46 protein-coding genes (2 of these 46 running past the window's edge) are annotated in these 57,671 nt (G+C 47.3%); 8 read left to right on the forward strand and 38 right to left on the reverse strand.

Going from position 1 to position 57,671, the window contains the following annotated elements:
- The 4 genes from GUA98_RS13380 to GUA98_RS13395 form a co-directional block, all read right to left on the reverse strand.
- A protein-coding gene (locus tag GUA98_RS13380; protein WP_193723325.1) for a GH36-type glycosyl hydrolase domain-containing protein crosses the window boundary here: on the reverse strand, nucleotides 1-2,197 show its 5' portion. 185 nt of this gene lie to the left of the window's left edge; only the first 2,197 of its 2,382 coding nucleotides appear in the window; the start codon lies at nucleotides 2,195-2,197; its stop codon lies beyond the left edge, outside the window.
- A gap of 216 nt (nucleotides 2,198-2,413) precedes the next feature.
- The gene (locus GUA98_RS13385; protein ID WP_193723326.1) at nucleotides 2,414-2,833 is read right to left on the reverse strand and encodes an ester cyclase; all 420 of its coding nucleotides are present in this window, start codon (nucleotides 2,831-2,833) and stop codon (nucleotides 2,414-2,416) included.
- Nucleotides 2,834-3,095: 262 nt separating this feature from the next.
- Nucleotides 3,096-3,998: an SDR family oxidoreductase gene (locus tag GUA98_RS13390; protein ID WP_095360984.1), complete on the reverse strand. Its 903-nt coding sequence runs from the start codon at nucleotides 3,996-3,998 to the stop codon at nucleotides 3,096-3,098.
- 409 nt (nucleotides 3,999-4,407) lie between these two features.
- Nucleotides 4,408-5,787: an amino acid permease gene (locus GUA98_RS13395; protein WP_153976969.1), complete on the reverse strand. Its 1,380-nt coding sequence runs from the start codon at nucleotides 5,785-5,787 to the stop codon at nucleotides 4,408-4,410.
- 149 nt (nucleotides 5,788-5,936) lie between these two features.
- On the opposite strand from GUA98_RS13395, the gene GUA98_RS29970 reads away from it, so the two are divergent.
- The 3 genes from GUA98_RS29970 to GUA98_RS13400 all read left to right on the forward strand — a co-directional run bounded on the left by GUA98_RS29970 (nucleotide 5,937) and on the right by GUA98_RS13400 (nucleotide 7,633).
- Complete coding sequence (locus tag GUA98_RS29970; protein WP_260503882.1) at nucleotides 5,937-6,071, forward strand: hypothetical protein; 135 nt, start codon at nucleotides 5,937-5,939, stop codon at nucleotides 6,069-6,071.
- Between the two features lie 170 nt (nucleotides 6,072-6,241).
- The gene (locus tag GUA98_RS30160; RefSeq protein ID WP_321573874.1) at nucleotides 6,242-6,607 is read left to right on the forward strand and encodes a DUF6713 family protein; all 366 of its coding nucleotides are present in this window, start codon (nucleotides 6,242-6,244) and stop codon (nucleotides 6,605-6,607) included.
- 33 nt (nucleotides 6,608-6,640) lie between these two features.
- A complete protein-coding gene (locus GUA98_RS13400; RefSeq protein ID WP_193723327.1) occupies nucleotides 6,641-7,633 on the forward strand; it encodes a DUF4003 family protein in 993 nt (330 codons plus the stop codon).
- Nucleotides 7,634-7,736: 103 nt separating this feature from the next.
- Here the strand turns inward: GUA98_RS13400 and GUA98_RS13405 are convergent, their stop codons facing one another.
- Nucleotides 7,737-8,705, reverse strand: coding sequence for a phosphotransferase (locus GUA98_RS13405; RefSeq protein ID WP_227779610.1), 969 nt, complete (start codon nucleotides 8,703-8,705; stop codon nucleotides 7,737-7,739).
- A gap of 111 nt (nucleotides 8,706-8,816) precedes the next feature.
- Here GUA98_RS13405 and GUA98_RS13410 point away from each other — a divergent pair, with 111 nt between their 5' ends.
- Complete coding sequence (locus GUA98_RS13410; protein ID WP_415753026.1) at nucleotides 8,817-9,866, forward strand: alpha/beta hydrolase fold domain-containing protein; 1,050 nt, start codon at nucleotides 8,817-8,819, stop codon at nucleotides 9,864-9,866.
- Nucleotides 9,867-10,032: 166 nt separating this feature from the next.
- A complete protein-coding gene (locus GUA98_RS13415) occupies nucleotides 10,033-10,356 on the forward strand; it encodes a hypothetical protein (RefSeq protein WP_193723330.1) in 324 nt (107 codons plus the stop codon).
- 134 nt (nucleotides 10,357-10,490) lie between these two features.
- Here the strand turns inward: GUA98_RS13415 and GUA98_RS13420 are convergent, their stop codons facing one another.
- From GUA98_RS13420 to GUA98_RS13440, 5 genes are all read right to left on the reverse strand, one after another.
- Nucleotides 10,491-10,706 carry a hypothetical protein gene (locus GUA98_RS13420; protein WP_127538379.1) on the reverse strand — a complete coding sequence of 72 codons (216 nt, stop codon included), beginning with the start codon at nucleotides 10,704-10,706 and terminating at the stop codon, nucleotides 10,491-10,493.
- Nucleotides 10,707-10,938: 232 nt separating this feature from the next.
- Nucleotides 10,939-11,670: an SMI1/KNR4 family protein gene (locus GUA98_RS13425; RefSeq protein ID WP_193723331.1), complete on the reverse strand. Its 732-nt coding sequence runs from the start codon at nucleotides 11,668-11,670 to the stop codon at nucleotides 10,939-10,941.
- Between the two features lies 1 nt (nucleotide 11,671).
- Nucleotides 11,672-12,115, reverse strand: coding sequence for an NUDIX hydrolase (locus GUA98_RS13430; RefSeq protein ID WP_227779611.1), 444 nt, complete (start codon nucleotides 12,113-12,115; stop codon nucleotides 11,672-11,674).
- Nucleotides 12,116-12,281: 166 nt separating this feature from the next.
- The gene (gnpA, locus tag GUA98_RS13435) at nucleotides 12,282-14,462 is read right to left on the reverse strand and encodes a 1,3-beta-galactosyl-N-acetylhexosamine phosphorylase (protein ID WP_193723332.1); all 2,181 of its coding nucleotides are present in this window, start codon (nucleotides 14,460-14,462) and stop codon (nucleotides 12,282-12,284) included.
- A gap of 12 nt (nucleotides 14,463-14,474) precedes the next feature.
- Nucleotides 14,475-15,494, reverse strand: a complete 1,020-nt coding sequence (locus tag GUA98_RS13440; protein WP_193723333.1) for a glycoside hydrolase family 105 protein — start codon at nucleotides 15,492-15,494, stop codon at nucleotides 14,475-14,477.
- Nucleotides 15,495-15,662: 168 nt separating this feature from the next.
- Here GUA98_RS13440 and GUA98_RS13445 point away from each other — a divergent pair, with 168 nt between their 5' ends.
- Nucleotides 15,663-16,604 carry an AraC family transcriptional regulator gene (locus GUA98_RS13445; RefSeq protein ID WP_193723334.1) on the forward strand — a complete coding sequence of 314 codons (942 nt, stop codon included), beginning with the start codon at nucleotides 15,663-15,665 and terminating at the stop codon, nucleotides 16,602-16,604.
- A 111-nt stretch (nucleotides 16,605-16,715) separates the two neighbouring features.
- On the opposite strand, the gene GUA98_RS13450 is transcribed toward GUA98_RS13445, so the two are convergent.
- The 14 genes from GUA98_RS13450 to GUA98_RS13515 form a co-directional block, all read right to left on the reverse strand.
- A complete protein-coding gene (locus tag GUA98_RS13450; protein WP_193723335.1) occupies nucleotides 16,716-18,074 on the reverse strand; it encodes an LLM class flavin-dependent oxidoreductase in 1,359 nt (452 codons plus the stop codon).
- 272 nt (nucleotides 18,075-18,346) lie between these two features.
- Entirely contained in the window at nucleotides 18,347-19,357 is a 1,011-nt protein-coding gene (locus GUA98_RS13455; RefSeq protein WP_193723336.1) for an ABC transporter substrate-binding protein, read from the reverse strand.
- A gap of 103 nt (nucleotides 19,358-19,460) precedes the next feature.
- Nucleotides 19,461-20,216: an ABC transporter permease gene (locus GUA98_RS13460; protein WP_321573875.1), complete on the reverse strand. Its 756-nt coding sequence runs from the start codon at nucleotides 20,214-20,216 to the stop codon at nucleotides 19,461-19,463.
- 91 nt (nucleotides 20,217-20,307) lie between these two features.
- Nucleotides 20,308-21,117, reverse strand: coding sequence for an ABC transporter ATP-binding protein (locus GUA98_RS13465; RefSeq protein WP_193723337.1), 810 nt, complete (start codon nucleotides 21,115-21,117; stop codon nucleotides 20,308-20,310).
- A 251-nt stretch (nucleotides 21,118-21,368) separates the two neighbouring features.
- Complete coding sequence (locus GUA98_RS13470) at nucleotides 21,369-22,076, reverse strand: DNA alkylation repair protein (RefSeq protein WP_193723338.1); 708 nt, start codon at nucleotides 22,074-22,076, stop codon at nucleotides 21,369-21,371.
- 51 nt (nucleotides 22,077-22,127) lie between these two features.
- Nucleotides 22,128-22,520: a hypothetical protein gene (locus GUA98_RS13475; protein ID WP_193723339.1), complete on the reverse strand. Its 393-nt coding sequence runs from the start codon at nucleotides 22,518-22,520 to the stop codon at nucleotides 22,128-22,130.
- Between the two features lie 34 nt (nucleotides 22,521-22,554).
- The gene (locus tag GUA98_RS13480) at nucleotides 22,555-23,733 is read right to left on the reverse strand and encodes a DUF4317 domain-containing protein (protein ID WP_193723340.1); all 1,179 of its coding nucleotides are present in this window, start codon (nucleotides 23,731-23,733) and stop codon (nucleotides 22,555-22,557) included.
- A gap of 493 nt (nucleotides 23,734-24,226) precedes the next feature.
- On the reverse strand, nucleotides 24,227-25,810 hold the full coding sequence (locus tag GUA98_RS13485) for an ROK family protein (protein WP_193723341.1): 1,584 nt from the start codon (nucleotides 25,808-25,810) through the stop codon (nucleotides 24,227-24,229).
- Nucleotides 25,807-26,922 (reverse strand): DUF917 domain-containing protein, encoded by a 1,116-nt coding sequence (locus tag GUA98_RS13490; RefSeq protein WP_153976953.1) that lies wholly within the window; start codon nucleotides 26,920-26,922, stop codon nucleotides 25,807-25,809. The genes GUA98_RS13485 and GUA98_RS13490 overlap by 4 nt, the downstream gene beginning before the upstream one ends.
- Nucleotides 26,923-26,926: 4 nt before the next feature.
- Entirely contained in the window at nucleotides 26,927-28,216 is a 1,290-nt protein-coding gene (locus tag GUA98_RS13495; protein ID WP_193723342.1) for a cytosine permease, read from the reverse strand.
- Between the two features lie 38 nt (nucleotides 28,217-28,254).
- Nucleotides 28,255-28,839 carry a TetR/AcrR family transcriptional regulator gene (locus tag GUA98_RS13500; RefSeq protein ID WP_285856012.1) on the reverse strand — a complete coding sequence of 195 codons (585 nt, stop codon included), beginning with the start codon at nucleotides 28,837-28,839 and terminating at the stop codon, nucleotides 28,255-28,257.
- Nucleotides 28,840-29,117: 278 nt separating this feature from the next.
- Nucleotides 29,118-29,924, reverse strand: coding sequence for an AAA family ATPase (locus tag GUA98_RS13505; protein WP_193723344.1), 807 nt, complete (start codon nucleotides 29,922-29,924; stop codon nucleotides 29,118-29,120).
- A gap of 100 nt (nucleotides 29,925-30,024) precedes the next feature.
- Nucleotides 30,025-33,396, reverse strand: a complete 3,372-nt coding sequence (locus tag GUA98_RS13510; RefSeq protein WP_227779612.1) for a HEAT repeat domain-containing protein — start codon at nucleotides 33,394-33,396, stop codon at nucleotides 30,025-30,027.
- Nucleotides 33,397-33,747: 351 nt separating this feature from the next.
- Nucleotides 33,748-34,908 (reverse strand): cobalamin-independent methionine synthase II family protein, encoded by a 1,161-nt coding sequence (locus GUA98_RS13515; protein ID WP_193723345.1) that lies wholly within the window; start codon nucleotides 34,906-34,908, stop codon nucleotides 33,748-33,750.
- 239 nt (nucleotides 34,909-35,147) lie between these two features.
- On the opposite strand from GUA98_RS13515, the gene GUA98_RS30285 reads away from it, so the two are divergent.
- Nucleotides 35,148-35,222 (forward strand): putative holin-like toxin, encoded by a 75-nt coding sequence (locus tag GUA98_RS30285; protein WP_354485870.1) that lies wholly within the window; start codon nucleotides 35,148-35,150, stop codon nucleotides 35,220-35,222.
- Between the two features lie 219 nt (nucleotides 35,223-35,441).
- Here the strand turns inward: GUA98_RS30285 and GUA98_RS13520 are convergent, their stop codons facing one another.
- Together GUA98_RS13520 and GUA98_RS13525 are read right to left on the reverse strand one after the other, a co-directional pair.
- Nucleotides 35,442-36,011: a hypothetical protein gene (locus tag GUA98_RS13520; RefSeq protein ID WP_153976948.1), complete on the reverse strand. Its 570-nt coding sequence runs from the start codon at nucleotides 36,009-36,011 to the stop codon at nucleotides 35,442-35,444.
- A gap of 170 nt (nucleotides 36,012-36,181) precedes the next feature.
- Nucleotides 36,182-37,171: a tRNA dihydrouridine synthase gene (locus tag GUA98_RS13525; protein WP_153976947.1), complete on the reverse strand. Its 990-nt coding sequence runs from the start codon at nucleotides 37,169-37,171 to the stop codon at nucleotides 36,182-36,184.
- A gap of 543 nt (nucleotides 37,172-37,714) precedes the next feature.
- Between GUA98_RS13525 and GUA98_RS13530 the strand changes: the two genes are divergently transcribed.
- A complete protein-coding gene (locus GUA98_RS13530) occupies nucleotides 37,715-37,921 on the forward strand; it encodes a DUF2536 family protein (RefSeq protein ID WP_153976946.1) in 207 nt (68 codons plus the stop codon).
- Between the two features lie 50 nt (nucleotides 37,922-37,971).
- Here the strand turns inward: GUA98_RS13530 and GUA98_RS13535 are convergent, their stop codons facing one another.
- The 12 genes from GUA98_RS13535 to GUA98_RS13590 all read right to left on the reverse strand — a co-directional run.
- On the reverse strand, nucleotides 37,972-38,133 hold the full coding sequence (locus GUA98_RS13535) for a hypothetical protein (RefSeq protein ID WP_193723346.1): 162 nt from the start codon (nucleotides 38,131-38,133) through the stop codon (nucleotides 37,972-37,974).
- Nucleotides 38,134-38,138: 5 nt separating this feature from the next.
- Nucleotides 38,139-39,812 carry a GTP-binding protein gene (locus GUA98_RS13540; protein ID WP_193723347.1) on the reverse strand — a complete coding sequence of 558 codons (1,674 nt, stop codon included), beginning with the start codon at nucleotides 39,810-39,812 and terminating at the stop codon, nucleotides 38,139-38,141.
- A 1-nt stretch (nucleotide 39,813) separates the two neighbouring features.
- Complete coding sequence (gene cysD / locus GUA98_RS13545) at nucleotides 39,814-40,713, reverse strand: sulfate adenylyltransferase subunit CysD (protein ID WP_095288547.1); 900 nt, start codon at nucleotides 40,711-40,713, stop codon at nucleotides 39,814-39,816.
- A gap of 336 nt (nucleotides 40,714-41,049) precedes the next feature.
- Nucleotides 41,050-45,015 carry an endo-1,4-beta-xylanase gene (locus tag GUA98_RS13550; RefSeq protein ID WP_193723348.1) on the reverse strand — a complete coding sequence of 1,322 codons (3,966 nt, stop codon included), beginning with the start codon at nucleotides 45,013-45,015 and terminating at the stop codon, nucleotides 41,050-41,052.
- 772 nt (nucleotides 45,016-45,787) lie between these two features.
- Nucleotides 45,788-47,647, reverse strand: coding sequence for a Z1 domain-containing protein (locus GUA98_RS13555; protein ID WP_193723349.1), 1,860 nt, complete (start codon nucleotides 47,645-47,647; stop codon nucleotides 45,788-45,790).
- The gene (locus GUA98_RS13560; protein WP_227779613.1) at nucleotides 47,644-48,828 is read right to left on the reverse strand and encodes a restriction endonuclease PLD domain-containing protein; all 1,185 of its coding nucleotides are present in this window, start codon (nucleotides 48,826-48,828) and stop codon (nucleotides 47,644-47,646) included. Before GUA98_RS13560 ends, GUA98_RS13555 begins: the two co-directional genes overlap by 4 nt.
- A gap of 421 nt (nucleotides 48,829-49,249) precedes the next feature.
- A complete protein-coding gene (locus GUA98_RS13565; protein ID WP_193723351.1) occupies nucleotides 49,250-50,086 on the reverse strand; it encodes a DUF3883 domain-containing protein in 837 nt (278 codons plus the stop codon).
- 283 nt (nucleotides 50,087-50,369) lie between these two features.
- A complete protein-coding gene (locus GUA98_RS13570; RefSeq protein WP_193723352.1) occupies nucleotides 50,370-52,061 on the reverse strand; it encodes a UvrD-helicase domain-containing protein in 1,692 nt (563 codons plus the stop codon).
- Between the two features lie 15 nt (nucleotides 52,062-52,076).
- Nucleotides 52,077-53,480 (reverse strand): 3'-5' exonuclease, encoded by a 1,404-nt coding sequence (locus GUA98_RS13575; RefSeq protein WP_193723353.1) that lies wholly within the window; start codon nucleotides 53,478-53,480, stop codon nucleotides 52,077-52,079.
- Nucleotides 53,481-53,497: 17 nt separating this feature from the next.
- The gene (locus GUA98_RS13580; protein ID WP_193723354.1) at nucleotides 53,498-53,722 is read right to left on the reverse strand and encodes a hypothetical protein; all 225 of its coding nucleotides are present in this window, start codon (nucleotides 53,720-53,722) and stop codon (nucleotides 53,498-53,500) included.
- Entirely contained in the window at nucleotides 53,719-56,289 is a 2,571-nt protein-coding gene (locus GUA98_RS13585; RefSeq protein WP_193723355.1) for a hypothetical protein, read from the reverse strand. The genes GUA98_RS13580 and GUA98_RS13585 overlap by 4 nt, the downstream gene beginning before the upstream one ends.
- Nucleotides 56,289-57,671 carry the 3' portion of a UvrD-helicase domain-containing protein gene (locus GUA98_RS13590; RefSeq protein WP_193723356.1) on the reverse strand. The gene runs 2,049 nt beyond the window's last position, so 1,383 of the gene's 3,432 nt are visible here — the last part of the coding sequence; the start codon falls outside the window, past its right edge; its stop codon occupies nucleotides 56,289-56,291. Before GUA98_RS13590 ends, GUA98_RS13585 begins: the two co-directional genes overlap by 1 nt.

Genomic DNA, 57,671 nt, shown 5'->3' on the forward strand with positions numbered 1-57,671 from the left:
CCGCAGGTAGTTGCGGACGAACGAGCAGCCCTTCGGCGTGACCCTGCAATCCGAACAGTCCATCGATCAGGCAGCGATACACCCAAGGTACCGTACCCGTGTTGAACAGATGGCTGGAGCGCCCGGCTGTACGTGGATATTGTCTGTAGGCCCCGCGATAATAATTGGGGATGAATACAGGCAACTGCCCCCGCTGGAGGACATCTTCGGTATCGGGACCAGGAATCATTTTGCGAAGGAGTCGGTAGGCGTTCTCCTTTTCCTCAACCAAATACAGGGCATAGATGTAGAACGCAGCCGCATGGTTGTAGACCGCTCCATTCTCGGCGCTGCCCGGATGTTTTTGCGTAACCCGGCCGACATCTTCCCGCATGGATGTGAAGGACGGTGCCAGTTTCTCCACACCATATGGGGTCTCCAATTGCTCCTCCACTGCCCGGATCAGCTTCTTCCGCTTCTCCTCATCGGCCGCGCCGCTCATCAGCGCCCAACCCTGAGGATTAATATAGATGCGTCCTTCCTGATCCTTGCTGATGCCAAAAACGACATTATCATCCGTTATTCCGCGTGCATACCATTCGCCATCCCACAGATACTCATTCGCTACAGCATTGGTCCGGTCTGCTTCCTCACGGAATTGCTTCGCTGTCTCGGTATGCCCGGCCTGCTCGGAAATATCCGCCCAGACCTTGAACGCATATGCTGTTGCAATGGTCAGCCAGCCGGATACCCCTTTGCCCTTATAACCCACCATATTCATCGGATCACACCAGTCGCCCTGATTAATGAAGTTGAGGCCGCGGTGGTCACGATCCTGAATCAGCCAGCGCATGGCCAAATTCATATGCTCCAGCACAGAGACTTTCTCTTCACTGTCGGCAAATGCAACCTGCTCCTCCAAAATGCTGTAATCATTCGTCTCATCCAGATACGTACGCATGCAGACCGGAAGCCAGATACAGTGGTCCGTATGAGGAACCTGGTTGATGTATTTGAGCTCGGCATCCGGGTGCAAAATGATTCCATCCGGCATCGCGCCGCTTGCATGCTGCTGAGCCAGGGCTGTCAGGAAGGCATCACGTGCGATCCCAGGCTGAATGTAACTCATGCCCATGTTATCTTGCAGATAGTTTCGGGTCTGGGGATCAGTCGTTAGACGGTTCGTTTTGCCGTGGTAATACATTTGGCGTGGCAGCCAGTGGTTTACAAAATTATTCAAACCGTCATCCGGGGTCTGGATCTGGATATTTCCCTGTCCTTCTGCAACGTAAGCTGCATATTCCTGTTCAGCCAAGGCAAAACCATCCATTCCTTCATGATCCCGCTTGATAAAATACTGCTGCCGGATGCGTTCGATCTCTGCCTCATCATGTGCCGGCCCAAAGATAAACCGATATTCCCGCTCAGCCCCAGCTTCGAGCTCCAACCTGTACTGAAGGACAGCGACAGGTGTCTCATACCTTGCATCCCCACCCTCCAAGGTGTCCAGCTGCAATGCCGATGGATCATGAAGGCCGCCTTCGCCCTCGAAACGCTCGTGATTCACTTCCCATGAAGCAGGCTTGCGATCCGCAAGCAGGTAGGTCTTGTCGCTGTAATTTTTAATTTTGGCATAGTCCTGGTATTTCTGATACGGCGTAATGGACGAGCAGACGATTCCCTGCAAATCATCTACATATTCACCAGACTGATTCATCCATGACATATAACCAACCGTGAAATACGGATACATGCTCAGCTTGCGTTTATGAGAGGAAAGGTTCTTCACCTTAACTTGCCAGAGCTCCATGGCATCCGCTTTGGGCAGACGCAGGCTCATCTCAATGGAAATGTCATCGCTTACAACATTCCAGCGAATATCGTGTTTCCCCACGGCGAATGTATAGCTGTCCGCCTGTTTTCGCACCGGCTCATATGGAGCCGAGAAAATGTTACCGTTGACTTCATCCTTGATGTAGACAAATCTCCCAGGATGGTGCGCATAATACGGCTGCTCCGGCTGCATAAATGTTTTCGCTTCCAGATTGGGCGCATGCGAATACTTGGCAGGCTCCGGCTGCATGAATTGCGCCACAGCATATCCGCGGCAATTCATATGGATCATCATCTTTTCGTTCCATAAGAATCCGGATGCCTTGGGCATGCTTGTCGGACTGGTCAGCTCATAATATTCATTGTCGTTCGTTGCTCTGATCATCACTGAACCTCTCTTTCGGGTTTTGAAATTCAGAAAACGTTTTAGTAACTTGTATACAACTTCATTCATTATAACACGGGAACGCTTACAGTCACGGATAAATGTTCAAAAAATTCATGTGAATTAACCTGCTCAGCGCATAAACATCGCAAAACATTCTATTCAAATAAAACTTCTGATTAGGTGCTCCGATTTAACAAAAAAAGAGCTGAATTCTCAGCTCTTATTGCGTTCCAATTGTTTTTCGATGCCCAGCCTGTCAATCTGAATCCAATATTCTGCAATCCGCTCATGTTCGACTCGATATACAGCACTGGCAATTTCAATAACCGGCCGATGGGTTGGTGCGTATCCATCCACTTCTCCTATATGTATACCCTCTTGTCTCCAGCGCACATACACTTTATCGCCCTGTACGATCAGTTCCTGAATCTCAAGTGAGAATTCACCGTAAGCCTGAATCATTTCTCTTACATGATCCGCATATTCGGAAGGTGTCCTGTTTACGGTCACTTCCTCTTCCGATACCACCTGATGGGCCAGTACCTGCTCCGCCATCAAAGTATCTGCGTAATCAAGGTTACGACCTGATCGAACCTCCTTGAAAAAGGCTTTGACAATCTGTTCTGGGGTCATTGCACGCCACTCCATTTACTTTGGATTTGCTGTCACATCTGAAAGGCAGCCTTCTATATCTTCCCTTATTCTAACATCCATTCCATGGTGGGAGATCAATCTGTTCTACTGTTCTACGGGACTTTTAACTCCAGTACCCTAATGAACTCGAAGTTGCTTTGGTAAAATACATATTCAACATAAAGAACTCCATCACCTTAGCGGGGATGGAGTTCTTTGCTTAACAAAAGCTAATCCTTGGGGACCATTTAAGGTATTCCTATTACGGACTAACGGTACCACCATTGGCATTCAGGGTCTCACCGCTCACGTAACTGGATTCTTGGCTCGCCAGGAATACAAAGGCAGGTGCCATCTCGGCAGGTTGTCCCGCCCGGCCAAGTGGCGTATTGGAGCCGAAACTAGCAAGCTTCTCGACGGGCTGTCCGCCAACCACCTGAAGCGGTGTCCATACCGGACCTGGCGCTACAACATTCACGCGGATACCTTTGCTGCCGACCTGCTGGGCCAGCGCTTTGCTGAATGTGTTGATGGCCGCCTTCGTCGTTGCATAATCCAGCAGGATTGGCGAAGGGCTGTACGCCTGAATGGACGACGTATTGATAATGGAGCTGCCTGGTTTCATATGTTTTACAGCCGCTTTGCAGAGCCAGAACATGGAGTACACATTCGTTTTGAATGTCGCATCGAATTGCTCTGTAGTCAGATCCGCAATCTGTTCCACAAACTGCTGTTTACCTGCCACGTTGGCAAGAATATCGATCCCGCCAAGCTCCTTAACGGCAGACTCAATGAGCTGCTCACAATAGTTCTCATCCTTCAGGTCACCGGGAATCGCCACAGCCTTACGGCCTGCTTCTTCAATCAGCTGTACCACTTCCTTGGCATCCGCTTCTTCTTCAGGAAGATAAGACAGCACCACATCCGCGCCTTCACGGGCAAAGGCAATCGCTGCCGCGCGGCCAATCCCGCTGTCTGCACCAGTGACTACGGCTTTGCGTCCAGTCAGACGTCCGCTGCCTTTGTAACTCTTTTCGCCTGCATCAGGCACGGGTGTCATCTCGCGTTGAAGTCCCGGCTCTTCCTGCTGCTGTTTCCATTCTGATGTTGCCTTCGGATATTGTGTCGTCGGATCTTGTACAGTATGCTGGTCTTGATTAGCCATGTTCAATTCCTCCTCGGGTAAATTTACAGGTGGTCACTACGATCACAGAACAACCTTACGATCGCTGTTATCCCCAGATTTCTTTATCTCCCTTTATTAAGGGGGAAATCCGGGGATAAAGGCGAACACTCCGTTTCTCCAGGTTATTTCTGCTCTCTTCGTGAACATGTAAATTTCAATTTATTTATAGTTGGGTTTCATAAAAGTTGCACTCTTTTCTTTGTAACCGAGATGGGTGGAGTTTAAACTGGGCTTGATCATTTCCATCATGGTGTAGCATTTCATTCTCGTAGGGTAATGGACATAAAAAATGCACTCCCTGAATGGCACTGGATCACCCGAAGGTTCTCCGATGTATTCAAGGAATGCATATACGATACGATGTTATTACAATGCTACCATATTCACTTTAACGATCTTCTCCGCCCTCTACACGCTGCTTTTTCCCAATACCGAATATGAAGTATCCGAGCACCACGATGGCCATAAAGGTCGCACCCACAATCAGGGGCAAACGTGTATCCGGGTTAAACGCCATTCCGATGATAACCAGGATCAGATACACAATAATAATGTAGTTGCTGATAGGGAACCATTTGGACTTGAAGTTGTGTTCCTTCATCTCATTACCCCAGCGCTTTCTGAACCGGAACTGGCTGAAGGCCAGTGCGAACCACGGCACCATCCCCGGAAGAACACTTGCACTGTAGATATACAGGAACAGTTTGGAATTCGGCATCAGGTAGTTCAAGATTACACCGATCAGCAGCAGGGAGATCGTAATAACGATGCTGTTGCGTGGAACCCCGCCTTTGGACAGCTTTTTGAAGAAGGCAGGTGCCTGTCCATTCTCCGCAAGCGTATATAACATACGTCCCGCACTGTAAATTCCGCTATTACACCCCGACATCGCAGCCGTGAGCACCACGAAGTTGATAATGCCCGCAGCAGCCACAATCCCGACCTTGGCAAAGGTAAGTACAAACGGGCTTCCCGTCTGCCCCACTTCATTCCACGGGTACAGTGTCACGATGACAAAGATAGCCCCTACATAAAAGATAAGGATGCGCCATACGATATTTTTGATCGCTTTACGCAGCGTATGCTTCGGATTCTCCGCTTCCCCGGCCGTAATACCGACCATTTCCACGCCCTGGTAGGCAGCCGTTACGATACATAGAGCAAACAGGAATCCTTTGATCCCTCCCGGGAAGAAGCCTCCATGACTCACCAAATTCGATAATCCGATTGGCTGTCCGCCGTTACCCAGACCGAAGAAGATTAAGCCGGTTCCGATCACGATCATGAACACAATGGCTGTTACCTTAATCATGGCGAACCAGAATTCAAACTCCCCGTAATATTTCACCGCAGCCAGATTCGCCGCCGCAATAATGAGCACACCAGCCAGTGCCGGCAGCCATTGTGGAATATCCGGAAACCAGTACCCGACATAGATACCGATCGCCGTAACTTCCGCCATCCCCACCGTTACCCAGAGAAACCAGTAACTCCAGGCGGTCAGGAACCCGGCAAGCGGACTGATATATTTATGAGCAAATGTGGCAAAGGATCCGGTGACAGGCTCCTGAATCAACATCTCACCCATAATACGCATGACAAAAAAGATAATGATCCCGGCCAGCAGATAAGCCAGCAGCACCGAAGGACCAGCCCATTTGATCGTACTCGCCGATCCCATGAACAATCCAACGCCGATTGTACCCCCGAGTGCAATCAGCTCAACGTGACGGGGCTTAAGCCCTCTAGATAGTTGCTTCGATTCCAAACGATTCTCCCCTTTTCTTGTGTGCAGCTTCGTGTTGTCAGAATTACATTTTATGTTCACATTAACGCAATGCAGAATTGCTTCACCAAATTGTACGAGATGTGCCGCAGAAATACAACAAGGAATGTAAGGAAGCGTTTTTATTAAGAATGTTCATCATTTATAACGGTTTCTGGATCATTCCCCAAAAGAATCAGCTTGATATGAGCACGACCAACAGCGAAGGTACACTAACCAAAATAGCTCAGCCAATTATCGGAGCTTGGAAACGCTGCATGCCCTGAGTGTGAAACCACCCGCGACAACCGCTTATGGCGACTCTACCCGCGATCTGGGAGGTTATTTTTGTATTTTTGGATACAGCCGCATCGAACATGGACCTAACAGACAGGATACTGGAACAATCTTGCTATCCATCCGTATCTTCTATAAATGCTCATAGGGGAGGCACCGTATGCCTGACTTGCTGCTGATCTTATTTTTGTTCAACCTGTCTCTATTTCTTCTGCACGAAATGGATGCGATTAGGCGATCCGAGTGGAGATTGTTTATCGTGTTGAAAGAGATGGAGGACGAGAAAGCTTATAGGTATTTTACATGGGTGCACCTGCCCTTATACACCGTCATCCTCTCCCTGCTCTTCAGTTCGTATCAGACGATTACATTCTGGGTGCTGGACATCTTTTTCATCATACATACGATATTGCATTTCTTGTTTGAGAAGCACCCACGCAACCAATTTAAAAATTCGTTCTCAAGGTCATTCATCTACCTCATGGGAATTTTTGCTTTAATCCATTTAATAATCCTAATAAACTAGGGGTAACAACTACTCATTTCGGGAGGTGTGCATATGGAGCAGCAGCACGCAGCACGAGTCGAATTATTCGTTTCCAACGCACAGATCATCAAGAAGTCGTTCAAATGGCAAAATCCGATGATGCATCGCCTGGCGGCACTTCTCTATGCAGGCGAAAATAAAACGGCGGATGGCGAGGCCATTCGCCAGAGTCATGATCTGATGAAGCAAAATACAAACCTCTTTTCCGTATTCAGAGGCAATTCGGCCATCAGTATTGCCGCCATGCTCTCCCTTACCACGGATCAGGAGTCGAAGCTGGCGGATACCCTACATGTCTACGATCTGATGAAACAGATCAAGTTTCGTACTTCCGATTTCCTGGCCGTGGCTGCCTATCAGATCGCTGCCCAGGCAGCGCCTGACCAGTTTCAGTACACGGTGGAGCGTGCCAAGGCTTTTTACGATCAAATGAAAGCAAAACACCGCTTCCTCACCGGACAGGATGACTATATTTTCGCAGCCATGCTGGCTCTCTCCGATCTGGATGTGGAATCCGGTGTGGCCCGCATGGAGCAGCTCTACCGTGAACTGAAGCCAGAATTCTCCCCTGGCAACAGCGTGCAGGCATTGACCCAGGTACTGGTCCTTGGAGACGACAATCCTGAATCAAGCGCACGTGTATTGGCATTACAGGAGGCGTTCCGTAAACGCAGCATCCGCTTGGATAAAACGTATACCCTATCCTCCCTCGGAGTGCTCTCTCTGCTGCCTGTCCACCAAGACACACTGGTGGATCAGGTGCAAGAAACGTTCGACTGGCTGCGTGATCAAAAGGGCTTCGGGGCATGGTCGATCACCAAACAGGAGCTGCTTCTATTCTCATCTGCCCTGGTGGCGGTTCAGCATGTTAAGAATCTGCGAAGCGGTGTGCTGACCACGACACTCTCTACCAGCATCACAAACATTATCATCGCACAGCAGGCCGCCATGGCCTCCGCTGCCGCGGCTTCGGCTGCTGCTGCCGCTTCATCATCTTCAAGCTAACGTTCATCAAGGCAGCTTATTATGAAAAAGCCCCCTCTGATTGATTCAGAGAGGGCTTAAGTTAATTCAAAATAGGTGTAGAACAATTCATCATCTTCCGAATCTATATGATTCCCGTTTCTCGAAACTCCTCAATGAAACTGTTCAGCCAATCGTCACCATAATCGAGTGCTCCCATATCATTTTCGATAAAAGCAACATCCAGGCCCATGACCCAGAACCTGCGAGCGATAATGAACAGGTCTACGGCCTGCTCGTCCTCTGGAGAGAAGCTTCGTATCGAACGATAACCTGCCATGAGCGCATTCCATAATGCTGCTTTTTGCTCACCGGATTGCCTCTTTCTAGCCTTTACCTGAGCCAGATCATAGGCACGCCAGCCCTTGGCTGTCCACTCCAGGTCATAATGCGTAAACGAGCCTCCCTGCTGAAAGGCATTATTGTTACCATGCATATCGCCATGACACAGTCCCCATTCCAGACTACGAGCAGATGCTGTAATCCGCTTCTTCAGCTCCTCCGTAAACGCATACAAAAATGGCCCTGCTTCATGTGTCTCTCCAATGTATGCCATAATGCGCGCGAGCGGCTGATCAATCAGAAATTGCGTATCCAGCTCATATCTGGGCTGTTCCACTACCACCTGGTCCATGGCCTTGTGCAGCTCAGCCGCAGATTGACCAAAAGCATAACAGGACTTCTCATCCTCCAGGTTATTCTCGGTCCCCTCAATATAGCGGAACATCACAGCCACTCGTTTGCCTTCCGGCGCATCCAGAACGGTGTAACCACGATTATCCTTCCTCTTCATGTAATCACCAACATCTGCATGCACGGAAGAATTCAAAATCGCTTTCAATTGAGATAACATGGACAACTCCGTGATGACTTCTTCCTCCCCGATCTCGGCACGGTATACCCGAAGGATGTGCAAGCCAGTGGACGTTTTTACCCGGTATGTATCATTCAATCCTCGCAGCCAAAACAAACATTCTTCCCATTGACCCATATCATATTGATCTCTTAGAACAAACTCCAAATATTTCGGGCTTAAAATAGAGCGTAATGCCATGGGTTGATTAAAATTAAGCATAATGATGCTCCTTTAATTTTAATAATTTCTGTTACTCCTATCACTTAATATATAGGTTACAGGTACATTTTGGAAGACAAGTTAAAAGAAGTGTGCATTCTGGCAAGTTCATTTACAACCTTTGTTGTTCTCGCTTTGAATCTCACCCTTGACCTTGAAGTACACTTCAACCTTTATACTGTAGATATCGTAATCAAGACGAGAGGCGGCATACAGATGAGTATGAAAGTATATAACAAAAGACGCTCTCTAATGAGCTTTCTATTTGAAAAATTTATTCTTTTATCAGGCACCAAGAAGAATTTCTCCACGCGGGACAACACCCGGAAGCACATCGACCAAGTGGGGCTTGAGAACATTAAGCCTTATCAGATAGGGAAGGTGAAACTCACATCTCCCCGATCAGAGCGTTCCTTTGAGGACATGCAGGTATTTACATTGAATGACCAGCATTCAGACGCACAAAAAGTCATCTTATATATTCATGGCGGCGCTCATACGCACCAGCCCTTAAGTTTGCATTGGAAATTCATGGACACCCTGGCCCAGGCATTGAACGCCAAAGTGATCGCTCCCATTTATCCCAAAGTGCCTCACTTCAACTATCAGCATACGTATCCAAGACTGCTAAACTTATATCGTGAAATCCTTGAATCCGTACAAGATCCCTCACAACTTACGATTATGGGAGATTCAGCGGGTGGGAATATTTCGCTAAGTCTGGCACATTACATTCAGATGAATCATCTTCCTCAGCCCAAAGACATCATTTTGTTGTCTCCATGCGTGGATATGGTTCTGGACAACCCCGTCATATTTGATTATGAGTCGAGGGACCCCATGCTCGCTGTAGAAGGATATGATGTAATCCGGCGGATATGGGCAGCTGACAAATCGCTGGATGATCCGCTGATTAGTCCGATTTACGGAGATTTCGAAGGGCTCGGGAAAATTACCATGTTTGTCGGAACACATGAAGGGCTGTTCCCCGACATCATGAAGCTCGACAAGATGCTTACTGACCAATCCATGGACCATCATACCTTTGTTTATCCCAAAATGAATCATGTTTTTGTCCTGTATCCCATCCCGGAGGCCAAGGATGCTCAGCGCAAAATCATCGACATCATTAAGCACTAAACACAGCCTCCAATTCCTTGTTTCATAAGTTAACGCATCAGCAATACTCACAAATATTTATGCTAAATTAAATAAAAAATTCAATTCTGCACTTGTATATTTGATTATTCCGGGTATAATACTCGGTATATATAGAAAAGCAAAGCCGACTGGAGTGAACAATGCCATGAGTTCTTGGACACAAACTTGGGTTAACGATTATTTGGACTTATATAACTATGCCAAGACTATAGGGGACTCGGCATGGGCTGAAGATCTTCTCAGGAAGCTTCGTGACCAGAAGGACATCATGTTGGAAGAAGAACGGAAAGTTCGATTGCTGCGTGAACTGCTTGCTAACTATGACCGAATTAACCATCAGTTGTTGGAAATCTTCAATAAACTGCGGGGGGTTTCCGAAGGTTCTCAGGCAGAATCCTTGCAGGAGCAATGGTTAAAGCTGAAGCTGATGCGTATTGATGTGTCGAGGAAAATTCTTCAATATATATAAAGAAAAAAGCCGGTCTGCAGTTTGTCTGCTCAACCCGCCTTGTTTAAAGGCTTACTAATCGTTTCAATGCATACAGTCAACTGTTCTGCTATATGTAAAGCCCGCCAGCTTTACATTAGATGATGTATCGATAATTACATGGATGCTTTTTTCATGCTGCTCATCATGCCCATCATGGTAGTCATCATTTCGTCGCACTCTTGCATGCAGGACATCATTTTGTTCATGTCCATGCTTTCCATCATGTTATTCTCTTCCATGCACTCCATCATCATTTTCATGGACTTCATTTTGCTCATCATTTCTTCCATGCACATATTCATCATCATGTTCATACACATATTTTCCATTCTATGTTCCTCCTAACCATATTTAGTAGACTTCCTTTTTTTAGAATAAACGATCACCCGCTTAAAAGCAATCATTTTCCTCTTGCCATTCAGATTAAATTTGTGTATAATACGCACTTCACTTATTAATCCAGTCGGAAATAAAGGCTTTTGCGGACATGTAGCTGTTCACAAAAGCCTTTTTGACGTTTTCAGCAGGGTTGCCCCTTCAGCAAATTAAGGTTTTTTGTAACTAGGAACTCAGATTGGTTCGATAGTCGGGCAGCTGCCTGTCCTGTGTTGTACGATTCAGCAGGCTAGCTATACGCTCCCGGTCAAAAGAAGCCAGATATACAGCTAATACATCATCCTCGCTTTCACCAACAGCCAGTTCGAACAGGAGAATGACATTCTCCCTACAAAATATCCGCCAAGCCTGAAGAGAGGACGTCTCTGGAATTTCATATGCCCCGTCGCTTAATCCCCAATAGGATCGGTAATCCGATAACCCCCACATGTTCTCATCAAAAATAACCCAATAAGGCAGCCTGTCCTCCACCCCCATCTGAATGAATGCTTTGCTTACAAGGAAATTGGTGAGTGATTCATTCTCGAGCGACCAATCCGGATGGTTCCAGGCACACAGATACACCGGCGGGTCTTCCTTCGTCAAATCACTGAAACGTATGCCGCAATAAATCACCGATTCTTCGCATTGATAAAAGACCAAAAACGCCTTGTCCGTTGTAAAGAAATCCGAATCCGGTACAAAGATATCCTCCAGAAGCATCGGCTCATACTGATTATTGCAGTGCTGCGTAATATATTGGGATCGCCCAAACCTCTTATAGTATTCACGCAGAGCGGCTGGAAACGACTTGCCGAGGCGCCGCTCCTGTTCCCGAATGTCTTCTTCTGTGTTGGAACTTGCTCCTTCATGATGACCTTGGAGAAACTCGGCCAACACTTTGAAATCTGCAATCAAGTTAATCTCCTCCTCTCACCAAAACGTAGCTTTCAAAGAATAGACGGGCCTCTGGAAATAACAGTGGAGCGACATTGTCTATGGGGAACCACCGAATATCATCAATCTCATCATCCTGAGGCTTCAGATCAGTCCCGTCTCCAGCATATTCGACCAGAAACATCGTCGTTTCCTTGCCTTGAAATCCCAATTTCTCCTGCGTTATAGCGTCAAAATTAAAGGCAATTCGGTCCTTGAACGGTTTGATAATTGTAAAGTTTGTTGATCCCGTTTCTTCTTCTAATTCCCTGAGCAGTGCCGCCTCAACGCTCTCATCCTGCGGTTCCATCCCGCCTTTTGGGAAATCCCACGTTCCTTTGATTTTCCCCTGTGCTCCCTTTACCTTATGAACTAACAGTACTTCTTCGTCCTTTTGAATGACCGCGCCGACAGCCATACGAATCATTGATTACACCCCCATGATCCTAAGTCTTGAGCAAGATATCCGGTTTAATTGCTTGTATGATTTACATTATAAAATATTCATGAGCAGAATTCCTTTTTAGCCCAAATAGACCGCTCCCTCGCCAGGGAAACGGTCTATGAAGGCTACCTTTTATGAAGAAGATATCCTATGGAGATACAGAGTTAGTTGCACCAATCTTCGTAATAACCGTATCATACGGAGCCAGTTCAAGCGTTTGTTTTCCAAACTCGGTATCAATCGTTGTTGTCTGAACCTGGTCACTATTGTTAATCACAACCAATATGTTACTTTCAGGATAATACGCACACTCGGTGTACAGGTTATCCGGGATATACTTCGTTTCCTCGTATTCTTGGCCTGCATAGCGAATCAGATTCAGCAGCAATCGGGTATTCTCCCAGTTGAATGCGAATGCGGAGAGATAGATCCCTTTTCCTTTGCCGAATGCATGCGTAGACAACGTAATATGACCATCCGTTTCATGCAGCACCTCAGCCGTGCCATCCGTAAGATAAATGCCTTTCTTCGGCGTTATGCTGGCTTCATCCGGTACCAAACCATGCTCATCTCGTACCTCATACGACCATTTTCCGTGAACGACTCTTGCCCCTGTATCTTCATCCACACCAAGAATATGTGCCATTCGGAAAAAGCTGTCGTATCCCTCGATCGCCGACGGCTGATCAATGCCGATAAACGTACCACCTTCGTACACCCACTTCGTCAGTAGGTCCACACACGTATGTTCATTCCAGTGCTCCCCGCCACTCCATGCGGAACCCGCGGAGCCAGCATTGATCACGACATCGCAGTCATGCAGTACGCCCTGACGGATGTCTTCAAAATCGATAAACCACACCTCAACCGGTAATCCCGACAATGCTTCATTGACGTGAATGAGATCATGCATGTACGTTTCATGGAAATGCCCGGACAGCGTCCAAGATCTCAGTTTGCCCCAGCTATGCAGCACGGCTACCTTGGTCTGAATCTGATAAGGCTTCCCAGCCTGATGCAGCTCCTTCATTTCCCTGAACTCATTGGCAATCTTCTCGATGTATTCCACAAAATCCGGATAAGGTTCCACCAGATGCAGATACCCGCCCAGTCCGATTCGATCGATCGGTTCTCTGAGCAGGGCACGCCGGATATTTATCCAATACTTCTTGGCATCCAGTGTTGGGTCGCCGCCCTCCTTGAAGGTAGGAAGTCCGCCTAAACCAACCGGAAACAGGTAGGGATGCAGCCGGATTTCATGCGTATCCACGTTGATACCCGAACACATTCTTGCCTCATACCCGGAGAAAACACATTTGATCATGCCGTCGAATCCAAATTCTTCGAAGCGGTCATTGTAAGGCTCCATGCCGACCCAGCTATCATCGTAGAAAACATAGGCCAGCTTGCCATGCTTGTGTACAATATCAATCAGCTTTTTACCGAATTCAATCACAAAATCATTGATGAACGCCATCCAATCCAGTTTGCGCTGATTCGCAGGCATATGACTGACCCGGTATTTACCGCCATTTACGAAATCCTCAGCCGTGAGGGAATAGCCAGCCTTTTTGGCAAACAGATCAAGCGCTCTTGAACTTACCGTAAAATCATATGAACCCCAGTCCGAGAACAGATGGCGGTTTCGCTCACTGCTGCCCCAGATCCAGGCGAAATTATAGAACAGGGACGTAAACCGAACAACGGTTGTTTCCTTGTGCTCCTGACACCAGTTTTCCATCCAATTCAGCAGGTATGCTTGGGTCTCCGGATAGATGGGATCGATCTGCATTAGATGCTCTTTGTCCCAGTCATTCGTCGTGTGATTGTACATCGAAATCTCTTCCCATATCCGGTAAACCATGAAGCTGACGGTGTATTTATGCCACGGAATGATGCCGGTAATGACTACATTCCCGGACTCCCGCTCATAATTCCACTGTTCTCTCGGCACCTCTTCCCCCGTGGTCCGGTCATAGACCTGCCAATACTTGAACGCTTCCCGGGAATCGTTCACCTTGAACTGTTCAGCGAAGAAATCCTCCATCAAATAGATGGACAGGTAATCCTGCACGGCCACCTTGGGGTTCGTTATGAGAAAACATTGCTGCAGCTTATCCGTATTGCGGGATGCCCACTCATTATGATCCCGGATGATACAGATCGTCGAATAAATGCCGTATCCGGCGTTGATAATCTCATCCGACAATTTCGTCCCGTCACTGTCACGAATGACATCCGCACCCCACCGTTCAGCGAGCTCCAGTGTCAGCGCCTCATAACCCGATTCTCCAGGCAGGGTGAAGGCTCCCGTTGTTTTTTTGGACAATTGGATCTCCTCCTATCTCAACATGTCGGACAGAAAAGCGAGTGCCAGGCCCTGACCCCAGCCTTGAATCCAGTCTTTGGGGATCTTGCGGTACCCTTCCCGATCCTTCATGACAGCTGTGCCGCCAGATACGCCCAGTACACGTCCATCTTCAGTGATATTTTTCAGTACACCGTCCAATGCCTTCTGCACATACTTGGTATGCAGCGGATTACCGTTATTGATCATGGCTGCCGCTATACCGCAAGACGCCGATACTTCTTCATAAGACTCTTCATCGTCCAGCACCGTTCTCCACAAGCCGTTGTCCGTCTGAACCAGCTTCAATGCTGCCAGTTGGTCCCGGAGTGAGCACTCGACGTCCATACACTGCGGATACAAATACCAGTCCTTCAATTGAGGTTTCACCTGTGACATTGTGTAGGCACCCCAGGCATTCGCTCTTCCCCAGTAAAATCCGGACATATGGTCTTTATTGACATTGTTATACCCGTGATACCAGAAGCCCGTGCTTGGATCTTGAAGGTATTTGATATGCCAGTAGTATTGATTCAGGGCATCCTGAATCATAGCTTCATCCTTCAACTTGCTGCCTACGCGCAGCAGGAAAAATGCAGCCATAAACAAGGTATCCGCCCATGCCTGTTCCGGAAAGTCATTGGCAACGGATACGGTATGCTGCAGCACGTTATCTCCGAAGCGGAGTGCATGATTCTGGAGATAATCTACTTTGCTCAGTGCAATATCCCAATATTTCTGGTCCCCTGTCTCTTCATACAACGTAATCAGCATATGGCCCATGGCACAGGTGTTCACCGTCCAGCTTGGCAGGCCCAGCTCAATATATTCATCCGCCCACTGAACCAGCCTGTCCAGAATCTCCTTGTTGCCTGTCGTCTGGTAGGCTCTGGTTACACCGTAATAGGCTACACCGCAAGGCCAGTCCCATGTCAAATCCATGGATAGTGTTTTTTGGGTGACGTTATCGATGACCTTTAACATCTCTTCCCTGTCATATTTCACTTGAAGCATCGGTATTCCCCTCTCCTGGACACATGCCCCCAAGTGTGCCCTGAGAGGTGTCCGTTCGTATTGTAAACGCTTTACTTATTCCATTCTACGCAGTAAAATGGTGTCAATCTAAGCATATTCGTAACAAAACTGCGCAATTTCAACCATTTATGAATGGGGGTATCGCATATGGCCAAAACCAGGAAGCCTGTTATTGAATACCGTCATTACAGCCTGCCCATCCATTTTCCCGTCCTGCTATTAAGCGGTGAACGCTGGAAAATATCCGATATCAAGAGCGAGCATCTTCATTTTCATAACCATCTGGAGATTGGCATCTGCTACTCCGATAGCGGCATTATGGAGATCAAGGGAGAATCCGTCCCCTTTCAGGCCGGCGATGTGACCTTCATTCCCCGATATCTTCCTCATACAACGTACAGCACACCTGGCACAGCCAGTTTGTGGGCTTATATTTTCTTTTCGCCGGACGACCTGTTTCAGCATTCATTAAAAGGTACATACCGGGATTTCGAGCCGAATCTGTGGGCAGTACAGGGAATGAACTGTGTGCTCAGCAAGGAGCAGTATCCCAAGGTGTACACACTTGCCACATCGATCGTAGAGGAGTTAAGACAGCAGAATCCCTACTATCAGGAAAGTGCCTACGGCATGATGCTGTCCCTGTATATCGAGCTCCTTCGAATTCATTCCCGGAATCGCCCCCTGTCGGAACAGGGAACAGATCATGGTTTGAAAGGGGACCTTGTGATCTCCCCTGTACTCGAGTACATCACCAAGAACTACATGACCCCCATGACCATCGACTTTTTGGCCGATCTGTGCCACTTGAGTACAACGCATTTCCGCAGAAAATTTTATGAGATTATGAGAACGACGCCTCTCGAATTCATCAACAGCACACGCATCGAGGAGGCCTGCAAGCAGCTGAAAAGCACCGACCATTCCATTCTGTCGATCTCCGAGCAGGTCGGTTTTCATTCCATTTCCAGCTTCAATCGCTGCTTCTCCAAACTGATGGGGCAGTCCCCCAAAGCGTGGCGCAAAGGTGCACAAACCGAAGTACAGTCCGCCAAAGCATCCATACTGGAGTTTACCGGCTGGGTCTAGGTCCAGGCTTGAAAAGCGAGAAAACAAGCTCCCTCCTCCCTATGGAGTTCACTCCGTTAGCGCAACAAATAACGCAACCATGAATGGTTGCGTTATGTTAATGCCTATACCTCACACAATTTCACCTGTGCTTGCGCCGGTTAATGCCTTTTCGGGTGTTTTTACGGCAGGTACAGACAGCCCCAGATTCCCTCGAAGGGTACTGCTCTCATATTCGGTACGGAATAATCCCCTCCGCTGCAATTCGGGAACCACCAGTTCGATGATATCGTTGAAGCCCTCCGGGAAATGAGGCGGCATAATATTAAAGCCATCTGCACCATCATTCAGGAACCAATCTTCCAATTGATCCGCAATTTGTTCCGGAGTCCCGACAATCTCCCGATGACCGCGTGCTCCTGCGATTCGTTCATAGATTGCACGTATGGATTGCAGGTTCTCCCGTTTCGCAATTTCACGAATGATGTTATAGCGGATTCGCGGATTGGTCTCATCTTCAATAGAGCTTGCTTCCGGAAGTGGTTCATCGACATCATACCCGGACAGATCAATATTCGTAAAAGCTGACAGATATGCTAATCCCACTTCAGGCAGAATATAGCTGTTTAACTGCTGCTGCTTCAGCAGGGCTTCTGCCTCTGTTTTGGCCACCGTAATGAACACGCCAGGCATAATCTTCAGATCATCCGGCTTGCGTCCGTATTTAGCCAGTCGACCTTTGACATCCCGATAAAAGACCTGTGCCTCTTCAAGCGTTTGCCAAGCTGTAAAAATGACTTCAGCCGTCTTGGCTGCCAGCTCTTTGCCAGATTCCGAAGACCCGGCCTGAACAATTACAGGATGTCCTTGCGGTGTTGTTGGGGAATCAAGAGCACCCTGCACCTTAAACCATGCCCCTTCATGGTTAACCGGATGTACCTTCTCTACATCCAGATATCGGCCATTTTCCTTGTCGATGATAAGCGCCTCATCCTCAATGGACAACCATAGCTGCTTGACAACGTCCACGAATTCCTCAGCACGTTCATAACGGAGCGCGTGCTGCAGATGCTTTTCTTTACCAAACAGAAGAGCTTCTCCCTCGTTGGCGGATGTGACGACATTCCAGGCAGCCCGTCCCTTGGATAGATGATCAATCGCTGCGAATTTACGCGCAACATGGTATGGATCGTTATAGGTCGTGGTCAGCGTGGCCGTTAACCCTATATTTTTCGTCACAGCCGCGAGGGCCGAAATGATGATAATCGGGTCCAGCTTCAATGAGGAGTGTGCATTACCGGAAAGCCGCTGGCCCAGGACATCGGCAAAAAAGATCATATCGAACTTACCGCGCTCAGCGGTCTGTGCAATCTCCGTTAAATAATCCAGATCGAATGCACGGCCTGCACCTGAAGAAGGATGACGCCAGCTTGCTACATGATGTCCCGGCAGATTAATGAAAGCTCCCAGTTTCATTTGTTTTCTAGTCATACGAACCACTCCCTTTTCCGATTTTGGTTAAAAACTTATTCATACAAACCACATTTATCTATCACACAAGGCCACTGCGAGTGCAGTACCATCTTCCGATCGCTGTTATCCCCAGATTTTTTTGATTCCCTTTTTCTAAGGGGAAAATCCGGTGATAAGCGTATGCTTCCGATGCAGCTTTCCTTCAGAAAGCTTTTAGGCGAGCGCTTCGCTTCTCCAGATCGATACTGCCTCTCCGTTTGTGTTTGAATTTTGGGGTATATATGAAAAGGTTATTGAGCAAATGGATTATATTCGTTGGTATATAAATCTTCCGGTTTCACCTGACCTTCTTTTAGCTCACCATTCGCCACAAGCCAGTCGATCCAAGTTCCGTATGCCGATGGAGTAATGACGCCTCCCTTTTCCGATATGCCTGTACTCTTCCAGTATTTAAGATTATCCGTCGTTTCCTTGCGTTCCCGCTGATTCACAATATCCTCGAACCGTGAGATGACTTCCTCCCTAGGTGTGGTCTGAGCCCAGTCAATGGCTTTGGCAACCCCCTCAACAAATTGCTTCACCGTATTCGGGTTCTCCCGGATGTAATCCTCACTGAAGAAATAGTCGCCTGCGGTAAACTCCTTACCGAACACATCGATATCTCTGAAAATTTCAGTGATTCCTCCTGTTGCCAGAGCCCTGTCCCGGCCGATTCCGCTTAACATCACGACGTCGATCTGTTGATTCCGCAGAACCTGTTCCGCACTTGAACTTGGGACAGTCACCAAAGTGACCTGTTCGATTTCCTTTTCCGTCAGGTTGCCTTGTCGTAAATAGTCTTTGAGGACAAATTCCAAATGGGCCCCGAGAATATTGACGCCTACCTTTTTCCCAATAAAATCTTTGGCCGATTGGATTGGCGACCCCTCAAGGGTGTAGGCACCAATGTACGTATGTTCATCACTGCCGTATGACCCGACGACCGATTTTATTTTCACGTTTTGGGAGTAGGATTTGATAATGGCTCCATTAAAAGCTGATCCAAAGTCGATCTGTTTCGTCGCCGTTAATTGAATGCTCTCCGGTCCCCCAACGCTGTCGCCTATGGATTCCAGTTTCAAGTCCCCCAAGTAGCCCAAATCTGCAGCCAGCTCCGGAAAAGAAACACTTCCAGGTGAAGACTGGTATTGCAAAACTTGATCTTCTTCTCCGCTCTCCGCGGAGGTCTTGGGATCTGAGCAGCCTGAAAGGACACCACTGACCAAGCCTGCAAGTACAAGAATGCCTAATGTTCTTTTCATCTCGCTTCTCCTCCTCCAAACGATGCTTATTCATAACTTATTAATTCAATTGAATTAGTAAGGATTAATGATAAAAAAATAATGAGGGAATATTTGAACAGAACTACTCATTCACTTGCTGTTTCCATTTGGAAAATTTACGTTCCAGCATGCTGAGCCCTTGGTTGATTAACAACCCCAGTAGAGCAATGGTTAATATCCCGGCATACATCTGAGGAATCTGGAAGTTATACTGGGAATACGTGATGAGATAACCCAAGCCTTCTTTGGCCCCTACCATTTCAGCAGCTATAAGTACCAGGATTGCCCCTGTCCCTGCCATGCGAATACCGGTAAAGATCGTGGGAACCGATGCCGGCAGTATAACCTTGAGGAATAATCTGAAGGACTTAATATTCATCGATCTTGCTGCCTTGATCAGCAAGGGATCAACGCTGCCGACAGCAGCAATCGTATTGAGAAGAATGGGCCAGGTGCAGGCGAAGAGGACGATCGCAATCTTGGAGGTTTCACCGATCCCCAGCAGCAGCATGAATACCGGGAGCAGCGCTAATGCAGCCGTATTTCGAAACAATTCCAGCACCGGATTCAACAGCTGTCTGGCTAATGGATACCAGCCAATCAGTAATCCTAACGGGATTGCAATAAGTAAGGCTAAGGCAAATCCACTGAATGAACGAATAATGCTCGCCAGAAAGTGAGTGAAAAGCTCACCTGAGAGGATCAAGCTCCATAATGCCCGGATGACCTCGGAAAAGGCAGGGAAAAATGCTGCATCTACCAAGCCTGTCCTTGGCGCTATCTCCCACAGTAGGACCAAGGCAATTAACACGATCGACTGTTTAAACAACTTCAGCACACCAGAAAAAGCAGCAGGACTTCGTTTACCAAGCCGTAGGGCTGAATGGGCAGTCTTTACGGATTCGATAGGAATACACTCCTTTAATCAATTAGATATACGCACCGCGGTATTCAGGTTCATGCAGCAGACTCCATACTTCATGGCGAGCTTTCACAAAGTCGGGATGGGAGCGAATATCCGCATCCTCCAGCCGCGATTGAAGCGGAATGTCCACAATTTGTCTCACCATACCGGGTCCTGGTGTCAATACCACTACTCGTTCTCCAAGATAAACCGCCTCATCAATACCATGCGTAATAAAAATGATGGTCTTCTGGGTCTTCTGCCAGATACGCAAAAGTTCACTTTGCAGGGATTCACGCGTCTGGGCGTCCAATGCAGCAAAGGGCTCATCCATCAATAAGACATCCGGATTAAAGGCAAGGCTTCTGGCAATCGCTATACGCTGCTTCATCCCCCCGGATAGCTCATGCGGATAACGGTCTCCGAAGTGAGTAAGCCCCACCAACGACAAAAAATGCTCTACCTGCTCCTTACGCTCCTGCTTCGGAATACCCTTGGCTTCCAGACCAAATTCAATATTGCCGCGCGCCGTCTTCCACGGAAATAAAGCGTACTGCTGAAAGACAATGCCCCGGTCAAGCCCTGGGCCCGTAATCGTTTGGCCATCAATCAAAATGCGCCCCTGTGTCGGTGACGATAGTCCACTGATCATATCAAGCAAGGTTGATTTCCCGCAGCCACTCGGACCCACGATGGTGATAAACTCGCCCTTTCTTACCGAAAAGTCCAGGTCTTTTACAGCTGTAAAGGCCTGAGTAGCCTCCTTTTGCTTGGGATCGCGGACCGTGAACGTTTTGGTGACACTCTCAAATCTGATTTTTTCAGCAGCAGCCATTGACTACACCTCTCTATGTATATTGGGATACCTAAGCAAAAAAAGCTCAGCTGACAACGACTAGCGCTGTCCTCTGAGCCTCTGGATAAACCAGTCAGCTTCCATTCAATGGTTAAAATTTGAACATTCACAATTTACATTAATCTGATGTGTTTACTATATTTTAGACCTGTAGGATTGTCAACAACTACTTGAAAATAATGTATTTTCGTCAAGTGAAATCCAGATGAAAACACATGCGTTGTCTTCCTTTAACACCTTACATATTTGCGTTTGAAACCAATCCGATTTTTATCTACGGCATTTTGAATATTACCGGAAGCATTTAGGAATTTGCTCTTTGGCTTGTCCTTCTGAACCTCGACGGGACCGATCGCCTTCGCCGTTTCGACAGCCTTATCATGCAGCGGAACGTAGGATACGGCCACGGTATATACGAAGTTGCTCATCGAATACTGGGTGCGCTCGGGAGATTGATGGATCATGGCCTGCACGTTCTCCAGCATCCCGCTCAGCTTATCCTCAGAGAATTCAGCGTCCGGGCGATTGCCCAGCAGCCAGCAATAACAGCTCCAGCCTGCCGACATCTTCAGCTCTTCGCCGCTGGCAATCCACCGATCTGCAACTTGCTGTGCAATATCTGTCTCCGATAGTGTAACGGCAACAATGAAGTCGGAGATCATGTAAAAATATGCGTCCTCGATCCATCGGTCGAAATCCGCTTCCGTCATCGCTTTCGGATCAGCAATAACACCCGCAAAATACATCGCATCATAATTCCCGGTTGCGTACAGCTGCTCGGCCAACGCCTGGTCCTTTTTGATTTTGCGAGCGATCGGCTTCATCGCACCTGTAGCTACGCCGAAGAGTGGTTCATGTGCACCATTCGACATGTATATCTTTTTCGTGCGCTCCTTGCCAAGTGCCTCAAGCTCCTGCATCACTTCTTCCAAATTCATTACGCAGCGCTCCTTCATATTGGATTGCGGATATTTTGTCTACCCCAGATCTCAGCTATTTTCCAAAACATCGTTGAAAAGCTGCCCGCCTCCATTAATGTCAATGATTTTAAGACGACTTGTGTTTTTGATAAAAATAGTCTTGTATTTCTCCTCACCATCTTGGTTCGTGAGTAAGAGAATCCGTTCATTTTCATTATCGGTTACCGTTCGAAAGGTACAGTCCTGGGAATCAACTTCTCGAATAATCATGTCATATTCGGGAAGCGAAGACCACTCGCTCTGCCTTGTACTTTCTTCGGTTGGTTCGTTGTTTGGCTGCGCCGTTTCGGTCTGTGCGGATGGTTCGTTGCTGCCCGAGGGGTTCCCGGTATCCGTCTGGTTCGATTGGCAAGCCGTCAACATCGTTGCGGCCGCAATCAGGATCATAAGCAGTCTGTTCATCGTTAGTCATCTCCTGCCTGCGTTAGTGCTTTTTTTATTGGATAAGGGTCTCTGACGCCAGCGTAAAGCCTTCAATCGCGACATCCTCGTCCACTTCAATCATAATGCAGCGTTTCCCTTGGAAATTCACCTGCTTGACGTATCTCAAATCCTGCGGGCTAACCGAAATTGTAGCGACCTTGGTTTCGATCTTGATGGACTTGGAAGTGAACTTCGGCATAACGCTAGTTGCTTTCATCTCATAGTTTTTATTATCCACGATCGTTTCGAATGCCCGTTCCACCTTCTCGGTGGTCACATCCTCCACGCCGCTGGCGTTCAGTACACGCTCCAGATCTTTGTAATCCAGCTTCGGAGGCTCTTCCTCCTTCGTCTCTTCGTTGATTTCAATCACCCGGTTAATCTCTTCGTACACCTGAGCAATGGTAGCTGAATCAAGCTCTTCCCCAGCCACTTCCTTGACGATATCTTCGAAGATCGCTCGCTCTTCCAGTGCCGTCACGGATCGTTCTCCGTTCAATACCTGTTCGACAAAGTGCGGATCCGGGAAATTTGATTTTCCCGTACAGTATAGAATCCGATTCACATCCGAATAGTTGTCCGTCACGCTTGGGTACAGGAATCCTTGCTCCGGCGTGCTTAACTTGATAATCGGATCGACAATGATATTGTACTTGAACTCCCGCTCCACATAATCGAACAAGAGAGTCTTCCGCTGTTTCTCCGTCGAGTTCACGCTGCATAAGATAAACGGATGGGCAAACACCTCGTTTTTCTCACTCTCTTCCGCTTCATCGTTTCTCGCCTTGGTCGGCAAATAATACTGCCCCCGAACAAATGTGACCACCATGTCCCGCTCATACTTGGCATCCGCCAGCATTCGGTCCACGAGCAGCAGCATCATGTCCTGCCATTCTTCCGGGTCACCCGTTACGAGTGCCTGATGAAGCAGTACCTGCGCAGGCTCTTCGGCTTCTTCCTGAAACTTCAGTTCGAACAATTTTTGATCCAGTTCGCCGGTCAGCAGTTTTTTGAAATTTCCCATGTATAACTCCTGCTTCTCCCGGTCCACCAGTTCAAACGGATGGCGCTCCCAGTGGTAGACTTCATTCGTTTCCTTCGTAATATAGACATTGAGGATATCGTAAATATTCAGTAGATCATGATCCATCTTGAATTGCTTGCGGATGTTGGCAACTTCTTTTTTGTTCATAGCGGACTCGGCAGCTCCTTCGATATATTCTGGCTTATTTAGTATAAATTATTGAGCGTTATTTTGTTAGCGATTTGCGGCTTGCATTGCTGTGCCTGCGGGTCCATTCTCCCATGCACCTGATCCTCTATTGTGGCATATTTGGATACCCGAGTCGAGGGCATTTCCTTGAATTAAACATCTTACTTCACCTGTGCTTATTTTCCTTTTCCCGAACCTGCTGCATTATGGGGATATCAAAAAAAGAAGACAATCCTCTTGAGTAATGATATGCAGTTTCCATGCATCTCTTAATCATATCTCACCAGAAAAGCCATCCCCTCAAATAAAAATGGTGATACGGAATCTGATCCGTACCACCAAGTTCATTTCATATTATTTTGTTCACGCGCCATTCACTGTCGAGCACAGTAAATGGATGCCCGATGTTTATGGCACGCTTCTCATGCAGCAGATCATGCTGTCGAGCATAGAGGGCATATCGTTTATGGTATTACAGCTTACCTGCCGCTTTCACTTTCACGAGCAATGCGTTACCTGGCAAATAGGCAATCGGAATGTCCTCGACGGACACAATCTGAACCGTCTCCGGGTTCGCGCCAGCTGCCGTTGCCTCGTTTACGGCGCTCTCCTTGGCATCCTGCATGACGTCGTCATATTTCCAGTCGTCCAGCGAATAGATGCGCTCCGACTCGCCGCTAACCTCTCCGAGTGCTGCTCCGATCGCGTTCGCCGCATCATAGTTGTCTGGCCGGATGATTCGGCTCGCCCCGGCGAGTGTCTCCGGCACCAGCAGGCTGCCGCCGCCAACCAGAATGACATCGACCGGATCAGCACTCGTTTTCATCCGGTCAATGGCGTCTTCCAGGCTCTGCTGCATGACAGCATCCACCTTACGGCACACGGCTTCGTCCACCGCAGCCGCGTTGGTGCCCGGCCATACGGCCCGGCCCAGCTTCACAGCCACGTCCGTCGTTGTCAGCGTATCACCACCGAAGATGCGGGCCCGTTTCGTCAGCTCATAGCCAACGCTGTCGGGGCCAACCGTTACGCCGCCAGCGTCATCCAACCGGACAATGGTACCGCCACCGAGACCAATGGACAAAATGTCCGGCATCCGGAAATTCGTACGAATGCCTCCGATATCCACCGCAGCCGAGGACTGACGTGGGAAGCCTTGCACTAGCACACCAATATCCGTTGTTGTACCGCCAATGTCAACGACCAGCGCATCCGTCAGCCCGGACAGGTGTGCAGCGCCGCGAATGGAATTCGTCGGTCCACAGGCAATCGTCAGAATCGGATAACGGAGCGCATATTCGCTCTTCATCAACGTGCCGTCATTCTGGCAAATGTACAGCTGCGCATGGATGCCGAAGCCGTTCAGCGCTTCTTCAAAGCCGCGTACGACACCCGCAATGACTTGCAGCAGCGCTGCGTTCAGCACAGATGCATTCTCCCGCTCAAGCAGTCCGATGCTGCCAATCTCACTGGAATAGGTAACTGGCATGTCAGCACCCAGCACTTGGCGGATGATCTCGCCAACCCGCTTCTCTTGGTCACGGTTCACTGGAGCAAAGACCCCGCACACCGCTACAGCGTCAACTTCGCCCTTCATCCGGTTGGCCAGTTCAGCAATCTCAGCTTCATCCAGACTTGCAATCTTGCGTCCATCATACTCATAACCGCCAGAGGCTATATAGCTATGCGGCCCAACCGCGGCACGCAGCGATTCGTCCCAGCCAGCAAGCGGGGGAACGGCTGTCGTTGCCGGAGCGCCAATACGAATCAGGCCAACACGGCCGAGATGCTTGCGTTCCACGATGGCATTCGTGCAGTGCGTGGTGCCAAGCATCGCGTAGCGAATGTCTGCGCCGTTCACGCCGCTCTCCTGCAGCAGGCGGCGAACAGCCTCTACAATGCCTTCGTTTACGTCAGCCGTCGTATGGACCTTGACCTTGTGCACGCAGTGCAAATTGGAATCCAGCAGGGCGGCGTCCGTATTCGTGCCCCCTACATCGATGCCGATCCGGTAAACCTGGTTTATATTTGGTTCAGTCATAGTTCCCTTGGTCATTGCGCCGCACCTCCTTTCAAAACCAACGTCTCAATCGGCACATAGTCGAAATCATATCCGAAGTATCGCGGCCCCGCCGTCTCAATGCCTTTTGGTGTACGCCATTTGTCATCGCATGGCAAGCCTGCTACCGTCACCCGGGCACCATACTTCAAGTTCTCCGTCGTTACCGGCATACCCGTATCTTGATCCAACAACGTGATCAGGTCTGGGGTAATGGCGAGCGGTTGGTCATCAACGGTGGCGAGCAGGAACTCATTTTGGAAAAACAACCGCATCGTCTTTCCCTTGTTCTCTCCGGTGCCTTCAAATACCGCTTCACCGCGTGTAAAACCGCCATCCATACGGCGGCGGATATCCACGGCCTTGCCATGAAACAGGGCATGTCCATGCAGCTTCGTAAGCAGTTCATGAACAGGATTCAGCTTCTCCTGCTTCGCTTCGAACAGCGTCCGCCCAATCTCATAAGCGAGCGTTAGTGTACCCCCGATCGCGCTCTGCTTCGCCTGCGCTCCGGATACCGGATAATCGCAGATGGAAGCAGAACCCCCCATCTCTACTGTCAGCGCACGCGCCATGCGCTCTTCCCATACACCATCGATCGTATGCATCAACGCGCTATTGCCGCGCTCATCCGCCATCGCCACTGGACTGCACGGGATGCCTTCCAGATGGAAAGTGACCATCTGCGATTCGGGAAAAGCACGCCCCATCGCATCGGCGTCCACAAGCGGAATTCCGCGCTGCGCCGCCGCAATGACAGGAACGAGTGAGTTGCCGCCACCGACCTCGATCGGCATGACGGCATCCACTTTGCGGCCAAGTTCTCTTTCCATCAGATCCAGCGGCTTGGTCAGCTGTTCTGCCGAAGGGATTTTCTCCAGCATCACCGTAGGTGCACCAATCATCGATACCGGTACGACAAGTCCTTCATCATCCAGTTCTTCAAGCTGCACAATTCGGACCGGGCCATGCTTGCGGATGGCCTCCATGGCAATCAGTTTACCGACATGTGGGTCGCCCCCACCGCCTGTGCCCAGCACCGCTGCGCCAATTGCAATATATTCAATAGCCTGTTCATCAAGTGTAGTTAATCTTGCTGCCTTGTTCATGCTTTCATCCCTTCTTTACTACCCATTTGCCTATGATGGCTTGTACGATAAATGCCATCAAGAAGCTGTCCAGCGCCGGAACCTGCGTCACCTGGAACCAACCCAGCCCATCCGGAGCCATCGTTGTCATGAATCCGAAGAATGTGGCAAGGACCCATACCACGATGGAGCGAGGAATCCAGCTCCGGTTGCTGTCCAGCCCTTCAAACGAGAATCTTTTTTTGTTCACCAGCAAATACTCTGCCGTGTATATACCTCCCAGCGGGGCAACAAGCATCGTAATATATGTCAGGAACGTTGTGAAACGGTCATAAATGCCGAAGCATGCGAGTGCTGTTGCAATCAAGCCTGCTATGACGGTAATGACGGATTTGGGCATCCGTCTGAATACAACGGAGAAACCCAGTCCTGCGGAATACAAATTGTTCGTATTGGTCGTCCATTGTGCCAGTGTCAGCACGATAATGGCGGGAATGCCGAGTCCGAGCGTCAGGAAGATGCCCGTCAGATCGTCGGAATCCATCGCCCGTGACAAGAAAATGGCAATGATCGTCATGAAGCTGTTGCCGACAAAGAAACCGACAAATGCAGCCGTAATTGCATGCTTGGGTGTCTTGGCCCAGCGTGCAATGTCAGGAGACAGTGCTGTCCCCAGGATAAAGATTCCAATGACCAGCGAGATCGCCGTTCCCATCGGCAGGGCTTCCCCTTCAAAAGGAGCCCAGACCGTGCTGCCACCTTCGCCGTTCAGCGCCATGACCAGCGCGACAATAATAAACACAACCAGCAGGGGTACCGACCAGACGCTAAGTTTTTCAATCGCCCGGTAGCCCCAGATTGCCGTGGACATCATGAGCAGTCCGCCAATGATCGACAGTACCCATAGTGACCAGTGCCAACCCCACAGCTCGCTAAGCGCCGTTTGGAAGTTGGTAGCGAAGAAGCCAACCTGTACACCGAACCAGCCCAGCGATGAAATACCGAGAATGACGGAGACGATGAGAGCCCCTTTGTTTCCGAACAGAAACCGGCTGATCATGGCCGTCGACAGGCCTGTTTTGGCCCCAACATAGGCGCACACCGCCCCGATAATACCCAAAATAATTGAACCAACGATGACCGCTGTAAGCGAGTCACCAATGCTCATGCCTGCGCCGAGCTGCGCCCCCAGAAACATGGCGGACAGGTCGATCCCGATCGCAATCCAGACAAGCGCCATCGACAGCCATGATTTTCGTAAATGCTGAGGTACGGGTTCCCGTTCGTAATCTTCAATTTTCGTATCGTTGCTCATGTTCCACCCTCTGCTTTCTGTACAATCTAGTTGATTGCCTAAGCTGCGACGGATCTCCAGAACATCTCAAAGGCATGTTTCAGTTTCCGTTCGAACAGCTCGGGCGATTTATAGTAGTAATATTGCATGCCCAGCCCGTCCATCAAAGTAAGGAACGAATCCACCAGCGTCTCTATCGGAACGGCAGCCAAATCGCCGCGATCCAGACCTTCCTGCATGATCTCGCCGATAATGCTGCTCAGCAATGTATCGAAACGCCCGAATGCCTCCTGCATCCTATCCAATAGGAAATCCGGCGGGAAAATCAAATACCGGAAGGCAAACACGGCAAGCTCTGTTTTGTTTCGGTGATAATCGTATTGGCGAAGCAGCAGCGCATGCAGTTTTTTCTCCGTACTCATTCCTTTGCTGGTTTCCGCCATCGCTTGAATATATTCGTTATAGGCGCTCATCGATTCTTCGAAGACCGTCATGAACAGATCTTCCTTGCTCTCAAAAAAGGCGTAGATTGCCGGAGTTTTGACGCCGACCTCCTTCGCGATTTCAGATAATGCCGTCCCATCGTACCCCTTCTGCCCAAATAATCTCAGCGCGGCTTCCTTCAGCTTCGTTCTGGTGGTCATGGTCATCCCCTTTTCTCCATTCTAATTAACGTTAATTAAGTAGATTATACAATTATCTGCATAAAAATCAATGCAATTAATTGCTATTTCAGCTTTTTATTTCAATGTTATACGGCCGAGATTCAAGCAGGACAATATATTCGCAGATTCGGGCTGGAATGAATTAGTAGATTGCAAAAGAGTGCATAAGAGTTCCATTTGCCCTTAACCTGATAAAATGTATAACAAAAAGAGGTACCCTGACATCAGGATACCTCTTACTAGAATGTTAAACCTATTCATTCAAACAGCCGTTGATGCTTATGAAAAAATTCGTAAAAGAATCGTACATTGTCCAGTTCATACCACTCTGTCGTCTGCAGCATGCTGGCATCAAGATTGTAGATCTTCGCATGAAGCGTGCCCAGAACAAAAGGAGAGTGCGTGGCAATAATGAATTGACTATCGAAGTAACGCGCCAGATCGTTCATCTGTTCAGCCAGCTTGATTTGATTCGCGGGAGACAATGACGTTTCCGGTTCATCCAATAAATACAGCTGCCCGGGGAGCAAATGCTCCTCAAAGAACTGCATCGAGCTTTCCCCGTTCGAATACTTCTCCTGCGAGAATCGAATGATATCCATCTTTTTCTCAAAAGCATACGACTGCTCCAGCTCTTCGACCTCGGCCTTGCTCTTTCCCTGTACGAATTGCTCATGAAGCAGCCCTTCGCGAAGCACGCTTTCCTGCTGTATTTTCTTGATTTCATATAGCAGATCCTCTGACTTGATGTACCGGCTACCCTCGGGCTTGTATACGGGACGCTCCTGTTCATCCAGCCCGAGTTGATAGCTGCTTTCCTCAATAAACCGCTGAACATAGATGCTGTGTCCATAAGTGGACATACGCTCTGCGCCCGCCATTCCCAATTTGTTCGCGATCAGATTCAGCAAAGTGGATTTGCCGGAGCCATTACTGCCGTAGAGTACCGTGATTCGGTCAAACAGCAGAACCTCCCCTGCCATGTGTCTGAATACATGATCCGGGTAGATATTCGGGTTGCTGGAAATGACAGAAGAGAGTGTGAAGTTACTTATATGCAGCATCGTCTCGCTCCCCTCCCGGATAAAATAAAATGACTTCATGTAGAATAGCGGATTTCATAACGAACAATCTAGCCAGGTAACCATACGACCTAGACCTCTTCTATTCAAGCACCGTCCAGATATCCAATGCCGACATACGAATGGCCTCATGCTCATGATTTCGGTATGCTCGCAAGCGTTCGGCACAAGCCTGATTCCACAGCAATGTGGTTCCCGCAATCTTCAACAGAGAAAGCCCAAGATACTGGGCCGCAATTCGCTGCTGGCCTCTCAGATGGTCCACCAGATCCAAAATCGCCTCCGGTTTCCAATACGCCTGACTGGCATTAGCTGCACGATTGATCTGCCTGTAGGCTACCTCGGATAGATACGGATGCTTGTCCACCATCTGAATCACAGGGTCCAATTGCAGGGAGGCCTGGTCCACCTCGTTCCATTCCACATGTGCCAAATGTAACTTAATTACGGCTGTTCTCAGCGTTTCTTGGGATTGAAGAGCAGCAATTATGCCTGTATATAAAGGAACGATTCTCCGCTTCGCTTGTGGAGGTAATGAGATTAGTTTGTCTATCAACGCGACCAGTCGCTGCCGTTCTGGAAGGTCTCTCTCCGAGCTGGCATTCCATTCGGCTCTTGTCTCCGTGCCCGCCAATTGTGTGCAAACGTTAATGACCTGGTCATTCACCTTTCCTTCACGACAAGCAGAAATTAGCGTATCCATCGCTGCCTTCCACCTGGCTTTGTCCTCCAGATCCAGAATCGTTTTGCTGGCCGAAGCTGCCACCTTCTCTTCACTTCCATCCACCCACAGGCTCATCGCCTGGAAAGCTTCTCTCGCCACAACCGGATCGTCATGTCCGGCGATCTCGATAATCAATTGCAAATATCTTGGCCGAGCTTCTACGGGAATGCCGCCAGAATACTGATTAAGCAGGCTTCTTGCGATATCACGCTGCGGGGAAGCAGCCATCGCACTCAGCATGGCCCAGCTGCGTTCATCATCCAGCCATTGTCTGGCCGCATGGCCTATGGCGATCATCACGTCCTTGTGCACATTCGGTTTCTCGTATTCACGGATGAGAAGTGCCATGCTCTCTTCACTTTTATAAGCTCCAAGCAGCCGGATGGCCTCTTTTCTGACCGTGATCTTCAATTTCTCCCGATGGAGCAGTTCAGACAGCATGGACGTCAACATCACCGGACTGACCCTGCGCATACATCTGGGGATCGAGTACATCGCAACCCGGGCCCGATCTCCATCCAGGTTGTTTAGCAATACAGGCAGTGCCTTCTCAGGCTCTTCCCATAACGAGTACGCATACAGCGCTGCCTCCACAACATGCACTTCCTCGTCATGCAGTAATACTTCCAGTTGATCAGAGCAATAATCAGGCAAGCTGGCCAAGCTGCGCATCGCGGATGCACGTTCATGGAAGCTTCGTTTGGCATCGAGTGCCACCCGTTCCAGCAGGGAGGCGAATGCCTTTTGCTGACGGGGCAGCCACCGATAAAACCCGTTATGCGCAGGTACAACGTAAATGGTTTTTCCCGATAAATGCTTGCCTTTGATGATTTCCCCCGAGATGAACGGGTCCAGCCACTCCTGACGCTTCAGATGCAGATGCATGATTACGTCATAGAATGAGATGAAGGATGGGTCTCTGTCCAGCAATTCTCTAACCCTTGCATCCCGGGTTTTATAGGGTGCGAGCCAGTAATGGACTGCCTGTGGGGATACCGTTTTGGCCTGCAGCAGTTCTTCCAGCAGAAGCTGGAGCTTCGGCAAACGATCCACGGCTTTTCCGAATAAATCTGCCATGCGCAGAATCACGCTCGTGTTTTCACGCTTGTTCGCTTCCACACCAAAGGCATAGACCTCATCGAATAACGCTTCCAGTGCAGAACTCGGTATGCTATCCCAATCCATCGTGTACAATGCAAACTGTCCGTCACGCATCGTCAATCTTCCGAACGTTCTAAGAGCAAACTTGAACAGGGCGCCCTTCGGCTCTAATGCATGTTCACGCAGTATGGCAAAAGCCAGTCTCTCCACTGCGGACCTTGTCCCATAAGACGTGTCTCTTGCTTCAATGACGCTATCCACCAGCACCGTCAGATCGTCAATATGCTCTTCCTTGAACATGGGAGCAGGACAGTTGGAGAGCTGAGCCATCACCATGAAGCGTACCGGATCCTGATCGTTCTTAATTCGAGTCAGGAAACGAAGCGTCTCATCCATACCTCGCCGGGAAAGTGCTGTGCTCCGAACGAGGTAGGCATAGGCCGCAGCTCGCTCGTCGCTGTTAGACACCTGAACGGCTTGCTCCAGCTTCTCCCGTGCATGATCGATGGTAAGGCGTGCCGTCGTTTCGAGCATGGTGTCCCGATCATCACGAATGTCACGCAGTTCCAGCATGCGGGCAGCTTCCTTGTCACGCAGCTCGTGTGGCAGTACATCCAGCAGCAGCGTGGGGAAAATGCGTGTCATCCGCTCTTCTTCCGGATAAGCCGCAGCAAAGATCGCTTCGCGATGTGACGGCGCAAGGGTATCCAGTACCCTGGCCAGGTGCACCGGCTGATCTGCGAGTAATGAACCCAGTGTGGTCCACTGGGCTGTGGTGAAGCATTTTCTTTTTTTCAAAACACCTGCCGGTACGCCATGATTCAGAAGATATTCCCGTGTCTCCTCACGTGTCAGCAGCTCAAAAACATCCTCTGGGCTGGCCTGAATCAGAATCCCCAGCTGCCGCTTGAGTACAGGATGAATCGTATCCGTCGGCCCAAGCGTCAGCGCACATTCCAGCACGATCGCCGGTCTTGAAAAACTCAATATTTCAATCGCGGAAGAGAGCGCCCACCATACATGGGTCTTCTCCCGGTGCGTTGCATGCTGCAAAGCATTCTTAAAGTACGCTGCGACAAGATCAGGGTGGTACTTCGTTAGGAGCCGCCAATTCTGTAACGCATATCCCAGCTCTGGCAGCCTGCTGCGTACCGTCTCTTCGCTGCACACAGCCAGTAGCAAGGCCGCTTCTTGTGCTCCCCAGCGGTTAAGCACGATCGGCAGCAGCCGCTCTGCCCAATCCTGACGATATGTATTCACAATGCTCCGCAGCAATTGGCGCCGGCAGTGGTATGACATCAGGACAATTTCCGTTTCAAACGAAAAGTCCGGGTCAGTCACCACTTCTGGCAATAGTCCAGCCGCCCGGCCCCTAACTCCGGCCTTGGGATGATGCAGAGCAAGTATAACTGCACGGGCATCATTCACTACACCCGCACCCGTCAAGGCCAGATGAGCCTCATAGGCGGTGCCGCTTTCGAGCAAGGATACAAGCAGCGCGGAATATTTCGTATCTCCTGCATGTTGGCGTCCCTGAAGTGCCATCCGCTTCATTCTGTCCGAATACCCCAGCGAGTCCAGCGCTGTAAGCAATTGTTCTCTATTTATCAGATCATGTTTATCTGTCATCATTTTCTCTCCCCTCATGCTTCTAATAAACGCTAATGAACACTTATAAGCGATCCAACCATCTCCACAACCATACTCCACAGGGTAATCCTGGAATAATATAACTTCTTGATTAGCATCGGATTTTCCTGTTTAATTCCACATCTCAGACAATGTTAGCGTACGGAGTCTATCCTCTTAGCCTAGATTGAAATATTACGGCAGTTGGACAAAAACCACATTCAATGTACTTCGTCTTGGTTTGTGTGTTTGACCGAGGCAGCAGGCTGCACACAAAAAAGGGATGACTCACGTGGTCCGTAAACGGCCCTTGGAGTCATCCCTTTTATCTAAAATAGTGCTTCTATTAAATTAGTTATTCCAGTACTGCTTCGCAATGCGTTGACCTTGGTCGATCTTCGCCCATTGCTGAGCTTCGCTCAGCTCATTACCGCCATCGCAGGAGGCGAACCCACATTGATGGGAGAGCAGCAGACGATCCTTATCAATGATTTTGGATGCTTCGTCAAGCAAACGGATGACGCGTGCTTCATCATCGAGTGTACTTGTTTTGGAAGACAGCAGGCCGAGAACAATTTCCGTTTCCGGTCTGTCCTTGAACACTTCCAGCGCTTCGATCGAACCTGCACGGTCATCATCCCATTCCAGGAAGAAACGGTCATATTTCAACTGTTTCAGGAACAGGTTGGCGATCTTCGCATAAGACCCACCACCCATATTGCGGGAATCGTAGTTACCGCGGCAGTTATGTGTCCACATTTTCAATCCCAGGCTGTGACCGAAGTCAATTACGTTATTGTTAATCTCAATAAATTCAGCAGCGAGACCCTTTACTTCCTCTTGATCAATGTGCTCGCCGGTAAATGGAGAGTTCGGGTTATCGTCTGCAAACAGCTCCCAGAGGCAGTCGTCGAATTGCAGAATTTTGCCGCCAGCCGCAGCGAATTCCGCTACGAATTCTTTATAGGCCTTCTCAAGACCCGCTTTGAGCTCCTGTTTGTTCTGATATACAGCATCCGTACCGCCGATGTTATCCGACCAGGACAGCTCACCGAAGATATGGGAAGGAGACGGTACGCAAAGTTTTGTTTGCTGATCGCCTGCCGTATCCTGCAGCTGTTTGAACAGTTGAATGAAGTGATGGTTCTTACCGCTCAGTTCACCTGTAATGCGCAATCCGATATCTTTGCGAGTTTCATATTTGGATGTTCCATCCACATCCCGGAAAAAGTAACCGTGGTCCGCAATATAGCGTTCGATTCCGTCAAAGCCCCAGACAAAGTCCAGATGCCACATCGACTTGGTGAACTCGCCATCCGTAACAACCGACAGGTTGTGCTCGATTTCCTTTTGTACGACCTCTTTCACCGCTGCAGTCTCGCACTCGGCATATCCTTCAAAGTTTTCATAGAATGGATATTGGATATCATCACGATGCTCAATTTGCGTTTTATATGTCAGCAGCTCTTCGGGCCGCAACAAACTTCCTACGATCTGGAACTTATCAGTCATGTAAATAACCCCCTCGTTGTATAGGGCTATCATAGCACGCGGAAAGGAGTTAGAAGAATAACCAAAAGAAGATAACTAGTTATAGCTAAAAGCTATAGCAAAACCAATTATCTTTTACTACCTGTTTACTTTGAATGCCCATCGAGAGAAATGAAGATTATGGTATAATCGGATAGTAATAGAAAGGCTGATATGGGCGGTCGGCTAATCTCCCGGAAGGGAGGTGATGCCTTGTGACAGTGTTTGAAGCGATTATGCTGATGCTTACCTTCGGTTCGCTGATTGTAGCGCTGCTGTCCAATAAACACAAGTAGACCGCCCCCCGAGCAAAGGTTGCGGTCTACTTGACGTACATCCTCTTGTTAAGCCCACCGCCCTTAAAAGCGGCTATTGCGCGGAGAGTCGTGTTGACGCACGGCTCTCTTTGCATTATAAGCTGTTCATGCCCTTATTATAACATGACGAATGAGGAATTCAATTCAAGACTTAACAAGCGTAGAATAAAAATGATAAACATCTAACTCTCAACTAATTCACAACGTCCTACGCCGAATTTCATAAAAATATTGCACGGCTGGATGCTTTAACTTGATCTTCTCGGACATGTTCAAAATTCGTTTTTTGCCAACGCGTCTGTCTACCAAAGCCAGAATGTTCAGCAAGATATCTTGACTCTCCAAACTTTCTTCAATAGGTCTTGATAAAAACGTAGTCGCTGCAGCCGTAAAATTGGATTTGCTTAATGATGACTGAGCTGACAAAAGCTCTTTGGCCAGGACAGAGATTTTTCTGCTTCTTGCAATGACGTGCAGGCGATCCTCTGGAATGGCTCCTTTGCTCTCTTTTCGAATCGCTTCAATCTCTTCATCATCCACAGGAATTTCAATATTCGGATCGTTCTTGATCTCCTGCTCCGTCTGGTACCAGCGGATTGGGGTTGTTGAGTCACTCATATTGAGTATGTTCTTCTTATCTACGGCAAGGTAACAGTTTCCTGGTCGATCAGATGAATAGCGATAGCTGGTTGATCGGTATTCCACCCTTCCTACTAATGCTGGACAGAGGAAACTCTCTAGATTTTGCTTCAATTTACTCCAGGACATTGATTTCTCCCTTGTTCAATATTCATAACCAACTTTTAGGTGGCTTCTCTACAATCCATCATACAATAACCTGTGCTTATCCTCTATGATTGGTCTTCAAAAGAAAAAACACAGCCAAGTCGGCCATGTTTTCCCAAGGTTAGTCTATTGTTACGCCAACCTACTGCATCTTAATTTCCTTGTACCTCAACCTCATCATGATTCTTGCTTCCAAACTCATCTAGCAGCGTGCGCACCTCTTTTGTGGATTTGGCGTTCATTAAGCTGTTTCTAAGTTCACTTGCCCCGCGGAATCCACGAACATAGATTTTGAAGAAGCGAGCAAGCGGGCTGAACGAACGCGGCTCCTGTGCGGAATATTGATCATAGAGATCAAGATGAAGCCGCAGCAAACCAAGCAGTTCTTCGCTGGTGTGTTCCTTCGGCTTTTTTTCAAAAGCAAACGGGTTCTGGAAAATACCACGCCCAATCATAATGCCATCCACACCATATTGCTCAGCGAGCTTCAACCCAGTCTGACGATCAGGAATATCCCCATTAATGGTCAGCAGCGTATTGGGTGCTACCTCATCACGAAGTTTTTTAATCTCCGGAATCAGTTCCCAGTGAGCATCTACCTTGCTCATTTCTTCTCTTGTGCGCAGATGAATCGAGAGATTCACGATGTCTTGTTTCAAAATATGGGTCAACCAGTCGCGCCATTCGTCCACTTCAGTGAAACCAAGTCTTGTTTTTACACTTACGGGCAGTCCCCCGGCTTTCGCAGCCTGGATAATTTCCGCAGCCGTTTCAGGACGACAGATCAGCCCGCTGCCCTTCCCGTTCTCCGCCACATTGGCTACAGGACAACCCATGTTGATGTCGATGCCTTTAAAGCCTTCTTTCGCCATACCGATGCTCATTTCCCTGAAGAATTCCGGCTTATCTCCCCAGATATGAGCTACCATGGGCTGTTCATCCTCTGTAAACGTCAAACGCCCGCGTACACTTTTGTTCCCCTCCGGGTGACAGTAACTCTCCGTATTCGCAAACTCCGTAAAAAATACATCCGGTCTGGCCGCTGCACTCACAACATGGCGAAACACAACATCCGTTACATCTTCCATCGGTGCCAATATAAAAAATGGTCGTGGCAATTCACGCCAAAAATTGTCTTTCATCTTAAAAACTCCTCTATATATACCGGGACCAACATGGCCCCGAGAATAGTAAATATCTGTTCATTCCCTAGTTCATCCATTGGGTACGAATGTTACTGCTTCTTCTTCAATTACACCATCTTCACTTATACCATGTTACCGCAGCGTAGTTCAAACAGCATTATATGTTAAAGCCGCGTCCAAACGAATACATTTTAATCTGAACAGACGCAAAGTTTTTTCATGGCCGCATAAAAAAGAGGGGCGATGCCCCTCTTGGCTACTTACCCAATGGAACTTGGATCCGGGTTACCCCTTCCTCCATTTGTCCTTTCTCTAATTTTATCACGTCTCAAGCTGATTTTCAGCACCAGTTTATTCGTCATGTCTCAGAGCCTAACTCAACCCCTGCATTGTCTCCCCCAGTATAGAAATCAAAACGCCTCCATCGTTCTAATGATTCTCGATGTCCGCTCTTGCCGAACCGAATAAGCTCCTCTACAATTAAAGCTCGGCAGGCTTTTCTACCTGCAAATCGTGACATAAAGGTGGCCTGAATCAAACATGGAAATTTCATTGGATATGATCAAAGACAAAGTCGAATGCCTGCAGGCTTATGACTTCAAAGAACTGGAACGTACGATTGAAGACCGAATCGGAATCAACAAAGCGCTGATGCTGCGAGTGAAGCAGGTTCAGCATCAAGTGACGTACCACCCCATTCACAACAAGATGTTATATAGTGCCGTTGTGCATTTTGCCGTTGATTGATGGAGTACAGGTAAATAAATGGGAACAGCAGAAACCGGATTGATCTATATTCAATCCGGTTTTTGCTTTGTTTTGTGATCATACTTTTTGCAAACTTGTGCTTTATATTTTTTCATACCGTCTCTTACATAAGAAATCCCCAACACTTTTAACTGCTCATTAATCTTAAGCAAACAAGCGGCTGCCTGATCGGCAACCGCTGTTTCTGACATGCTTATTAAATGTCGTAGTTATTCGAAGGACTGTGATCAATAACGGATTGCACGACTCGTTTAACCACGGATTTTGCGGCATCCTGGATGGAAATTCCGCCGATCTCATCTGCGTTAACTTCGATAAATCCTTTGCCCCCAATGATCTCGCGAGCTGTCTCAAGTTCGCCCGCATTGATCGAATCATGGGATACCAGTGAGATCAGGCCGGCGTCGTTCAACACCTTTGCCATCTCCGCCGTTCCGCGGAGCGTTTCTCCACTGACGCTCTCAAGCAGCATCGTATGGTAACCGGATGACACCAGTCGCTTCTCCACTTCCTTGGCGAGAGCTACCGTATCCGAGCCAGCAAACCAGACTGTGAGCGGCGATTGTCCTTTCTGCTGGGCGCGAACTTCTCTCGTGATCCCCGTATCCAGCGTGGCAAATCGGCTGTCTCCCTTCAGCGCTTGATCGATGACTCCGCAAGCGGACGTCATGTTGGTGACACGATCAATGAGGATAAAACCTCCGATGCTCTTATTGTGCTCAAAGGAATCGAAGACGATCTGATCCGACAGCGTGAATTCACACTTGGCCAATTCGTTCTTAACAATCTGATCCGCCGGAACGGTCTGGCCCGTGTTAATGTCAATTTTATGGGTAATTGCCGTTACAGTGCCCGGAAGAGTCTTCGTTCCGACCTTGACCCAATAATGCTTGCCTGGAGTCAGGACGGAATCGTCCATCCACAGGATCGTAGAAGCGAAGCTGTCAGCTTCTTGGACTTGATTGTCCGTCGTGAGCACGCAACCCCTCGAGACATCAACTTCGCGGTCCAGTTGTATCGTAACCGGTTGGCCAGCATAAGCCGAATCCTGAGCTTGGTCCGTCACCAAAATCCGCTTAACCTTTGCTTTTTCCCGACTTGGCAGCGTCATGAGTTCGTCTCCGACCGAAACCTTTCCAGCCTCGATCTGGCCCTGGAACCCACGGAACGTATGGTCCGGTCTGCTTACACGCTGAACCGGCATCATGAAAGGCTTCGTATCATCGGTAGTATGAACATCTATATTTTCCAAATAAGGCAATAAAGCTAACCCTTCGTACCATGGGCTATTTGGCGACTTAGTTGTGATGTTGTCCCCTTCCGTAGCGGACACGGGAATGACCTGAATGCTCTTGATTTGGAATTCGGCCGTCGTTTGGATGAACTCTTCCTTGATCGCCTCGAACGTCCCCTGATCAAAGCCAACCAGATCCATCTTGTTCACAGCCAATACGAGATGCTTGATCCCCATCAGGGCGCAGATCCGGGCATGGCGTTTGGTTTGGGTAATGATGCCTTTGGTAGCGTCCACCAGAATGATGGCTAGATCGGCAAAGGAAGCACCTACAGCCATGTTGCGCGTATACTCTTCGTGTCCCGGTGTGTCAGCCACGATGAAGGAACGATGAGACGTCGTAAAATAACGATAAGCCACATCAATGGTAATCCCTTGTTCACGTTCGGCCAGCAAACCATCAAGGAGCAGCGAGTAGTCGATCTTGCCGCCTCGGCTTCCCAATCGACTATCGAGCTCAAGCGCGCGCTCTTGATCGGCGAACAGCAGCTTGGCGTCATAGAGCATATGTCCGATCAGCGTGGACTTGCCGTCATCCACACTTCCGCAGGTAATGAATTTAAGTAGACTCTTCATGTTAGAAATAGCCCTCCCGTTTGCGTCGTTCCATGCTTCCCGCTGCTTCTTGATCGATAACCCGACTGGTCCGTTCGGAGGATAACGCACCCAATGTCTCCTCAATGATCTCGTCCAGCGTAACAGCATCGGACTCGACTCCGCCCGTGAGCGGGTAACAACCCAAGGTGCGGAAGCGAATCTTCTTCATCTCGATCTTCTCTCCAGGCTCAAGCTTCATCCGCTCGTCATCCACCATGATGATATGCCCGTCACGATTAACGATCGGTCTTACGTCGGCGGAGTACAGCGGAACGATATCGATGTTCTCCCGACGAATGTATTGCCAGATATCCTTCTCAGTCCAGTTAGACAGCGGAAAAACTCGAATGCTCTCTCCCTTGTTGATTCGCGTGTTGAACAGCTTCCACATCTCCGGACGCTGGTTCTTCGGGTCCCACGAGTGGTTCTTGTTCCGGAACGAGAAAATCCGCTCCTTCGCACGCGACTTCTCCTCATCACGTCTTCCGCCACCGAACGCAACCGTGAATCCGTATTTATCCAATCCCTGCTTCAGGGCTGTGGTTTTCATAATGTCGGTATATGCGGAACCATGGTCGAAAGGGTTGATTCCTTGTTGAATAGCCTCTTCATTAGAGTGCACGATCATCTCGATACCAAATTCCTTCGCCTTTCGGTCGCGGAACTCTATCATTTCCTTAAATTTCCAGGTCGTATCGATATGCATGAATGGGAACGGCGGCTTCTCGGGGTAAAAAGCCTTTAGGGCCAAGTGCAGCATGACCGAGCTGTCCTTGCCGATGGAATACAACATGACCGGTTTCTCGCACTCCGCTGCTACTTCTCTGATAATGTATATCGCTTCAGCCTCAAGTTGATCCAGATGTGTTAGTTCTTGCATGGCAAGGCGGCCTCCTTTTAATCCTCACTAAAACCATCGTATTTATAAACTTATCCTATCAGATTCCATCTTTATTGCAAAGTGGAAAAAAGTAAAATTTATGATGTCTATGTGTTGGATCGACAATATTCAGCATGGAGTAGCGGCTCCCTCCTATCATAAAATCGCCTAAACGAATGATTTTTGTTGAGCTGCAAATGGAAACGGTTGGTTAACGATCTATATTACAATTATGATCGAGAAGGCCATGGGATTTGAAAAAAGCTGCCGTCTGTAAAGTACAGACAGCAGCTTTAATGAGTTGCCTCGTTATTTCAAAATGTCCTTTACAATCACTTACATGTTCCAGATGCGGGACAGAATCACCGCTGCTTCAGCACGGGTCAATGATTCAGTTGGTGCGATTTTGCCACCTTTTCCGTTGACGATTCCGCTTTCTACGAGGGAAGTTACGCTATCCACCGCATAAGTAGAAATACTCGCAGCATCGGAATACGAAGCCAGATTTCCGCTGCCGACAGATGGCTTACCTGCTGCTTTCAGGGCTTTCGCTGTAAGAACCATCATGTCTTGACGGGAAATGCTGCTGCCTGGTTTGAACGTGTTGTCTTCAAATCCAGAGGCGATTCCCAGCTCCTTGGCAATGGCCACGGCCTGTGCATAGTAAGCAGTAGGCTGTACATCGCTGAAGGCTGCCGTGGTCGTGCCCAGGCCCTTCAATTCAAGGGCTCTCACCAGCAGGGTGATAAAGTCAGCTCTCGTGATGGAAGCTGAAGGAGCGAAGCTCTCATCCGAAATGCCTTTAATAATATCGCGCGCCGCCATTGCTTCAACGGCTTCTTTTGCCCACAGGACATGCTGTACATCAGCAAAAGACTTGGTTACGTAGGCTACGGCATACGTGCTGAATTCTGTTGTATTGAACACAACCGATCCGGTTTTAGCATCGTATCGTCCGTTCGGCACAACTGCTGCCTTTCCTTGACTGTCAATATTCAGGATCACCAGTTGATGTGCATTGGCAAGTTCTTGGCCAGCAGGTGTGTACGGCACTGATACCGTTACAGGCGCTGCTGGATTATTCCAGGCCAGCACACGGTCCCCAGCTTTGATACTAAGGTCGATCGCCGGACGGCTGCCCACTTTGGCTCGGACTTCCGCACTCAAGCGATCTGCCAAGACTTTGCTAATCTGAATAGAGACTTGATCCGCTTGTTCAGTATTGTTAGACAGCATGTTGGACGGAATTTGAAGTGCTGCATGCTCTGTCTTAAGTACAAACTCAACATTATTATTGCTCTGCAGGTTTGAAGTTGGCAGCTGCACCACATAGGATTGGGCATTTGCCTGCTTCGGCACTTCGATGGTAACCTGTTTCTTGCCATTTGCTCCTGTAGTAGCCTGTTCAATCGCTTTATTCAGGCTGTCGCTTGAAATGGTTGCTGTGGCTGTTCCATTTTCGACTTTCACTACAGGCACAATTGCCGAGTCGCTGCCTGGAAGCAGTGGTTGCGGCTGCGGAGTAGTACCGGAGTTCGATCCGCCACTGCTGCCACCATTATTCCCGCCACTGTTGTTGCCTCCACCGTCGTTTCCTCCTGGAGAAGGTTTGCCCGTGAGCGTCAATTCACCAAATACGGACGTATCCTGGTAACCTTGACCGGATGCATCATTCCATGCGTTTACGCTGATTCTGTTGCCGTCTTTGGCATCGTTAATCTGCGCATCGAAGCCGATCTTGGCATTATTCGCAGGCTTCACCTTTTTGAATGGAATTTTCATCTCGACCGTGTAGTTGGTACCGGAAACAGAGACTTTGGATTCGAAACCTGCTGCAATTTCTGCAGGATTAAAGGTAGCAAGGTTCTCGAAGTTCACTCGGTATTGTCCATCATCATCCTGGAAGCTGGACGTTTTGCCGTTATTTTCATCGACAAATACTTCGACGGAATCCTGCTCCCATACATTTGGATTGGTCTTGTTCAGTTGATCGTCTCTGACTTGAGCGAGCACATAGAGATTGTCGTCATCCCACAGTACTCTTGCCGTTCCTGTTGCACCGGACCACGCCATTTGCTTCGTATCGAGTTTCAACTCAGGAGCTTTGCTCCATATGCTGTCTACAGAACCATCAATGGATGGTGTCCCATAGTAAGCACTTGATTTCTTGTAATCAAGCTCTTCGGGTGGATGTTCTGCCAGATACTTCTCTGGATCAACGACCCCGTAGAACGCCTCTTTGGCTTGAAAATCCTTGTCAAACAAAGTCGGATTTTGCTCGGCTCTCCAGCTCGTACTGTCATTCAATCCCCAGAAGGTCACACGCGGAATATGCTCGCTGTTCTTCTTGTAGAGATCCATCAATGAGGCATACAGATAGGCCTGCTGCTTCGCTTCTTTTTCAGTGATTGCAGAGTTCGTGCCTGCCATAATGTCCAATTCAGTAACACTGACTTCCACACCCAAGGAAATGAAACGTTCGAGTGACATCTTCACATTGTCCAATCTCGTACCCAGATTGTAGTGGGCTTGCATGCCGATGCCATCAATCAGTTTCTCACCAGGGTGATCTTTCGCGTAATTCTCATTGATCTCTTTCACCATGCTGTAGATCGCTGTAGATTTATTTTGGTTGTCATCGTTGTAGTCATTGTAGTAAAGCTTGATATCCCAGCCATTCTCGTCAATGACTTCTTTGGCTGCACGGTATGCCTGCTCAAGATAGTCAGGGCCGATGGCCTGTAACCAGCCGGAATTACGCAATGCATTTTCCCAATCTTGCGGATTAGCCGGGTTGTCGTTCATGGCTTCGTTGACAACATCCCAGGAGATGACTTTGTCACCAAAGTGTTCAACGACCGTTTGAACATGTGTTCTCAGGTTCTCCAGAGCTTCTTCACGGCTCAAAGGTTCGCCGTTTTCTGCCGTATGCAGCCATGTAGGAGACTGTGCATGCCATACGAGCACGTGACCGTGCAGATCAAGGCCTGCATCCTGTACTCTTTGGACAAGGGCATCTTCTGCGGTGAAATCAAATTGTCTGTCCGTGTTGTATGCATAATCCGGCTTCATATCATTCTCAAACGTGACGACATTATGATGCTTCGTCAGCAGCTTGAGCCGGGTCTCGTCAAAGGTCGCCGGATTAACAATGTTACCGATCAGGAAATGATCCTTGTAAACCTCCTTCAGATCAGGAAGGTCCTCTTGAATCGGAGGGGCAGCAGTTACAGGACCCACATATTTTAGAGCAAAATCATCCAGGAAGAAGGTACGGTTCCCACCATCGTCATTTGCCGTTTCAATATACGCATTGAGTACGCTTGGAGTCGTCGTGAGTGTATACTTTCCTGTTAGATGTACCCAATCTTGATCTGTAACCGTTGCATTTTGTGAAACATTCGCATAGCCACTCTCCGCGTATTGAACACTAATACGAAGCGTTGTAGGCGCCTCGCCTGGTGCCATTTTCACCCATGCAGATAGCTCATATTCGTGATTCTTCGCCATTTTGCCTGCAGCATCAACTAAGGCTGCATCATATTGCGCCGTAGTCGTTACAAGCAAACTTTGCTTGCCATCAGGTGTATGATTATCCTCTTGGGAGAGGACAACCGTTTCGCGGCCGTTACGTGCTTTAAATCCATCCAGACCGCTCTCAAAGTCTGCAGTGATTCCTGTTTTATCCACAATCTCTGGTGCGGTTTCACCAGGGGTTTCTTCCTGGGTAATCGTGATATCCCCGATATAGAATTGCACACCTTTCCCTGCATCATCGGATTTAATCCGCAGAGCTGTCTTATCCACACTGTTCACGGAGAGAGGGGCAGAAAGCGTAATCCCTTGTCCAGCTATAAAGTCGGAAGAGCTAATTGCCGAGTATCCTTCCGAGCCAGACACGCCCTTATTGGTTACAACCTCCAAGACAGCTTTTCCAGCTGCAGGTGGATTAATATCAGTATCGACATAGACGGAAGCGGTTACAGAATACTCTTGGCCATCGGTCAAACCAAGATCGGTGAATGCAAGATCCACGCCATCATAGTTTTTGGATCGGTTACTGACTTTTAGCGCTGCTCCATCCTCATTGCCCTCAAACAACTTGCCTGTGACAGCTTCCAGCTGGGCACCACCAGATTGAGTTGCTTTGCCCTTACCATTCTGGAATGTTTCCTGATAGACAATCTGTGAATTCGATGCTGCTGGATCTGCTGCACTAACTTTCGAAGCCGTCAAGCCGCCCGGAAGAAGCAGAGCCACTGCGAGTAACCCGGAAACGACCTGCTTAAATGATTTCCTCATTCGAAGCCTTCCCCCCATACCAAATTTTTTATAAACCATGTAAAGCGCTTACATAATTTACTGTAACCAACCTCCTTTCTCACCAGATAATACCACTTCATGGAAGAGAATTCTTACTCCAAATTAAAGGTGAATCCTAGATTATTTCAGGACTATATCAAGTCTGATACGGGTATGGACATACTTTTCGTTCCGATGATCGGGCCTCGGCAACTAAATTCGAGAAGCTAGTATAAGAAGTAACAGACAGAAAAAGACGCTGGATATAAATTCCTTCCCAGCGTCTTTCATTTCTTTGTAACATGTTAGTCTTCTTTTGCGTAGAGACATACGACATATTTTCGGTAATTCAGCTTTGAGTTTTCTGTTATATGATAATCCAATATATTTGTATCAGAAAATAATCCCTTAGTCTGTGGTTACCGCCACTGACTTCACATTAACAGTATGTGGGAGCATGTGGGGGGGTTAGGATCTGTGTTAGTCGGATAAACCCCTTGATTTATAAGGATTTTATCCGCGGTGTATTGCTCTTTTTGTTCCTGTATTGTTACTTGTGGACGGTGTTCGTCAACAAGTCGTCAACAGATGCGCTGTTGTGTGTATCTTCAAGGGGTAGTCTAACGCAGGTTACTTGAACAGTGAAAGATTCGCCAAAAAAACTCACACTTCAACGTGTACTTTTAAGGGAGTTAGGATTTTGATAACTTTCCCTACTCCTTCTCTTCAAGACGATTGAATATAAAATAATTAAATTTGAAAACAAAACAAGTTACTCTTCCGAATTATCATCGTTCACATCATAGTACACTATATTGCTCGGCAGTTTGATATTCGGTACCCACAGTTTTCTTCCGCCCCAGCCTTTGTCGCCTGTCATTTTATAAACAGTCAAAACAAACTTATCCTGAATCGAAGCGCCCAGCTGCCAATCGTTCGGTGACAAAAGTGCACCAGTACCTTTTGCAACGTTTCTATTTCTGCGAACAATGAGAACTCCCTGCGCCGAAGGTTGTTCGGATAATAACGAGCTGATAATAGACACAAAAGAATTGATTCGGAAATCTACATCAGAAGTAATGTGGCTTAGTATTTGAATCATCAATCGTAAGTTTACTTGATAATAGTCCTCTGTATCGCTAAAGGGTGTCAGAAGCTTATCCAACTCTTCGATGGAGTCGTTCTCTGGTGAAAATGGATAGTAGTTGGTACCGCCTGATATAATGCCCACTTTTTTATTATCCAGCACATTCTTTCTGGTGGGATTAATGCCTTCTGGATAATAAATTTTAATGTTGCTCAAACCGCGTTCCACCTGGGAAATAATTGAATTATTTGTCGCATTTATATCAGAAAATAGTTTATATAGATTTTCGTCAATAAAAACTCGCATCAGGCCTTCATCACGATCGTATCCAAACATACGGCTATGCTGCCACATCGTATCTGCCTGCGGCTTTTTTGCAGTACGTGTATAATAAATCGTCTGCAGCCCTGGGAATGTAACTCCTCTCCCCAATGTATTCCCCCCAATTACTATATTGGAACCTGTTTCATATTGATCACTCGTAACCGCAGAAGATCCATTCATAACTAGCACCTCGATTCGGTTGCCCATTAAGAGTTCTTTTATTTTGGCATAAACTTCTTTAAAGGCTGCGCGTTTAAATTTCTGCGGATGCTTTCGATCAAACACATTCTTCAATTCTTTTATAAATGCAGGGTCATCAATATTTTGCATGCAATACTCAAGTTCCTTCTCCACTTCGATCTGAAATTGGGTGTGAACTGCCTTGCGAACACTTGGATGAATCAAGAAATTACAAACCTTACCATCGGATGTAAAAATTTGACCTGTTGCCACAAGATGATGAATAATTGCAGTTTTTAAGGGATTTTCAAGTGTGTCTGTGATCGCTATACACGGCGATACACCTTCTTTTGGAAAGAAGAAATCACCGCCAAGATAACCAGCGCCGGGGCGAAAATAGTAAGTAAAATAGGGATGCCAACCTGAAGCTACCGTTTGCAAAAGTATAGATTGCGGTGTACCGGTTACCTGAAGATAAATGCTGCAAGCCGCTTTTGTTTTTATTTCTTCCAAATACTTGTTGATTGAAGATTTTAGATTTTTATTTACTAAAGTATTTAAAGAAGCTGCATCAGCTTCATCGTCAATGATAAACAGAGGATTTCCTTTCATAAAACCGGTCGATGCCAAGATATTAGACCATTGCTTCAATGTGTTAACATTTTTCTTCAATACAATAATTGTAGGTTTCATCAAACAGTTTTGTGTAAAAATCTCCGAATCGTATTCATCACAAACACAGTATTCTTTTAAATCTGCTCGAACTCTATCAATTGTCTGCTGTTGAAGTACAACATTATCGGTTGTTAAAATAATAAACACAGGAAAACCCAAATCAGATGCAACCGATATAATACCAAACATCTGACCGGTTTTTCCAGACTGCACATTGCCAAACAGCAGACCTATTTCATGGTCGCAAAATGAAAACTTCTCTAAGTATGCAGGTGCGACATCATTTACGGTTTTTTTTATAGATTCTGCAAGCTGGAGGTTCCCTCTATCCGTTATAGTCTGGAGATAGGATTCTAAATATTTCAACTTGTTACCTCCTCTGCATCTGTATTAGGCAAAAACGAGAGCATCCAAACTTCCATTTCTGTACCGTCTTCATCAACGGTTTTCATTTCGGTTTTGGTAAGGGTAATACTTTTTCTACCGTATTTTTCAAGTATTTCTTCGGTTATCAGTCCTTTAAATGCACTATCAGCTTCAACCTGATTTACTGGATCTACTAGACCCGAAGCAACAAGACGGCCTTTTACCCAGCGGCCCATAATTTTTAGATCATCTTTAGAGTAGAGATTCTTATTGTTTTGACCGCAAGTCCATGCTTTAAATTTCCATCCATCATCTGTAACTGCCATGAAGGGTACTTGATGCTCCGGATAGCCTGGGAGGTCTCGAATTTCTTTACTTACCACCATTTCGATTTCCCACCATACTCGTTTACGACCGCTTGCATAACAAACATTGATGTTGGAACCTCGCATCATTGGATCTTCGTGGTTAACAGGAACCTTTAAAGGAATTTCAAAAGAGAGGTCTGTAACATTTCTTCTATAAGCGGCCACCTCGTCCGAGGTGATTTTTGTTACAAACTCTTGATCTACCAATGCACTGTTGATTTCACGAACGAGCGGGACTTTTATCTCTTGAATGTTGGTGGAGCAGGTTGGCTCCTTTAGTTTGCTGATAATTTTTGATATTTCTTCGATTTCTTCGGGAATTTCAGTAACAGTGGAGATTTCATATTGCCGCAGATTAGTTGCTTCAAGTTTTATAGCACCCAGGTTATTGGATCCAACTATTCCTGCAACTGGGCACCCATTCTTATAAAAAGTGTAAAGCTTACCGTGATATTTGAACGCTTTTACAATCCTTACCTCACCTACACCCGCTCGCTTCCATGACTCGTTAAGTAATACAGCCGCATGGTAAGTACCCTCAGGCATACCTTCCAGGTAGTACATGCCAATATTGAGGCATACATGACTGATCCCACAATCTTCAACGATTTTTTGCAACTCCACAAGAGATGCCTTTGAAACATAGCCAACCGCGATATCTAAACAATCACAGCTTGCAGCTGCTTCGTTGAAATACTCAATAAACGATTGCTGTCCCTCTTCCAGGCGCAGCGGTAAGATATTTGAATATAGTAATCGCATTTTTATGTTTGCTCCCTTAATAAAAGTGAGGTGAATTGGGGGATTCTTCATAAACGTCTTCTGTCTCATAGCTTCGTAAGTGCACATCATTCGTTATCGTTTTTGCTCTCCCTTATTTGCAAAAAAGTGCTTACGTTTAACCGTGGCAGTCATGCTCTTTCTAGTATAATTGGATAAAAAACTAAAATTCGACAAACTTCTAATACATCCTTCAAAAGGAAATATTACCTATGGACTTATATCAAATAGGCAAAACTATTCCTACTATATCAATAATATATAAAAAGGACTTAGTGAAAAGAAAGACAATACGGCATAAAGTAAAGACCACTTGAGATTAAGTAGAGTAGTCATTTATTCAATATTATGGTCAGCAGTCTTACTCACAATCTATCCAATACATTAGATATAAACATTGTACAAGGAATAACTTGATGTAGAAATTAAAAAAAAGGTCTGTTACTCCGCAGATTTAAAAATACCCCCGGAAATGTGTTGGAGTATTAGAACATATGCTTGACAGTGAACCTTGTAGTATGAACAGCCGTTTTCTCTTTGAAAAATCAAATACTCTATATAAAAAATAATTCTCCCTGTTATTCTCTGAAAAGAGCAGTTCGTTTATTGTGAAATAAAATTGTGTACATTTCCCATAGTTGGTTGTCTTAACTTCAATATAACGTTCACTGCCATCAGCATTATATGATTTTATATCATAACCCTCTCCATCGCCTAATTCCATAGAAACCCAACTTATATGGGATGCCAGGTCTTCTCGGCCTATAAACTTTAATCTCGCTTTTTCGTATTCAATGACAAACTTTTCTCCCAAATCACCTAGAGTTCTGTTTTTTTTATCTTGACCATCAAAATCATATTTCTTACCAATACTTCTTTTCACTTTAAAATCTTTATTTGAGTGTGCAGGGCTGTCTTCCAGCAAATCAAGTAATCTTGGCCCTTCTTCTACAGTACTTGAAACACTTATCTTTTGTGCTTCTTTTTGAAAAAGAGCTAACACATCGGTATTTAGATTTAAGTATTGATCAATAATTTCGGATACCAAATTTTGATAATTCCCTCTTGGCTTGTACCCATTAATATATGGCAGGCCTTTTTCAATCATAGCAGCACTGATATTGCAATGTTTAAACTCTATTGATCCTCTTGATCTTGCTGACAACTTTGATTGCAACAATTTAGCATGAAATGTTTTATTGTACTCTTCACCTCTTAACTCTGCGACCAGCATACTAATATAATCTGAAATTATTAAATTAACTTCACTTAACGACCAGTCTTCTCCCATAAAATCACCTCAATAGATATGCTTGGGGGACCCAAGTATCAGATGGATAATGAGCATGGCTTTACATTAATGATATATCAAGGAATATCATTGGTTTTTAGTATAGAATATGAGCATTTTTATTAAAGTTACATTTCTAAAAATAATACAGATATTTGACTATTTTAAAAACCTAAATGACTGATAAATACATTACACCCTCCGTTATTCAGGCAGATTTACTCGTGATGCGGATAAGATAGATTTAGTAAATAAGAGGCAAAGGCAGCCGGATCACATCCGGCTACCTTGCATAACGTGATTTGGTAAATCCATGCGCATCATAGTCGGGGCCGTGAAACAAACGAACAAATGGAGATATTTTTTTCTCCGTTTCCCCTGTGTAGAGCAAGACCGCTTTTTCCTTTGCCCGGGATAAGGAGACATACAAAATCTTTCTCTCTTCATTAAAAATGGCATCTTCATCATGTATAAAATTGTTTGACCATTTGTCGTTCCCTGAACGCTTAAGCAGATCATCAATCTTCGATTTCCGGGGGTAATGGGAAGAATCAAAATGCAAAATAAACACATAATCAAACTCGAGTCCCTTTACCGCAAAGGCATCGGTAAAAAAAACAGGCTTCCGTTGCTGGGAGTAATTAAACCGTCTGCCGTAGCTTTCAACGCCAATGACATCGAACTCTCGGTTCAACCGCATTCGCGTCCGACAGTTTTGGGTTTTCCAGAGATCCCCATCATACCTGTGAATAACCGCAATGGAGCAGTCCTCTTTTTGACAGCGAAGAGCATGAATCTCCCTGACTAAGTACCGATTTAAGGTTTCTGTTGTCTGGTAGTACCGAATTTCCGGTTTCGGGCCTTCACGTACGAACACGAGATCATCCTCGCGGTCATTTTCAGCATCCAGGAAAGGGATCGATCTTGCCAGCTTCATGATCTGCTTGGTCGAACGGTAATTTATCTTCAGCCTGCGGGTACGCCTACCCTCAACTTCAATCCCCAAATCCTTAAAGGCAAAAGGCGTTCGCTTATAAATGCGCTGTTTTAAATCACCGGATAGCGTTAAACTTTTCTTTGCCAGGAGCACTAGGCTTTTTAACTGCATCGGCTGCAAATCTTGAACCTCATCAATAAAGACATGATCATATTTTAATCCATCTGGCAACCTATCCATATGCTTCAGCAGGAGAAGTGCGTAATCTTCCGGATCGTAATCCTTCCCATACGTCTCTTCACGGTGCCGATGATACGCCGTAAACATCTGAAATACGGTATAACGTTGTTCCTTCGTTAAACGAGGGTTAATCCCCCGTCCTGCCCGCTCACAGTTTGAGTACAGCTCTTCCGTTACATAGCCGTTTGCTTTCATCCATAAAAACTCTTCCAGCAGAAACCTGTCAAAATGCGTATTATACAGTTTTCTATCCGTAGGAAGTCGTACATACTCTGGGGTTTGAATGTATTTCTCCGTAAAACTCTTGCAACGGCGCTGGGCAAGATCATCAAATTTGTCAAGCTTATGCGTGGACATCTCCAGATGTTCGACTTCTATGATCCCCGATTCTTTTAAGAGTTTGCTGACCATGAAATGATACGTATAAAAATGAATCGTGTGTGCATCTTTTAAATCCCTGAATATGGGGGACTGCATACATCGTTTATTGGCATCCTGCATTAGTGTTGGATTAAAAGAGACATATAAAATACGGGACGGCTCGGGTTCAGCCATCACCTTAAACATCCGTCCTAAAAGTGTGATGCTTTTTCCGCTGCCTGCCGAACCATTAATTAGAAGTTGCCTCTCCTGTGTATGCACGACGGCAAGCTGTTCCCGGCTCAGCTTAATCCCGTCCAGCAACGTGCCATTTTTTATAATTTCGTTCCAGCAGTGCTGATTCTGAAGTTGTTCATTCTTCTTGTAATGTTTTTCAACCCAAGCCTCAGCCAACTGATTCCAAAAGAAAGGAAGCATGAATCATCATCCCCCTTATGCTTTCTCAGAGTTATATAAATCACTGTCCATTTCATCTACAAAACGCGATGGCTTATCGTAGTATGTCATGTAAAGAACTGATTTGGCGCGGGTCATGGAAACATAGAGAAGTCTCCGCTCAACAGCCAGTTCCTCTTCATCCGGTTCCCCCTGTTCCTTATCCAAAAGAGGAATGTTGTGCTCCCTTACGCAAAGAATAAACACCGCATCAAACTCAAGCCCTTTTGCGGAGTGAAAAGACATTAATTTTACACCCGCGTCAAGCACGCTGGCCCCTTCCTTCTTGACCTGAACGCAGTCAATTCCCTTATTATTTAGCACCCGCTCATACCGGTTGAGCGAAGCAGTCTTACGGCTAAGGAGTCCTATGCTCCATTCCGGCTGTGCCTTCCGAAGATGAGCTATTGTGTTGGCAACAAACACTTCCTCCTCCATATAATCCGTGCAATGTACCATCGTGGGCTTCGGCCCCTGTCGGCTCGGCATTTCTGGGGGCACAAATTCATCATCCTTGTTTTTACACAGCGGATCATGTTGCTGGAGACTTGCGGCCAGCCTCATAATCTGTTCAGTGGACCGCTGAGAATCAGTTAATATTTTGGTTCGGCCGCCGGTAATGTTTACTCCAATTTCACGCCATGTAAAAGAAGTCTTATAAATTTTTTGGCCTTTATCCGCTGCTATAATAATCCGTTTTCTCGCACAATTCTTGAGAAGCTGGAGCTGTACCTGCTGAAGGTCCTGTGCCTCATCAATAAGGATGTTGTCAAACTTTTGGGATTCCTGCACCCCCTGTTGTTTGAGCAAAAGCGCATAATCGTCATAATCACACAGTGTCTTTTGTTTGAGCTTATTCTGGTATAGTTCAAACAAATCATATATTTTATCGCGGTCACTGCGGTCCACTTTGACTTTCGTTCCTCGGCCAATCCGCTCAACTTTAATATAGGTCTCTCGGGTAAGTGCCCCCATCCCTTTAATCCAGTGGACTTCATCCTGAAGGAATTCCTCAAACCGAGCCTCTCTAAAAAAGCGATGGGCATTGGTCTTTTTTAGTTCCTGTATACAGGATAAGATCAATTCTGTCTGCGGTTTGCCGGAAACGACACGCGGTAATCTGCCATTTCTGAAGAGTGCACCGTAAGCCCAGGAATGAAATGTTTTGACTGTAAGCCGCTCCGATTTTAACAGAGACGCAAGCTCCGCCGCATAACGGGCAAGCGTCTGGTTATATGTAATGAGAGCAACACTCTCGCCTGGATGCTTCATTAATATTTTATAAGCTTGCTTCAGCAGCACCGTCGTTTTTCCACTGCCTGCGATTCCGCGGATGAGCAGCTGATCACCTTCATACTCAACGGCTTCCTGCTGTTTTTTTGTTAGAGTAATATCCTGCATGGCTGTTCATCTCCGTGTTATATAAAGTCGTCGTCATCATCGTCAACATCTTGAGATATAAGAAAAAGAACTTCATCTCTTGCACTTCTAATCGTATCCGCTGTTCCCTTTAACTCAAGTTCCTGTAGCACGGATGTCACAGACTCTGCAGCAGTCTGTTCGATCTGCTCCTGCTGTTCTACAGACATCTGCCGGACCCAGCGGAAGGAAACCTGCTGCCATAGGTCGGTGTTAATTTTCATTTGTAGGACCTCATTTTGTCGTCAGTCGGGTAATATCCTTCAACGCATACAGGCAGATGAGGGCAGAAGCGGCAGAGTTCCGACGGATTGGCGCGAAGCTGCAATAGTTCTTCGTGCTGAATAGGTTTCACAAGCGTTTCGTCTGTATTGTTGGTTTGAAAAACCTTGTTCACCGGCTCCATTAAATTTTCGTCATCCACGGTATAACCCGACAGCAGAAGCTGAAATAGCCTCCGGCCCCGCACATAGTCCCGACCCTCATAAGGATCATACCTCCTTGAAAAGGTATTGCGGTACTTCTGTGCTTCTTCAGCCAAATACCGTTTTCTCACTTCAGGCCAGTGTGGAAATATAGCTGACAGCTGCGCATCAATTTCCGCTGTAGAAGCATCTGACAGTACGTAGGATGCTTTCAGCAGGTTTTGGTATAAAATCTGTTGATGGAATTCATTGCGATACGAAGCGAACGGCTTCACTACAAAGCTGTAATAAAACCGTCTTGGACACAATGCATATTCAGCAGCGGCATCAGCTGGGAACGACTCCAAGTGATGAAACACAGCTTCCCTATCTCCTTCAGTACAACCGGCCGGTTCCAAATCCTGAGGCTGGAACAAAGTGCTTCGCTTTTCAGCTGCGAGGCCTAATACCATAATGTATACGGATTCCTCCAGCTTCCTGCCTTCTGTATTTCGAATCCAGGAAAGGCGTACCGGCTGCTTAGCGAAAGTAAGAACGTTGTAAAACAGATATCTGGCCGAAGCAGAAGATACGTCTTCACGGATAAAGAGCATGTCAAGCTCTGGACTCTGCAGTCCTCGCACTGTCTGGCGTGTGAGCGGCCACGGCATCGCTTGGCCTACATACGGCAGGCTCTCCTCATCCAGGGTGCAAAGATGGATTTCACTGTCCATAAATGCGGCCGCATCAACATCCTCAAACTTACTGATCGGTAAAGGCGGTTCTTCTAATTCGTCATTAAATTCACCCCCGAGGTACAGCGCAACGGCCTGGGCCACATCATCAATGTAATAAGACTCATCATCGATAAAATCCAGTTTTAGCCTTCCCCGAAGTTGTTCCAGCAACTTCCGCTCCTCTTCGACCAGGGATTCTGGGTCTGGTCCTGCTGCCAGCAACTGTTCAATGCGTTCAAAATGCTCGTGAAGCTGAATTTCCTTCTGCCCAAAGAGAAGCTCCGCCTGGGTAAAAAGTTTCTCCATAAACTGAACCAGAAGCACAATGTCCGTGTGTTTGATCTGTAGAAACGAAAAACGAAGCATTGGATTTTCCATCATTCTGTGAAACCGGTTGCTGGAGTGTTCGAAAGCATCAGCTGCATTCATTTTCACTTCTTTTAGTAATGCGGCCTGCCTCCTCCATTCCTTTAGCGTGTTGCAGGATGCAAAGTACGGAAGAACATCTTCTAGCACACCAGTGAAATTTCGGGCATTGTGTTCTTCAATTTGCAGCCATCCGGAGGAAAAACACTCGAATAGGCCCTTTTCGCTGAGTGCGAGTTCCCCCTTCTGGTCATCCCACATTTGATGAAGGTGGAATAAATACTGTCCAATTGGATACGCAAGAAAATGACGATCGGGATAGTTTTCCGGATAATAATCTTTCAAGCGTTTGTTCAAGTTTTCATGTCCAGGAGAATAACAAGTTTCCGTTTTGGAGTAACCTTCATAATGAGATAAAAACGTCTGAAAATCTTCAAACTGGATGACCTGCGGTCCAGATTGTGCATCCAATAATTTATGAATTTCGTCTTCATAAGATAAAGCAAAAACATCGCCCCAGCTGGCCTCCGAATATGCTGAAGACTGTACCATCTTCCACTGCTCAAACGGCACCCATTGGGATAAAAATCGTTCGACCGACCTAAACGTGTTCGGATAACGCTTATCGTAAAGATTAAGAAATACAAGGCGAATACCCGCTTCCCGGAACAAAGACATTACCCGGTACTGAAGCGGCGTAATGAAATAAAAGCCATGAAGCACAATTTCCGTGATTCTCTCCGGCAGGCGGTTCATATCAATGAGACAATGCTCTAGTGCTTCTCTTAAACGCTGCTCCATTCGAAAGGCTGAGTCGAGCTTGGAACGAATGCGCTGGAAGCTGGATTCCCTAGCCTCCATGCGGCTCCATGCACTTTGAAAAAGCTGTTCTTCCCGGCTTGCCGGCTTGAATTTACCAGGTGTAACTCCGATTTCAGCCAGCGTCCGCATCGTCTGCAACACATCGATTTGGTTGTGTCTGAAAGCGCGGCAAAGCTCTCTGCCCCACACGTTTTCCTGACCGCGCATCAGCTTCGTCAATTTGGTAAACTGCTTCATCTTAACAGCAGGCGACGACCATGAACCTAAAAGTTTAGAAAAAAGCATACCCGCGGATACAATGGGAGCATGGATAAATTCCGAATGCTTCTGCTGGTAGTATTTGACCATACCTTCTCGCAGACTGTTCGTTGCGCACAAATGGAGACTGTTCACATATGGGGCGAACGGCGCTGTTTCTGATAGGCGGGCTGGATCTGTATACGTTATGACTATATTTTGCATTAGTTGGTATCTCCCTGCATGCCCAGCAACCTGCTCCAATTATCCCGGATGCTGTATTTTTTATTACGCACTATCCATAACCGCTCTTCACTACGGGTCATTGCGACATATATTAACCGCGCTTCCTCCCGCTGCACTTCAATCGTTTCATTGGAATTAAGTTCAGTATAGGGCTCACTTGAATAAATTCTCCCGCTTTCTTTGACCTGCCACCCAGCAGTCCAGGTTCCGTTGCAGTGGTCCAGTAGGAGCTCACTGCGTTCATACCGGAAGTCTTGTTCAGTAAACGGTAGAATCACAGTATGGAATTCCAGTCCTTTTGATTTATGGACGGTGATAATCCGAACCCGGCTGCCTTTTTCTTCTTCATCAAGCTCCGGCTCGTCCTCGTCCCGATTCACTGCCATATTAATATGAAGCCAAGTGTGTAGGGAGTACAGTGTCAAAAAGTCTGTGCTGAACTGCTGATGCAAAAGTTCCAGTAAATGATTGAGATTCTTCTGATACTGCATCGCACGGGTTTTTGCCTCTACTTCGTTCTCTGGATTTTCCGGCCGTTGCTCTTTCAGCAGGCTGTACTGCTCCTGCATAAACCGCATCACCGGATTCGCTGCTTCCATCACACTTCGAATAACCGACAGCACGGGCTGAATACGGAGTTTTTCCTGCACCTTATTCCAGCCGGCAAACGGTTCTATCGGCTGGAGAAACGCCATGAGCTTCGCCTCATCCCCATCAAAGGGAACCAGCGAACTCCAGTGTACTTTGGAGTTGGAATAGGGCGAATTTAGCAGATTGACTTGTGCTGATGGTTTTTTCACAAACAGTAGGGCATCAATTAAATAAGCAAAATCCTGTACCGCAGAACTAGTAAAGAACGTGCCTCCAATTTCCAGGTGTGTATTGATCCCTGCTTCATCGCACCATGCTTTCAACCTCCCTGCCTGCGCATTGGTTCGGACCAGCAGTGCAACTTTGTGTTTATCCGGACGAGTGATTGATTCTTTCGCCCTGCGGACTATATTAACCGTGTACTGTTTTTGTTCATCGTCATAGCGTTTAAAATTTACCTGATGGATCTGCAAAGCAGCTTCACTGCTTTCCCGCATGCCAACAAGCCGGTCGCTGTCCCGGTACGTTAAATAATCGGCCTTTCCCCACGCCGAAAAATGGTGGTCCATATTGCTGAGAATGCTCACAGCTGACCGGTAGTTTTTTCGAAGCGAGAACGGCTGTAGCGTATCATTCTGCTCTTCCATCAGTTTTCTCAAGTTGTCAAATGCAGTGTAATCGGCACCCCTGAAACGGTAAATGCTCTGCTTGATATCTCCAACCACAAAAAGCTTCAGCTTTAAGGCTTTCACCAGTCGGGCTGCCAGTTT

The organism is Paenibacillus sp. P13VS, from assembly GCF_015143645.1.
Lineage (GTDB): Bacteria > Bacillota > Bacilli > Paenibacillales > Paenibacillaceae > Paenibacillus > Paenibacillus xylanilyticus_A.

Bases quoted from the DNA above. Each gene is read 5' to 3' on its own strand.
- GUA98_RS13385 (WP_193723326.1), bottom strand. From the start codon at position 2,833: ATGACCCCAGAACAGATTGTCAAAGCCTTTTTCAAGGAGGTTCGATCA.
- GUA98_RS13390 (WP_095360984.1), bottom strand. From the start codon at position 3,998: ATGGCTAATCAAGACCAGCATACTGTACAAGATCCGACGACACAATAT.
- GUA98_RS29970 (WP_260503882.1), top strand. From the start codon at position 5,937: ATGTTCATCATTTATAACGGTTTCTGGATCATTCCCCAAAAGAATCAG.
- GUA98_RS30160 (WP_321573874.1), top strand. From the start codon at position 6,242: ATGCCTGACTTGCTGCTGATCTTATTTTTGTTCAACCTGTCTCTATTT.
- GUA98_RS13400 (WP_193723327.1), top strand. From the start codon at position 6,641: ATGGAGCAGCAGCACGCAGCACGAGTCGAATTATTCGTTTCCAACGCA.
- GUA98_RS13405 (WP_227779610.1), bottom strand. From the start codon at position 8,705: ATGGCATTACGCTCTATTTTAAGCCCGAAATATTTGGAGTTTGTTCTA.
- GUA98_RS13415 (WP_193723330.1), top strand. From the start codon at position 10,033: ATGAGTTCTTGGACACAAACTTGGGTTAACGATTATTTGGACTTATAT.
- GUA98_RS13420 (WP_127538379.1), bottom strand. From the start codon at position 10,706: ATGGAAAATATGTGTATGAACATGATGATGAATATGTGCATGGAAGAA.
- GUA98_RS13430 (WP_227779611.1), bottom strand. From the start codon at position 12,115: ATGATTCGTATGGCTGTCGGCGCGGTCATTCAAAAGGACGAAGAAGTA.
- GUA98_RS13440 (WP_193723333.1), bottom strand. From the start codon at position 15,494: ATGCTTCAAGTGAAATATGACAGGGAAGAGATGTTAAAGGTCATCGAT.
- GUA98_RS13445 (WP_193723334.1), top strand. From the start codon at position 15,663: ATGGCCAAAACCAGGAAGCCTGTTATTGAATACCGTCATTACAGCCTG.
- GUA98_RS13450 (WP_193723335.1), bottom strand. From the start codon at position 18,074: ATGACTAGAAAACAAATGAAACTGGGAGCTTTCATTAATCTGCCGGGA.
- GUA98_RS13455 (WP_193723336.1), bottom strand. From the start codon at position 19,357: ATGAAAAGAACATTAGGCATTCTTGTACTTGCAGGCTTGGTCAGTGGT.
- GUA98_RS13465 (WP_193723337.1), bottom strand. From the start codon at position 21,117: ATGGCTGCTGCTGAAAAAATCAGATTTGAGAGTGTCACCAAAACGTTC.
- GUA98_RS13470 (WP_193723338.1), bottom strand. From the start codon at position 22,076: ATGAATTTGGAAGAAGTGATGCAGGAGCTTGAGGCACTTGGCAAGGAG.
- GUA98_RS13475 (WP_193723339.1), bottom strand. From the start codon at position 22,520: ATGAACAGACTGCTTATGATCCTGATTGCGGCCGCAACGATGTTGACG.
- GUA98_RS13480 (WP_193723340.1), bottom strand. From the start codon at position 23,733: ATGAACAAAAAAGAAGTTGCCAACATCCGCAAGCAATTCAAGATGGAT.
- GUA98_RS13485 (WP_193723341.1), bottom strand. From the start codon at position 25,810: ATGACCAAGGGAACTATGACTGAACCAAATATAAACCAGGTTTACCGG.
- GUA98_RS13490 (WP_153976953.1), bottom strand. From the start codon at position 26,922: ATGAACAAGGCAGCAAGATTAACTACACTTGATGAACAGGCTATTGAA.
- GUA98_RS13495 (WP_193723342.1), bottom strand. From the start codon at position 28,216: ATGAGCAACGATACGAAAATTGAAGATTACGAACGGGAACCCGTACCT.
- GUA98_RS13500 (WP_285856012.1), bottom strand. From the start codon at position 28,839: ATGACCACCAGAACGAAGCTGAAGGAAGCCGCGCTGAGATTATTTGGG.
- GUA98_RS13505 (WP_193723344.1), bottom strand. From the start codon at position 29,924: ATGCTGCATATAAGTAACTTCACACTCTCTTCTGTCATTTCCAGCAAC.
- GUA98_RS13510 (WP_227779612.1), bottom strand. From the start codon at position 33,396: ATGACAGATAAACATGATCTGATAAATAGAGAACAATTGCTTACAGCG.
- GUA98_RS13515 (WP_193723345.1), bottom strand. From the start codon at position 34,908: ATGACTGATAAGTTCCAGATCGTAGGAAGTTTGTTGCGGCCCGAAGAG.
- GUA98_RS13520 (WP_153976948.1), bottom strand. From the start codon at position 36,011: ATGTCCTGGAGTAAATTGAAGCAAAATCTAGAGAGTTTCCTCTGTCCA.
- GUA98_RS13525 (WP_153976947.1), bottom strand. From the start codon at position 37,171: ATGAAAGACAATTTTTGGCGTGAATTGCCACGACCATTTTTTATATTG.
- GUA98_RS13530 (WP_153976946.1), top strand. From the start codon at position 37,715: ATGGAAATTTCATTGGATATGATCAAAGACAAAGTCGAATGCCTGCAG.
- GUA98_RS13535 (WP_193723346.1), bottom strand. From the start codon at position 38,133: ATGTCAGAAACAGCGGTTGCCGATCAGGCAGCCGCTTGTTTGCTTAAG.
- GUA98_RS13540 (WP_193723347.1), bottom strand. From the start codon at position 39,812: ATGAAGAGTCTACTTAAATTCATTACCTGCGGAAGTGTGGATGACGGC.
- cysD (WP_095288547.1), bottom strand. From the start codon at position 40,713: ATGCAAGAACTAACACATCTGGATCAACTTGAGGCTGAAGCGATATAC.
- GUA98_RS13550 (WP_193723348.1), bottom strand. From the start codon at position 45,015: ATGAGGAAATCATTTAAGCAGGTCGTTTCCGGGTTACTCGCAGTGGCT.
- GUA98_RS13560 (WP_227779613.1), bottom strand. From the start codon at position 48,828: ATGAAGAATCCCCCAATTCACCTCACTTTTATTAAGGGAGCAAACATA.
- GUA98_RS13565 (WP_193723351.1), bottom strand. From the start codon at position 50,086: ATGGGAGAAGACTGGTCGTTAAGTGAAGTTAATTTAATAATTTCAGAT.
- GUA98_RS13570 (WP_193723352.1), bottom strand. From the start codon at position 52,061: ATGCTTCCTTTCTTTTGGAATCAGTTGGCTGAGGCTTGGGTTGAAAAA.
- GUA98_RS13575 (WP_193723353.1), bottom strand. From the start codon at position 53,480: ATGCAGGATATTACTCTAACAAAAAAACAGCAGGAAGCCGTTGAGTAT.
- GUA98_RS13580 (WP_193723354.1), bottom strand. From the start codon at position 53,722: ATGAAAATTAACACCGACCTATGGCAGCAGGTTTCCTTCCGCTGGGTC.
- GUA98_RS13585 (WP_193723355.1), bottom strand. From the start codon at position 56,289: ATGCAAAATATAGTCATAACGTATACAGATCCAGCCCGCCTATCAGAA.